Origin of the sequence: Paenarthrobacter sp. CCNWLY172 (genome assembly GCF_037402035.1) — a bacterium.
In the GTDB taxonomy this organism is placed as follows: domain Bacteria; phylum Actinomycetota; class Actinomycetes; order Actinomycetales; family Micrococcaceae; genus Arthrobacter.
In genome coordinates this window covers 402,160-459,830 of sequence record NZ_JBBEGB010000002.1, presented here as the reverse complement: position 1 = coordinate 459,830, position 57,671 = coordinate 402,160, and the positions used below count along the sequence as shown (strand labels likewise).

The following is a 57,671-nucleotide window of genomic DNA, read 5'->3' as shown; positions in this document are numbered from 1 at the left end:
GCGGCACTCGCCTGGGGCGGTTGGTGCAACAACGTTGGCGGAGCCATGCAACGATTCGGGTGCCATTCGATGCCGACCGTGTCCGCGCGGTGCCGGAACCGCCAACAATGAAGGTATGGCCAAACCAGCGCAGTCCAAGTCACGCGGCACAGAGTCATGGATGCTGGCGTCGGCGCTTTTCCTTACGATGGGGGCTGTCGGGTGTAGCCCTTCGTTAAGTTCGCTGCCGTGCATGCCTCCCGATTACCAAGTGTCCCCTTCGTCGGCGAGGCCGGGTGACATGGTGACGGTCTCGGCGCCGGAGGCGAAATGCAATCCCCGTTATGGACCCAACGCGCAGGTTCGTGTCGTCTTGACGGACGCTTCAGGAGAAGACGTCCTCAACACCATGGCTCCCATGACTGACGCGGGCGGTTTCGTGGTCACCATCGAAGTCCCATTGCTGGCAGCTCCGGGTGTCATGGCCGTGAAGGCCGAGCCCTATGGTGTCGACTGGTGCGATGACACAGGCACGAACAACCGGGCGAACCAGGGTGAGGCGGAGCTTGAGAGAGCCTCTTGTGCGGAGCCGATGAAGCCACTGACCATCACAAGGTAGCCAACTTGGCCAGTCCTGTTGAGCCCCGGTCCGGGCCGGTGGGAGGATGGAGCAGTGGAACCCCTCTTCGACTTCCTTGGCAGTTACTGGTGGCTCATTTTCCCTATCGGCGGGATGGCTGGTGGCTGGGCGAGGTCGTGGTCGAAAGCCAGCGAGGAACGGCACCGCCGCAAGGTGGAATTGCTGAAGTTGAAGAACCAGTTGGCGGTGCACGAGGAGGCCAACCAGGCCGAGGTAGTCTCGCTGATTGACGCGCATGATTCGGTGAACCACAGATGGCTTGATTACGAGCTCGACGTCGGCAACCTTATTGACTTCCCCCTCATGACTGACGTGCGAGAGCCGCTCACCGTCGCGTTCCTGCGCGCCAAGAAAGAGGCCGACGGCTTGCGGCCCGCCACTCCTGAAGAGATTTCGACGCCGGCCCGGCTGGCTGAGTACCGCGCAGCTGTCCACAGTTACGAACTCGCTTTCGATGTCGCCGAGCGGGAGGCCCGGCGCATCAAGGACGGCAACTTCAGTGGCCCCGAACGGCAACGACTTGCGACCGCAAGGAAGCTGCTGCGCATCGCGGAAGACACTGCCGCCACCCCTGCCGAACGGCAAACCGCCTACAAGCGGGCCCGCAAGGAACTCGATGGCCTGATCGTGCTGCCGGAGGCGACCGTTGCCGCGCTCGAGAGCAAGATCATCAGCGTGTTGGATTCCCGCAAGGACCCGGACACGGACGTGCGGTTCGCTTGACGCCACGCAGAAGGCTCGCCGTCATTACAGGTGCCAGCCGCGGTCTGGGGAAGTCGTTGGTGGAGGAATTCTCCGACGCCGGTTGGGCGGTTGTCGCAGTCACGCGGACCCCCACCACGTGGGCCGGCCGACAGCATGTCACCGCGGTTACACAGGATGTCCGGCACCAGCCGTCCGACGAGCTGCTGTCAACCATCCGGGGCAGATCCGTTGACGTACTCATCAACAATGCTGCCCAGGGGGCTCAGTACGCCGAACCCGGTGACATAGCAACGGAAGGCGTTCTCAACGCCGTCGACGTCAACGTTGCTGGACCCCTGCGTCTGGTGCAGGCCATCCTGCCGAACCTGCTGGCCGCACCGGATCCGGTGATCATTAACGTCACGTCCCGCCTGGGTTCGATGGCGGCCCAAGCACGGGGTGACTACGCGGAGCTCTCCACGAGCTACGCGTACAAAATCTCCAAGGCTGCGCAGAACATGCTGACCATTTCCTTCGCCCACGACCTCGCTGGCAGGGTGCGCTGCTGGGCGGTTCATCCTGGCAAGCTGGCCACTGACATGGGGCAGTCTGACGCCTCCAAGGATCCGCGGGTCGCGGCCCAAGAGCTGCGGGAACTGGTTGATTCCGGCGACAGCACATCACCGCGCTTCGTCTCACTCGGGGCGGCCGACCTCGCCTGGTAGCGGCGCTAAACATCTGGCTGTGCCTTCATGACCTTCTTTGACCACGGTTAGGCCGATGTGCAACCCATATCGACTGATTTTGGGCCTGCCTGCAGCCAAAGTGGGTGGGGACGGTACGCGCATTAGCCCAGCTCCACGCCCATCACTGTTCGCACCACAGATCCGCCCAGATCGTCCTCGAGGTGCCGCATCCCCAGCCGCTCAGCTACTCGGCGTGATGCGGCATTGTCCGGGTGGACGATGGCCACGAGCAGACCAACCCCCACCACGTCGCGCGCGAATTCCAGGCACGCCAGCGCCGCTTCCGAGGCATACCCGCGTCCCTGAAGTTCTCGGCGGACGTGGTACCCGACCTCGAGTTCGGACCGCCCGTTGACCTGTTGCCAGGTCAGCCCGCAGTCGCCCACGAAGTCGCCGTCGTGTGTTTCCATAATCCACAACCCGTACCCGTGGCGCGCGTAGTTCGCTTGGTTCCATGCGATCCAGTCAGCGGCTTCGTCACGGGTTTTGGGGGAGGGGTAGTAGGTCATCACGTCTGGATCACCGAGCATCAAGCTCATCGCATCGAGATCAGCCATCGTCATCTGGCGGAAACGGAGCCGGGCTGTCGGGTGGGGGAGCATGTCCGCAGCCTACCTTCAGCAGAGCGGACAAGAAGGATAAGAGCGTCCGCTCAGGCCGTAGTCCGCACTTCCACCGGCGTCAGCATCTCCCGCTCGAACCCCACCACGCGGCGCGGCCCGTGCAGGATCACCTCATGCGTGTGGGCGTCAGCAGTACTGGACGTCGAGACGTGCAGCTTCACCAAACCCGGCGTCACCACTCGGTGAAGGTCCAGGCCGGTAAAGGAGGTCCGGTCGGCGTGAACCAGGAACTCCACCTCGGCAGAACCCCCTGCTGGAAGCTCGACGCGCGCGTAGCCGATCAGCTCGCGGAGGGGACGAACCACTTCACCCACCGGATCCTCCAAGTACAGCTGCACGACCTCTGCGCCACTACGGGAACCAGTATTCGTGACCGTGCAGCTGACGGTGACCGAGTCCGACGTCGACATGGTCGGTGCACTGCATTGGTGCTCCGACAACTCCATCGTTGTGTAGGACAGGCCATGCCCAAAACCGAACAACGGCGAGGGGTCCAGGGCGCTTACCCCTGAGGGTCCAGCGAGCTTCGAATGCAGGTACGTGCCGGGCTGGCCGCCGGGGGAGCGCGGCACTGATACGGGCAGTTTTCCGGACGGATTGACGACGCCGGTGAGCACGTCCCAGAGCGCCTCGGCTCCTTCTTCGCCTGGGAAGAAGCCTTGGACGATCGCGTCGGCACGCTCCACGAAGTCGCCCAGCGCGTAGGGTCGCCCGCTGAGGACCACCACCACCGTGCGCGTTCCTGAATCTGCGCAATCAGCGAGAATGCGGTCCAGCATGAGGTGTTGGTCGCCGGGAAGGCGAAGGTCGGCGGCATCGTTACCTTCGCCGGACGTACCCCTGCCGAACAGCCCAGCGTTGTCGCCAACCACCACCACGCACGTGTCCACGGAGGATGCCACCTGGCAGGCTTCGGCGATCTGCTCCTCAGTGGCGGCCTCGCAGTTTCCGGTGACCGATGTAGCCACTGACCCGAACCGTCCGGAAGCAACGCCGGCCACGGACGGAACCGAGATTCCCATCGGCACGTCCGGATGTGAAGCTCCAACATGCGCGTCAAAGGAATAGCACCCAAGCATCGCGAAGGGATCGTCAGCCAGCGGACCGACAACACCCAGCGAACCGGTCGACGCGACAGGCAGTGGCAACGCCGGAGCTCCATCGAACTCCCGGTTGCTCAACAGCACCAGGGACTGGGAGGCCAGCTCACGCGCCAATGCCCGGTTCTCCGCCGGATCAAGGTCGATTGGACCGGACATCGCTCCGGGGACAGGGGAGAAGTCCGGCGACAACAACCCAATCTCCGCCTTCTGCCTCAGAACGCGGCGCAGGGCGTCATCCACCACGGACTCGTCCAACGCACCCTCGCGGATGCGACGCAGCAGCGGCTCACCGAAGCAGTTCACCGTAGGAAGTTCAACGTCGACGCCCGCGCTCAGGGCCAGCACTGCAGCGTCACCGGAGTCTGCGGCCACGCCGTGCGTGACGTCCAGGAACGCGACGCCGAAGTAGTCAGCCACCACGGTCCCGGTGAAGCCCCATTCCTCACGAAGCAGCCCCGTCAACAGGGCGCGGTTCGCGGCGGCTGGTACGCCGTCGACGTCGGTATAGGCGTGCATCACCGAGCGGGGACCGCCGTGGCGGATCGCCATTTCAAACGGCGGCAGCATGACGTCGGCGAGTTCGCGGGGGCCCATGGAGACGGGCGCGTGGTTACGGCCGGCTTGGGAGGCTGAGTAGCCCACGAAGTGTTTGAGGGTGGCGACGATGCCGGTGGATTCCAGGCCATGCACGTACGCTGTGGCCACCGTGCCTACCAGATACGGGTCTTCGCCGATGGTTTCTTCCACGCGGCCCCAACGGAGGTCCCGCACCACGTCCAGGACGGGGGCCAGGCCCTGATGGACGCCCAAAGACCGCATACCCGCACCGATCCGGGTTGCCATCTCCCGTACCAAGTCAGGGTTGAAGGTGGCCCCCCAGGCGAGCGGAACGGGGAAAGCCGTTGCCTTCCACGCGGCCAGCCCGGCCAAGCATTCCTCGTGGACCTGCGCGGGGATGCCGAAGCGGGAAGCGGCCATGATCTGCTCCTGCGCGGCCGCCAGCCGGTGCGCGCCCTCAGCGGGGTCAACCGGAACGGTGCCGTACATACGCGTGATCTGCCCGAGTCCGTCGGCGATGATGTCATCCCAGGAGCGGGCGTCTCCCGCCATCTGGCTTTGCAGCGGAGCCACGGAATCGCCGTCGGTGGAGGCATTGACCCACACGCCCACCAGTTGGGCGAGCTTCTCCTCCAGTGTCATTTCGCGGATGAGGTGCTCTACGACGTCCGACGCCGGAACGCGGGCAAGTGATTGCTGATCGGCGGCGCCGGTGCTCACAGGCTTCTCCTTGGATTCTGCAGATGATTTTTAGAAACTATCAGAAACATCCAATTACTTTCCATAGTAGAAAAACCTTGACTTCGTCCGCGGCATCTTCATAGCGTTGAGGACTGAGGCGGAAGCAGTGCATCCAAAGGCGCGGCAGGCCTTGCAGAAAAATAAGAAACTTTCGGAAATGAATCCACGTCAATCGGAGAACCATGCACACGTACAGAGTGGCCATCGTCGGCGCTGGCGGGATCGCGGCAGTCCACGCGTCCAACCTGGCCCGGACCGATCACAGGGCGGAGTTGGTGGCCGCGTGCGATGTTGACGAAATCCGCCTGCAGGCCTTCGCTGACGACCATGGCATTGCCGGCCGCTACCAGAGCCTCACCGAGCTACTGGCAGAGTCGAAACCGGACATCGTGCACCTCTGCACGCCGCCTATGATGCACATCGACCAAGCTATTGAGTGCCTCGAAGCCGGCGTCCATGTCCTGTCCGAGAAGCCGCCGGCGCTCAGCCTGGCCGACTTCGATCGCCTCGACGACGCGCAAACACAGGGCGGGGCCCAGTTTTCGTGCGTCTTCCAACACCGTTTCGGTGACGCTTCGGCTGCCGCCAGGGCCCTGATCGGGGGCAGCGATTTTGGCCGTCCGCTCGTGGCCCGTTGCGACACGCTCTGGTACCGGCCCGATGAGTACTTCGACCTCCCTTGGCGTGGCACCTGGAAGGCCGAGGGTGGCGGACCCACCATGGGCCACGGCATCCACCAGTTCGATCTTCTCCTCCACTTGCTCGGCCCGTGGGAGGAGGTCACCGCCATCGCATCCCGGCAAGCCCGCGCCACGTCCACCGAAGACTTCTCCGCTGCTTTGGTCCGCTTCGAAAACGGCGCCGCCGCCACGGTCATCAACTCGCTGCTCTCGCCAAGGGAAACCTCGGACATCCGCGTCGACTGCGAATTCGCCACCATCGAACTCAGCCACCTCTACGGTTACGGCACCAAGGACTGGACCATCACGGCCGCGCCAGGACACGAAGACGAAGTGTCTGCCGCCTGGAGCGCAAAGCCGTTGGAGCGGGGCAGCGGACACTCCGCCCAGTTCCTGGCGATGTATGACGCGCTCGACGCCGGACTGCCGCTACCAGCCGACGCGGACTCTGCCCGGCAAACACTGGAGTTCGCTGCCGCGATTTACGCCTCGGCCTTTACCGGCCACCCCGTGCGGCGCGGGGACATCGTCCCCGGCCACGCTTTCTACGAGGGCATGGACGGTGAAGGTCGCGGCACCCGCGTCCTGGCCTCCACAGCCCGCGCCTGAAGCCCACACCCGAACCGGAGATCCCACATGACCACCACAGCCATGACCGCCACAGCCCAGACCACCCTGACCGAAACCGTCAGCTACACCGACAACGGCCACTCCTTGACGTTCACCGTCGGAGACCAGCAGATCGCCACGTACGCGTACCGTCCCACAGACGACCAGTACGAAAGTCCCCGCCCCTTTTTCCATCCCCTCACCACACTGGAGGGAGACGAGGTCACTATTTCCAGGCCGTGGGATCACGTGTGGCACAAGGGCCTGTCGTGGGCGCTGCCGAACGTGGGCGAGCACAATTTCTGGGGCGGAGCCACGTACACCCGCGAGACCGGCTACTCGAACCTGGACAACAACGGCGCCATGAACCACGAGGCCTTCACCAGCATCGAAGAACTCGGGACGGGGATCACCGCAGCGGAATCGCTGCTGTGGACTGCCCAGCCTGCCGAAACCCAGCCGGCCGAAACCCAGCCGGCCACACAAGGGCAGGCCGGCGCACCCCTCATCAGGGAACAGCGCCGTTTCGCCATCCAACTGCTCGCCACCGGAAACGCGTGGGCTCTGCTCTTCGAAACCACCATGGACAACGTCTCCGGTGCGGAGATCGGAATCGGCAGCCCCACTACCGAAGGCCGCGACAACGCAGGGTATGGCGGCTTGTTCTGGCGCGGACCCAGGTCCTTCACCGGCGGCCAGTTCCGATCCGACAAGGGGACCGGTGCCGACGAATTCATGGGCACCCGTTCTCCGTGGATCGCCTTTACCGGCCAGCACGATGTCACCTGCCGGCAGTCCAGCATCCTGTTCGTCGAGGACCAGGCCAACCCTGGCGCGTCCAACCAGTGGTTCGCCCGCTCGTCCATGTTTGCCTGCCTCGGCTCGGCACCGTTCTTCAGCGAAGTAGTCCCGCTCAAGGAGGGCCAGCCGCTGACGTACCGCTACGCCGTCGTGATTGCTGACGGGGCGCTGGAAGACCAAAAGGCAGCTGCGCTCGCCGACGCTGCCAAAGCTGCACTGGATGCCTGGGCCTAAGATGTGCACATCGTTCCCGGGGGCCACTGCGGTTTCCGAGGTCAGCATTTACGATTGGCCCGGGCTGGATGGCGCGGCCGGAGGCTCCCCGCACCTGCACACTGCGTCCACTGAAGCGTACGTGGTGCAGCAGGGTTTCGGCCGCCTGGAGACCTTGGATTCCCGCGGGTTCACCTCCACGCCGCTGGCGCCCGGGACGGTGGTCTGGTTTACGCCGGGTACGGTGCATCGCGCCATCAATGACTCCGGCGACCTCAGGGTGCTGGTGGTGATGCAGAATGCCGGGCTCCCCGAGAACGGTGACGCCGTGATGACCTTCCCGCCAAGGCACCTGGTGGATCACGAGACGTACGCACGCGCCGCCGCGCTGCTGTCGAAGAACGCCGACGGCGGTGACGCGGCTGCGGAGGCGGCCGCGCGTCGCCGTCGTGATCTGGCGTTGGAGGGTTATCTGGAGCTGAAAACGGCAGTCCAAAAATCCGGGGCCGCTGCGCTCGCCGACTTTCACGCTGCCGCCGCGCGATTGGTGCAGGGGAAAGCCGGGACGTGGCGCGGGTACCTCACGGACGGCGCAGAGCGGCAGGCCACCCTGACAGGGCAGCACTTGCTGTCTCTCGAGTCCATGGAAAGTTTCTACATGCAGGACGCGAGGACTACGATGGGCGAACGGAAAACCCGCAGGATCTACGGCATGTGCGGTCGGATCCAGGCGTGGGAACTTTCCGAAACTGTCATCGCCGGGACGTGATTCCCGGCCGGGAAGGTGGGGACCATGGTAACCAAGCAGGACTCGGGACGGGCGACGATCAGCGAGATCGCCCGGGAGGCCGGCGTCTCCGTTCCCACTGTCTCCAAAGTCCTTAACGGCCATGCCCACGTCGCGGCAGCCACCCGCGCAAGGGTCGAAGAAATCATCGCCAAGCGTGACTACGCCCGCCGCCCCGCCAAGCGCAGCAAGAAGGCCGGGCTCATCGACCTCGTGTTCCCGGGCATGGGCTCTGAATGGGCGTGCGAGATCATCGAAGGCGTGGAACGGGTCGCCCAGGAAGCCGGGTACGGCACTGTGGTCAGCAGCCTGTCGCTGGACGGGTCCAGGATCCGCCCGTGGCTGGCGAACCTTGCGGAGCGAAAGTCCGACGGCGTGCTGCTCGCCGTGTACGAACTGGACTCGAAGCAGATTCAGCGCATCAAGTCGCTCGGCATTCCGGTGATCCTGATCGACCCCGTGGGGCAGCCGGGACCGGATCTCATGACCGTGGGTGCCGCCAACTGGGACGGTGCGTTCTCGGCCACAGAACACTTGTTGAAGCTTGGCCACACAAGGATCGGCATGATCGGTGGCCGTGAGGATCTGCAGTGCAGCAGTGCACGCGAGGACGGGTATCTGGCTGCGCTGCGGCGAGGCGGCGTGGACGTTGATCCGTCGTTGATGGTGCCCGGCGACTTCTCCACCGAATCCGGGGCACGGGGGACCGAGGCTCTGCTTTCCCTGGCAGACAAGCCCACCGCGATCTTTACTGGCAACGACGCCCAGGCTCTCGGCGCCTACCGTGCCGCGCGCTCAGCTGGCCTGCGTATTCCCGAGGACCTCTCCATCATCGGCTTCGATGACATCCCCGCTGCGGAATGGATCGAACCCGGCCTCACCACCGTCCGCCAGCCCGTGGTGCAGATGGCTGAAACCGCCATGCGCGCGCTCCTCCGGCACCTCGAGGGTGACGAGGAGTTGCCGCAGCGGATCGAGCTGGGAACGGAGCTGGTGGTGAGGGGCTCGACGGCTCCTGTTTCTTAGCCCCGGCCCATGCTCGTGGACGGATCCCCGCCGCCCTCTGAGGGGTCTGCGCGGAGGTCGTCGGGATCTCCGTCGGGCAACCCCGCCGGTCCCGGGACGTCTCCCGGGGCCGCCGGAACGTCGTCGTCGGTTTCGCTGGCTTGGCGGGTGTCGCCGTCGGACCCTGTCCGGCGTGAGGTGGTGCCGGCGTCTGGTTCTCCGGGCCCGCGGTGGCGGCCCTTGGAGTTGGTTTCCGGAGAAAGGTCCTCGTCCATGGCGTTGGAACCCTCGCTGATGGACGAATGGACCTGGATGTCGTCGTCCTTCTTGCCCGGCTCGGGGACGTGGCCGTCGTCCACGGGATCGGACGTGCCGGCCAGGTCTTCCATCGCGTTTTCGGTTGCCTTGCGGATGCTGTCTTCTACGCCCATCAGATAACTCCTTTGCACGAAAGGCCCGTGTGCCGGACCCGATTGCATAGTAAGCCTACTTACTTTTTCGGTGATGTGAAACCCGTACCGGGGTTGACAAAGTGGCTCCTTTTGGGTTGCGTCGCCGCAGGTCAGGACCTTACGCGCCGCACTTTGTACCGTTGATCGTTGGGCGATAAGGTATTGCCAGACCGTTTTGCAGAGGGCGGCCCTTTTCGCTCCTTTGCTGTCTGCTGGGGACGCATTTCAGTCAGTAGGAACGTGCATGGTCAACCCCCGCCCTGAGCAGGAAGCTCTCCAGAATGGATACTTTTTAGATCTCGTCCTGGGCAGCGAAGATGTAGAGGCTTTTCTCAGCGATTTAGCGGCTTTCTCAGCCGAAAGCCTCTCGCATCCTGACTCCACCGTCTTCTGCGGTATCACCGTCCTGCGCCGTAAGAAGTCCGCTACCGCGGCCAGCAGTGACGACCGTGCCCGCGTGATGGACGAGCTTCAAAACGACTTTGAGGGCCCGTGCCTCACGGCCATGGACAAGCTGACTTCCGTCCTGGTGCCGGACCTCCTGCGTGAGCACCGCTGGCCGGACTACGTCGAAGCTGCATCGCACCAGGGTTTGAGGTCAATCCTCAGTGTCCCGCTTCTGGTGGAGGGCGATACACGTGCCGCCCTCAACCTTTACTCGGAGCGGGCAAATGCGTTCAGTGACTCCGACGTGGAGCATGCAGAGGTCTTCGCCTCGCATGCCTCGAAGTCGCTGCGCCTCGCCCTGAAGATCGCGCAACTCAGCGATGCCCGGAACGACCTCGCGGCAGCCATGCAGTCCCGCACCGTGATCGACCTCGCTGTCGGAGCGATCATGGCGCAGAACAAGTGCAGCCAGGAAGAGGCCTTCACCATCCTTCGCACCGCCTCCAGCAACCGCAACATCAAGCTACGGCACTTGGCGAAGTCCATCATCGCGGCCGTCTCGTCAGGAAAGATCACCACGCACTTCGAGGAGTAGGGGCCCTACCGCCGCAACGCCCCGTCCCACACCAGCTTCACGGCGTTGCGCACACGCTCCCGGGTTTCAGCGATGGACGCGGCATCGGAACCTGCAGGCCGCACCACGAACTGGTAGTAGTACAGCCCGTTGATGAGGTCGATCATCGCCTCCACATCCACGTCCGGCGCCAGCTCACCGGCGGAAATTCCGCGGCGGATTTCCGCCGCAATCGGTTCGCGGCGCCGGGAGACGTGGCGGTTCCAGGACAACGCACGGAGTTCATCGTTCTCCAGGCCCATGGCCACGCGCTTCTTCACCAGCGCGCCCACGCGGCCGTCGACGTCGATCGCTGCTTCTTCATACGAGGCGAGGATCGTCTCCAGTGTGGTGTCCTTTCGCCGGAAGCCGATGCTGGACCGGACGCTGTCCAAAGCCGCGGCGATCAGCTCTTCGCGGCTGCTCCAGCGACGGTACAGGGCGGCCCGGCTCACGCCTGAACGCTCGGTAATCGCTGAGATGGTCACGTCCCGTGTGTCGCGTTCAAGCAACAGCTCCACTGTGGAGGAAAGGACGGTGGACTCCAGTGCGGTGTCACGCGGCCTGCCCGGCCGACGATCCGCAACGGCGGCGGTGTCAGGCATCGGCAATCACCAAGCGCTCACGCAACTGCGCTATGGTCGCGTCCGACAGCCCGGCACGCCGCACAGGCTCCAGCACACTCCCGTGCCGCTCGATCAGCACCTTCTGCATCGCCTCCATGGATTCCACATGGGCGCCCATCATGGCGCCCATGCCCTTGATGGCTTCCTCGTCAAGGACCCGGTCCGGCATGAGACCACCCATGATCGCCCGGAGCCGGGGGAACAGCTGCGGCAGGCGGGTGGCCGTCACGGCGTAGTCGGCGGAGATGGTTTCCGGCGTAGCGCCCAATGCTGACAGCACGACGGCGGCGAACACTCCCGTACGATCCTTGCCGGCCGCGCAATGGAAGACGGTGGCGCCGTCGGCCATGGCTACCAGCGTCACGCCGAGGGCGAGCTGCCGGGCCTGGGTCTCGAGCAGGTTGGCGTACCAAGCGCCCACATGTGCAGGAGTAGTGGCTGCGGTCATCATCTCGTGGCTGATGTCCTCCGGCGATGAAACCGACGCCGTCAACGCAAGGTGATGGTAGCTTACGCCCGGTACAGTCAACGGGCCCCGCCCGGTGAAGAGTGCTTCCTCCGGTGAGCGGAGATCGATCACCGAGGTGACGCCGTCGTCGATCATTTGCTGGGCGAAAGCCGCCGGCATCACCGAGACATCATCACTGCGGAGCAGTACGCCGGGACGGGTGGTACCGCCGGAAACGGGCAGGCCGCCAAGGTCGCGCAGGTTGACGGGAGAGAGATCCAAAGTTTCCACAAGAGAGTCCTAGCTGAGCTTGGCGCGGATGAAGGCGCTGACCCGGTCGATGATGGTGACCAGCACGACGATGCTGATGATGATGGCGCAGAGGTGTCCGTAATCGTACATGCGCATTGCGGTAGTAAGCTCCAAGCCGATGCCGCCGGCACCCACCAAACCGAGGATCGTGGCGCCGCGGACGTTGCCTTCGAAGAGGAGCAACGTATAGCTGACCAGCAGCGGCGCAGCCTGGGGGAGGACGGCATAGCTGATGATCTGGCGTTTGTTGGCGCCCACGGCGGTCAGTGCTTCCACCGGCCCGGGTTGCACGGATTCCATGGCTTCGGCGTACACCTTGCCGATGGATCCTACTGAGCCAAGCACGATCGCGAGGATGCCGGCGAACGGACCCAACCCAACAGCCGAGACGAACATCAGCGCGAAGATGAGCTCCGGGACGGATCGCAACACGTTCAGCACCGCCCGGCAGGAGGTGTAAACCCAGCGCGGGGCGATGTTGCTGGCCGCGCCGAAGCTCAGCAGCAGCGATGCGAGGGCGCCGAGGACTGTGCCCACCAAAGCCATCTGCAGGGTTTCGACGAGCAGCTTGATGATGATGCCGAACTTGTCGAACGTCGGCGGGAAAAGGCGGCCCAGGAAGTTGCCCATGTTGGGGATGCCGCTGAGCAGTTTGTCGGGATTGAACCCGGCGCCCATTCCAGCCCAGACCAGCACGACGGCGACGATCACCCAGAGGGCAGCGCCGCGTGGCGTGGGGAGGCCGAAGGGGCGGGAAAGCCGGAGACGGTCGGCTTCGGGGAGGCTGGTATTAATGGCCTTCTCTGCGGGGGCTTCAGTTTTCGAGGAGCTCAGTGTCTGTTCCATAAATCTGGTGCACCTCCTTTTCGGTGATGGTGGTGGCGGGGCCGGCGAAGACGAGTTCACCGGAGTGCAGCCCCAGGACGCGGTCGGCGTAGCGGCGGGCGAGGCCCACGACGTGCAGGCTGACGATCACGGGGATCTGTTCCTCGCGGGCGATGTCGCGGAGCAGTCCAAGGATGGTGCCGGCGAGCCGCGGGTCCAGGGAAGCGACGGGTTCGTCGGCGAGGATCAGGCGCGGCTGCTGCATCAAGGCGCGGGCAATCGCGACGCGCTGCTGCTCACCGCCGCTCAAGCTCCGGCACGGCTGCTTGGCCTTGTGCGCCAGGCCCACGCGGTCCAGCAGTTCCAACGCCATGGTCCGCTGCGCCCTGCTGAACGTGCCCAGCATGTTCAACGGCCCTGCCGAGTGCAGCCCGCCGGTCAGCACGTTGGTGAGGGCAGTCAGCCGTGGCACCAGATTGAAGTGCTGGAAGACATATCCGACGTCGGATCGCAGCTCGCGCAGGCAGGTCGGGTTCTGTTGGGCTACTGAGCGGCCGGCGACTTCCAGTGCGTCAGCAGTGAAGGGGGCGATCCCGGTGAGGGTCTTCATGAGCGTCGATTTACCCGAGCCGGAGTGGCCCAGCAGTGCTACGACTTCGCCCGGGTAGACGTCCAGGTCGATGCCCGCCAGCGCTACCTGCTCGCCATACTGGACCCGCAAGCGACGTGCGCGGACGGTGGGCGACCCGGCCGGGGCGAGTGCCGCCGTCGTGCTTTCTGTTGGTGACAAGAGGCTCATCGGAGGTCCTGGAGGTCCACGCCGATGGACTCGGCCACGTCCACGAGGGGTGCGTACGTGCTGAATTCCGGGTCGGCCGTGGGTTCGCCGGTGATGCCGAAGGTCTTGGACACCTTCTCGTTGCCGGACATCAGGGCAGGGAGCTTGGCCTTGAGGGCTTCGCGGGCTTCGTTATCCAGGCCTTTGCGCACCACGATGGAGATACCGACGGGAATGGGGTCCGACTTAGCGATGACTCCGATCTCGTCTTCCTTGATGACGCCCTTCTGCACGAACGTGGGGTACAGCTGGCGGGCGGTGCAGGCAACATCCACGTTGCCGTTCGCGAGGGCCAGGACTGCGGAGTCGTGCGAACCGGCGAACGTGCTCTTGTAGTCGGTGCCGTCCGTGAGGCCGGCCTTGGCCAGCAGTGACTTGGGCATGAAGTAGCCGGTAGTGGAGCCGGGGTCGATGAAGGCAACCTGCTTGCCCTTCACATCGGCCGCGGACTGGATGCCGCTGTCCTTCCGGGCCAGGCAGAAGCTGGCAGGTTCGGTGCTGGCAGGCCATACCAGGAGCGGGTCCACGCTGTCGGTCTTGTAGGCGAGTGCTGCGGAGAACTGGCTGAGGACGGCAATGTCCACGGATCCGTTGCGGACAGCTTCGACGACGCCCAGGTAGTCGGCGGGCTGGAGGTTGGTTACGGTGCGGCCTGACGCGTCGCCCACCATGGTGGCGAGGTCGGCCATGATGGCTTGTTCGTCGGGATCGTCGGTGCCTGGGGGAGTGGCGAAGACGAGTTCTGTTTTTGAGCTGTCTGCGCCGGCGGCGTTGGCGTCGCCGGAACAGCCAGCGAGTGCGCCGATGGCCAGGAGGCCGATGAACGAAGTTGCGATGATGCCTGCACGAGCGTGCATGGTGATGCCTTCCGTCATGTGTTGGGGTGACGTAATTACGAAACCAGCAGTATTTGAATCGGAATTACGAGACTGCCGTACTTGAAATGGCGGGAAGGTTAACTGTTTGCGCTCGCCTGGAAAGTCCGCCCTGTGGCCCCGTTTCGTGACCCGAGGCAACCATGGAGCAGACTTAGGCGGGTGACCGTCAACAAACCCCGCCCCGGCCTCGCGATCGCTGCGCTGAGTCTCGGGACGGCGCTGAATCCGCTGAACTCGTCCATGATCGCCGTCGCACTGGTGGTTTTGCGGGAGCATTTCGAGCTCGACGTCGCCACGGTCACCTGGGTGATCACCTCGTTCTACCTCGCGTCCGCCGCAGGTCAGCCGCTCATGGGCCGGCTCGCCGACCGCTTCGGTCCGCGGCGTCTGTTCATGTTCGGCATGGCCCTGGTTGCGGTCACCTGCGCCATCGCACCGTTCCTGCCCAATTTCGCGCTGGTCTGCGTGGCCCGCGCGCTCATGGCTGTGGGGACCGCGACGGCGTACCCGTCCGCCGTCGTGATGGTCACCGAACTGAGCCGGCTGGCTAACCTGCCGTCGACGCGGCCTTTGGGCCGGATCCAGATGGCCAACACCTCGGCCGCTGCCGTCGGACCAGTAGTGGGAGGGCTGTTGGTGAGCCTGGTGGGATGGCAGGCGTTGTTCGCCATCAACGTGCCCATCGCCTTGCTGGCCATGATCGTGGTCTACAAAGTGGCGCCGGTCGATTCCGGCCGCGAGACCGGCAAGCTCGGCCAACTGATCCGCGATTCCGACATCCCCGGCATCCTCGCGTTCGTCACCTCGCTGATGCTCGCCATGATGGCCCTGCTCAATGTCATGCCGGGATACCGCTGGTACCTGCTGGGCGCCGCCACCGTGATCGGAGCGCTCTTCGCCTGGCGTGAGCTGCGCTTCCAGCCGCCGTTCCTGGACCTTCGATTGCTGGGCCGGAACCGACCGCTGCTGCTGGTCTACCTGCTTTTCGTCGTGTTCAGCGGCGTCTACTACTTCGCGTTCTTCGGCCTGCCGCAACTGCTGCAGGAAGCTGGACAGTACGACGCCGGTGTGGTCGGCCTGCTGATGCTGCCCCTAGCGGCGTTGTCGGTGGTGGTGACGCCACTGACGGTGAGGTTCATCGAGCGGTTCGGCGTACGTTCCGTCCTGATCACCGGAGTCCTGATTCTGACGGTTGCTGCGGGAACGCTCGGCTTCCTGACCATGACGCTGTGGGCTCCGCTGGTGTTCGTGCTGACTGCGTTGATGGGCGTTCCCTATGGCGTGGTGAGCACTGCCTCCAACCAGGGCCTGTACGTGTCAGCCCGTCCCGAAGAAAGGGGAGTGGCCGCCGGAATCTTCCAGACCTGCCGCTACCTCGGAGCCATCACGGCCACCGTGTTGATCGGTGTCCTCTACGGACCGGGCGTGAACCAAGCGAACTGGGGAATCATGGTCCTGGTGATGTTGGGTCTGAGCGCCGTGGTGCTGGTGCTGGCTGTCATGTGGCGAAAACCCGCGGTTTAGGGATTCAGCGGAATCAGCAGCGCCGCCGCGCCCGCGATGGACAGGGCGGCGCGCAGGTGGTTGGCCGGAACCCAGCCCCGCAGGAACTGGCTCCAATCCTGGCTGGAACCTTGGGCCAAGCGGTTGTTCAGCGGCACATTGATCGCCATGGTGGAGAGGAATCCAGCCAGGCAGGCCGCGGCGCCTGCCACCCGGAGCGGAGGCTGGCTTCCGGGATCGACGACGGCGGCGACCACCACGCCGGCGGAGGCGGCGGCCGAGCCAAAGAACAAGACCATGAATGGCGGGGTTACGGCCTTCTGGTTGATGGAGTTCATGGTGTTGGCCGCTTCACCCGCTGGGCGGTGGCGAAGGGCCGGCATCACGAGGGTGGAGAAAGCGAAGTAGAAGCCGCCCACCAGGGCCGAACCCGTTCCGGCTGCTACGGGAAGCCAGGTGCTCAAAGTTGTCATGCCTCAAGCCTGCCTTCCCCGGTGTGGACGATGAATGGTCAGGGATCCACTTTTCATACGTTTGCGTCTAGGCTGGCCGCATGGACCCACTGTCGCAGTTCCTCACCGGTCCTCGGGCGCAGGCGGCATTTGCCCTCCGCGTGGTGATGGATCCGCCCTTCGCCATTGACGTTCAGGACCAGGCCGCCCTGACAGTGATCGTGGTGGTGCGCGGAGAAGCGTGGATCACTGCTGACAGCGCTGAACCTCAACTCCTCCGGCAGGGTCAGGCGGCGACAGTCCGAGGGCCGGAACCCTATATCGTGGCTGATGCTCCCGGCAGGGAACCCACGGTAGTCATCGAGGCAGAGGAGTCCTGCCGCACCCCCAGCGGCGAAAAGTTGGAGCTCACGTTTTCCCGAGGAGTGCTGACGTGGGGCAACAGTGCCGTTGGCGAAACAGTCCTGCTGATCGGCACGTACCAATCGCCGGCGGCCGTGGGCCAGTTGGTCACGTCAGTGCTGCCCAGGGTGGCGGTCTTTGGGGAAGAAGACCTCGACGGCGGTCTGTTGGGAATGTTGGAACGCGAACTCACCCATCAACGGCCGGGGCAGGAAAGTGCGCTGGACCGGCTGCTGGATCTCCTCCTGCTGAACCTTGTGCGTGCCTGCGTGGACCGGGGAGACGCGCCCCATGGAACGTGGGCAAAGGCATCCCGTGAACCAGTGGTTGCGCAGGCTCTCGAACTGCTTCACCAAGTGCCGGCGGCGCCGTGGACCGTGGCCGGATTGGCGCTCAGGTGCCACGTCTCCAGGGCCACCATGGCCGCCCGCTTCCGTGCCGCCGTCGGGCAGTCCCCCATGGCTTATCTCAGCGCCTGGCGGCTGGCGCTGGCTGCCGACAGATTGGCCTCCAGCAATGCCACTACTGCAGTCATCGCGGAGGAGGTTGGCTACAGCAATGCGTTCACGTTCAGTGCCGCGTTTTCGCGTGAATATGGCGTCAGCCCAAGTGGCTACCGGCGGTCCGCGCAGGCGGCAAACGGCAGAACGGAAGGCGCAGCTAAATCATCCGCGGGAACCGGCGCCGGTGAGCGTCGCGAAATGTAGCATCTGAAGGAGACGGCCAATAACCGTGCACTTCGGAGAAAGCGGAACACCATGTCACCCAGTCCCGATGGAATTGCCACCACCGTCAGCAAAACGTTCAGCCGCACCACCCAGGTGTCCACCACCGTCAACGCCAGCCCGGCCACCGTGTGGACGTTGCTGACCACGGCGTCGGATTATCCGCGGTGGAACTCCACCATCGTTTCGGTGGACGGCGACATTAAGCCCGGATCCACCATCCAGCTGGTCTCCACGCTGGATCCCAACCGCACGTTCAAGCTCAAGGTCAAGGAGTTCGAGCCCACCAGCCGGCTGGCCTGGGGTGACGCGATGGGAACCCGCGTGTACACGCTCACGGAAACCAACGGCGGCGGAACCCTGTTCGAGATGAACGAGCGCATCGGCGGGCCGATATTTCCGCTGTTCGCCAGCAAGGTCCCGTCGTTCGACGCCAGCTTTGAACAGTTCGCCGCCGACCTGAAAGCTGCCTCCGAGAACACCGACTGACGTCAGAGGCGGGCCCCCTTGACTAAATAACTGAGTGAACTCATAATTGAGTTAAGTCAGTTAATTAGTCATTGGAGAACCCCCGTGAAAGCCTTCGTCCTCAATCAGTACAAGGAACCCCTGCAGCAGATCGACGTCCCGGAGCCGGTGCTCGGTGACCACGATGTGCTGGTTGAGGTTCACGCGGCCGGCCTGAACCAGCTGGACGAGAAGATCAGGCAGGGGGAGTTCAAGCAGATCCTCCCGTACAAACTGCCGCAGGTTCTTGGCCATGACGTTGCCGGTGTGGTCCTGCAGGTGGGGCCCCAGGTGCGGTCCTTCTCGCCCGGCGACGAGGTATTCGCGCGCCCCGGCAAGGACAGCATTGGCACCTTCGCGGAGCGTATCGCCGTGGCCGAGGAAGACCTGGCCATCAAACCGGCCACCGTCAGCATGGAGGAAGCGGGCTCACTTCCGCTGGTGGCTTTGACGGCATGGCAGGCGCTGGTGGAGCGCGGGAACGTTGGCCCCGGCCACAAGGTCTTCATTCATGCCGGTGCCGGGGGAGTGGGCTCCATCGCCATCCAGCTTGCTAAGTACTTGGGCGCAACAGTAGCTACCACGGTCAGCGCCGGGAACAAGGACTTTGCCCGCGAGCTCGGCGCTGATGTGGTGATTGACTACCGCACCGAGGACTTCGTGGAGATCCTTCACGACTACGACCTCGTCCTGGACAGCCTTGGCGGCGAGAACCTGGAGCGGTCCTTGACGGTCTTGAAGAAGGGTGGCAAGGCCATCGGCATCGCGGGTCCGCCGGATGCCGGCTTCGCCCGACAGCTGGGTGGAAACCCTGTACTGCTGGGTGTGACCACCCTGCTGAGCTCGGGTATTCGCCGCAAAGCCCGCCGCCTTAGCGTCACCTACGAGTTCCTTTTCATGCGCGCCGATGGCGGCCAGCTGAAGGAAATTGCTGCGCTCATCGACGCCGGCCACATCAAGCCGGTACTGGGGCGCGTGGTGCCGTTCGATCAGACAGCCGATGTCCTTGCTTCCCTGGAAAAGGGCGGCGTCCGCGGCAAGACCGTCGTCAGCCATGTCTAACCACAAACCAACACCCCGACAGGACAACCATCATGAGCAATGAACAACAGAGGTATGTGCAGGTGCCGGCGAAGACGGTGACGGCCAACGGCGTTACCTACGCGTATCGGGAGATGGGTCCCAAGGGCGGGGTTCCGGTGGTCTTCCTGATTCACCTCGCCGGGACCATGGACAACTGGGATCCACGCATCATCGATCCCATCGCCGCCGAGCACCATGTGATCGCCTTCAGCAACCGCGGAGTGGGCGCCTCCACGGGCAGCGTCCCGGACAGCATTGAAGGCATGGCCGACGACGCCGCTGCCTTCATTCAGGCCCTCGGCTATCCTCAGGTGGATCTCTTCGGGTTCTCCCTTGGCGGCATGATCGCCCAGGCGCTGGTCCTCAAGCACCCGGGGCTTGTTCGCAAGATGGTGCTCGCCGGCACGGGCCCTGCCGGTGGGGAAGGCATCCAGAACATCATCGGAATCACCTACTACGACGTTCTTCGGGGCACCCTTACCCGGCAGGACCCCAAGGAGTTCCTGTTCTTCAACCGGAACGCCGCCGGTAAGCCGGCCGCCCGGGCCTTCATCAATCGACTCAAGGAACGCACCACCAACCGCGAGGCACCCTTCAAGCTCGCCGCATTCCAGACGCAACTGAAAGCCATCCGCCGGTGGGGATTGTCGCCGTCGGCCGATCTGGGAGTCATCACCCAACCGACGCTGATCGCCAACGGTGACAATGACCGCATGGTGCCATCCGTCCTCTCGAGTGACCTGCACCGCCGGATTCCGGGCAGCGAACTGGTCATCTACCCCGACTCCGGGCACGGTGGCATCTTCCAGTTCCACGACAAGTTTGTCCCTGTAGCCCTCGAATTCCTGGGCCGCTGATACGGTAGCTGAATGCAGCCTGCGCCCCAGACCCTTGGCCGACGTGAACGGAATAAGCAGGAGAAGCTTGACCGCATCACGGCGGCAGCCCGTGAGCTTTTCACCCAGTATGGAGTGGATGAGGTCACCACCCAGCAAGTAGCTGAAAAGGCCGACGTCGGTTCGGGAACCTTGTTCCTGTACGCCAAGACCAAGGCGGAGCTGCTGCTGCTGGTGCACAACGTCAAATACGCCCAAGCGCTGGCCAATGGGGTGGACGCAGCGTCCGCTGAAACGGCGGTGCTCGACGCGGTGATGGCCATCATCCGCCCCATCATCGAGTGCAACCGCGTCCAGATCGAGAACGGCCGGACCTACCTGAAGGAGATTGTCTTCGGGGATCCGGCGGAGCCGCACCACGCAGAAGCGTTGTCGCTGACCATACGCACGGAAGAAGCTATTGCCGGCATCCTGGGCCGCGACGAGCAACTGCTGGCCCGCGACCCCGCCAAGCTGGCACGGATCATCACAGCGATCATGTTCATCAGCATGACGTCCTCGGCCACCAAAGAACTGACAGACGCCCAGGTTGGCGACGAGATCCGGGATCAGATCGGCGTGCTCCTGGGCGCCTGACTTCTTAGCTGGGCTTAGCGGTTGAGGAAGGCCTCGTGCTGGCGGTGGGCTTCCTTCACCTGCTCGCGGATCGCCTCCACGTCCTTGGCCTTGTTCCGATACTTGAGCGGCATCTGGACGATCTGCGCTTCCTCGGCGGTCAGTGCGCGGTAGATGCGCTCGCGCTCGTTGGCGTCGGCGGTGTAGTCGAGGTCCAGGTAATCCACGGCATGGCGGCGGGCGTTGTTGATGGCCGTCTGGGCCTTGCCCGCCGGGCTGATCAGTGAGAGCACCACGGTGACGATCAGGACGCCGATGATCACACTCAGCGAGAGGCCGGTGGTGATCTCGATGACGTTGACGTGCTCGCCGTCGTTGATGAACGGCAGGTTGTTCTCGTGCAGGGCGTGCAGGATCAGCTTGACGCCGATGAACGCGAGGATGGCTGCCAGGCCGTAGGAGAGGTAGATGAGGCGGTCCAGCAGGCCGTCGATCAGGAAGTACAGCTGGCGCAGGCCCATCAGGGAGAACGCCGTAGCGGTGAAGACGATGAAGACGTTCTGCGTGAGGCCGAAGATTGCCGGGATGGAGTCAAGCGCGAACAGGATGTCCGTGCCACCAATGGCCACCATGACCAGGAGCATGGGAGTCAGGGCACGCTTGCCGTTGACGGTAGTGAAGAGCTTATCGCCGTCGTATTTATCCGTGGTGTGGAAGAGCTTCTTGGCGAGCCGGATGATGAAGTTGTTGGCTTGGCCGTCACCGTGGTCGCCGGGCTTGAGCAGGTTGCCTGCCGTGAGCAGCAGGATGAGGCCGAAGATGTAGAAGACCCACGCGAACGAGTTGATCAGCGCGGCGCCCAGGAAAATGAAGCCGGTGCGGGCGATCAGCGAGAAAACGATGCCGAAGAGCAGGACCTTCTGCTGATCCTCACGCGGCACCCGGAAGCTCGCCATGATGATGAGGAACACGAACAAGTTGTCGACCGAGAGGGCCTTCTCCGTGATGTAGCCGGCGAAGTACTCGGACCCCATTTGGCCGCCGCCGAAGATCAGCACCAGGACGCCGAAGAGCACAGCCAGACCCACGTAGATGGAGGACCAGATGGCCGCTTCCTTGAGCGAGGGGACATGTGCCTTGCGGATGTGGAAGAAGTAGTCGAAGGCCAGAAGCGCCAAAATGACGACGATGGTGATGCCCCAGATGAGGGGAGAGACGGTCATATGATCCTGCTTTCGTGAGGCGCGCGAGTGGTGTTGCTCACCGAGGGTCAAACTCTTGGAATCAAATTTACCGGGAGTGGTGGGGCGGGCGCTAACTAGACCGTCATGGGAAAGTACTTGACAATATGGAAAGTACTTTCCTAGGTTGGGGTCATTGATCCGCACAACTTTGGGGGAACCATGAACGAGACCACCGGAAATATGTCAGCAGCCGAGGCCCGCGAACTCCTTGCGGGAGCTGACTCAGTGGGTGCCGCCTCAATCAACGCAGCAGCTTGGCCCGTCGCCGTCCTGTTCACCAGCCTCGCCATCATGGGTTCACTGCTCATGATCGGGATGCACATCGTCGCCCATACCGGTTACGGCGCTGCGTTGCTGGCGTGTTCTGTCGGCGCCTGGGGTGCCATCACCGCGTGCGTCTGGCCCATGTTCCAGCGGTCCACGAAGGCCGGATTCACCAAAAGGTTCGTGACATCGCTGGTCGGGTATTTCGCGCTGTACGTCGTAGCACTGGTGGTTGGTGCCTACTTCTTCCGCGACGGAAACCTGTGGTTCTACATCCCGGCCGCTGTCGCGCTGGCCGGCATTGGCCTCGCCGCCGCCTTCCGCGAGCTGCGCGCATGAGCACGCCGGCGGAACACCCGCGCCACCAGCTCAACGAGGTCGTCCACTCACCGGTCCGTTTCTCCATCATGGCTGCGCTCGCTAAGGCCGAGTCGCTGGACTTCAAGGACCTGCGCGATGCGATTCAGGTCAGCGATTCGGTGCTGAGTAAGCAGCTCGCGATTTTGGAGAAGGCCGAGTTTGTGAAGATCAAGAAGAGCTTCGCCGGGAAGTTTCCGAGGACTTCCGCGGGTTTGACTATTGCGGGGCGGGGCGTGTGGGCAGCGCACCTGCAGACGCTGCGGGATATTGCGGGCGGCTGACGGGTTTTTGTTGTTAGTGCACGACGGCGGCTGGTTGCGTGGGTGGGTCAGCTAACCTCCCGCGGCCAACTGCCACTCCTCCTGGTTATGCGGCCTGTGCCAATGCTGACGGGGCTCCCCGGATTCGCGGACTACGTCGTTGAGCCAGAACGTGGTGTCGGGGTTCCATCCGGCGATGACACTTGAAGTGTCTTCGCCCACTGCGAGTGCGCGGCCCGCAACGCTGAGGTAGCCGGTGACAGTCAGGTGTACGGCATCCCACGTGGATGCAGCTTGCTCCCAATCGGGGATGACCCAGCGGCCGTGGCGGCCAGTGGTCCGGAACCAGTCGTGCCTGCGGGACGCTGTGACCTCCAGCGGAAAAGCGCGGCAGAGGGTGGTCCAGTCCTCTTCAGTGGTGATTTCCAAAATCCTGCCTGTTCCGGCGACGGGGATAACGGTGGCTTCTTCCCAGCCGAGGGAATCTTCAACCAGGCTGAGCCCTTCAGGGATCCGCGCCACCGTGTGGATCAGTCCGTGGGGGATCGACCACCATTCGCCGCTGAAGTTGGCGCGGGGGTCTTGTGGCCGTTCCTTGGCCGCACGTAACTCCTCGGCCCGTTCCTTTCGTACCCACTCGGCCAGGGTATGCTGCGGGTTTCGGGGGAGCGGTGTGGGATCGTCCGCTGAGCGCCAGTCGATAGCCCACTGCCCGGGTAGGGCCTTCTGATCCCACCACAGCGTTGCGGGTTTTCCTTCTAGGCTCTTGGCGATATGCGCCAGGGACTCTGTGATTTCCTGGGTGGCGGCGAGGAAGTCCTCCCCTTCGGGCTCCTGCCAATATCTGGCGGTGTCCACTGCGCGCTGAAAGGCGTGTTGAACCAGCTCGGTGGTGATGTTCCGTAGATCCAAGGACGTGATCAGCCCTGCGAGCTCCTCCATGGTCGACTCCGGTAGTGGAGGCGGTGCTTCGCCGACGGGGTCCATGGTCAACATTCTGCGTGACCTGCCGGCGCCAGGATCGAGGTTGTAGCCGAGGTGGAAGACGGCGATCCGGATGTCCTGGTCCATTTCCATCGCGAGTTCAAGGCAGAGGCGTCGGCCTCGGGGCCCATTTAGCAATTGCTCGATGTCCGGCTCCATATCCTCGTCCTTGCAGCTGATAACCCTGGCACGCTGAATCACGACGCCGGAACCCGCCTTGCTGCCGGCAGCTTGCCTGACGCTTGAACATGCTTTCAATGGGGTTACTGTGTGTCCAAACCCCAAGTTGTGAGACCGCCGCCGGGGCAAGAAATCAAGAGCAACCCCTCTGGCCCATTGAGCGTCCAGGCTTCGTACTGTTCATCTGGCGAAACCTCAACGGTACTACCGTCGGCGAAGTCGACATGTAGGCTTCCGCGGTCGTCAGCGAACCCCGCCGTGACTGAGGAACGTGCGATCGAGAGTGCAGGCCCCAGCTGGGAAGGTTCTCCGGCGGGATTAAGGCGGTGACTTAGGCCGGAAGCTGACTTGTAAATGAACTTATTCTCGACCCTGAGGACAATGCCGCCCTGCGTGTGAATGCTGAAGGCATAGTCGACCATGCAACGGACAACGTCGTCCGGTCCGGATGTCGTTGGCCATGTCCAAAGCACATGTGAAGGTTTCACTGGCTCGCCGCGCCTGGTCGCATCCACTTCTGAATCTCCGGCCCGGCTGCATCCATGAAGCTCATGACCACCTGCCTGGCGTCGGGTTCCCCACCCCACCCGTCGTACGCATCATATGCGTCATCAAGCTCAACCAACTCCTGCGCGATGGGGTGGCCTTCGTGACCGACAAGCCGGTGCGCCCACGACGCGAGTTCCCGTACAGGCATGGTTCCCTCGATGGCTTGGCTGGCGTAATAGTAAGCCGCTACAAGCTGGGCATCGTCTTTTGTCATGTCACCCGTCGCCACGCCAAGCTCCTTGAGAGCATCGTCGATGAGGACCCCAAGCTGGAACACGTTGATGTGCGCCGAAACGCCAGCAAGCTCGCGGAGGGCTCGGCCGTCGTGCCCATCGACCAGGGCATCCGTCGCAGCCGAGATGGCCGCTGCAGCAGCATTCTGCCCGATTAGCCACGAAGCACGTGCGGCAATCAGGGCGAGAGTAGCTGAGCCCAACACCTAGAGCGTCTTCCTCAGGCGCGTGCCACTACTCAAACCAGCCAGCTGAGGCTTCGAGTACAGCCACACGACAACACCGAACAGTGGCACCACGACGAACATCAGCACCCACATGATCCGGGTCATTTGATCGACGCCGTCCTGCCGTAGGACATCGAAAATCGCCCAAATGTTCGCTCCCATGACGAACACTGCGGACAGTCCCGCCAACGACGCCAAAACCCATTCCCAAGCTTCCATGCCATCCCCCTGAACCAGCAGCTTCCGTACAAAGTAGCACTCGCATTACAAACGTACGACGGCGGAGCCCGCCTTGGTGCCTGCCGTTTAGTGGCATTTCGGTTGGGTCAGATCAGCGCTGTCATGACGTTCCAGCCTTCGCCGATCTTCTTCCGTGGTTCGAGGTGACGACTGCCGACGCCGGGGTAGAGCCAGAGGTCTCCGTTGGCATCACGGGCGATGATTTGTGAGTAGCCCGGATAGTGGCCGTCAAATCTTCCCGTGGAAATGATCGCCGTCATGGCATTCCAGCCTTCGCCTACCTGCATGCGGGGCAGCCACCCGCCCTTGCCGTCACCGGGGTAAAGCCACAGCCGTCCGCTGGTGTCGCGGGCCATGACGTCCCGCTTGCCGTCCTCGTTGAAGTCACCGCGGCCGATCAGGGCTGTCATCACGTTCCAGCCGACACCGATTTGGACGCGGGGTTTCCAGCCGCCAGTGTGATCGCCGGGGTACAACCAAAGACGGCCTTCGGCGTCTCGGGCGATGACGTCGGCACAGTAGTCGCCGTCGAAGTCGCCAGGACCCATGATGGCGGTCATGGCGTTCCAGCCGACACCTACTTTGGTCCGTGGTTTGAGGTATCCGTAGCCGCCGGGGTAGAGCCACATGTCGCCGTTGGTATCGCGGGCAAGAATGTCGTCGTTGAACTCGCTTTGGAACTTGCCCGCGCCGATGATGGCGGTCATGACGTTCCACCCTTCGCCCATCTTGAACCGGGGCTTCTTCCAACCGCCTTGGCCGTCACCGGGATAAACCCATAGGTCGCCTGCAGTATCTCTGGCGAGGACATCGTCGTTGTAGCCCGTGTTGATGTTGACGTAGTCCCAGTTGTTTGTTGGGACATTTGCCGCACGGGTGCCAGGCTGGCTTGCCTGTGCTGGAATGGCAGCTGTGCCCAAGAGCAATGCCGCGGCCGCGGCCAGGGTTGTCCCTATGAAAAGTGGGCGCCTTCCATTGTCGGGTGTTTTCTGGCATGAATTCTTGCTCGACTTTGATCTGAACATCACTGTTACCCCCAGTAGCAACGCGGTCATCAAACGATTCACCGGAGCATAGTCCTGTTGGGTGGCTTTTGTTAGGGGTGGGAGGTTCGGCCGGTCCGTTGCCGATCACCGGGTGACACTGCAGTCAGCATGTTCATACCTGTGCATTTCGTTGCAACAAACGCACACCCCGCAAGAAACTCCTTGAGGAAACCCACTCAATGAGGAGCCCCACTTGCACTCACACCCCATGGCCAGACGTCTGGCAGCAGTAGCCGCATCAACCGCATTAACGGCAGCGGTGCTGGCAACCGGAATCGCAGCCAGCCCAAGCGCAACCGCAGCCGAACTTCCCCCGCCACCCACCGGCGTCGTCTATGCCAGCGACGTTCCGTGGTCGAGCATGACCAACGGTTGGGGACCGGCGGAACTGGACATGAGCAACGGTGGCCAAGCGGCGGGCGATGCGAATCGCCGGCCGCTGACCATCGGCGGCACTGTCTATCCAAAGGGCATTGGTACGCACGCAGCGTCGTCCATTACGTACAACCTTGGCGGGCAATGCCGCCAGTTCCTCGCCCAAGTTGGTGTTGATGACACTCAGGGTGACCGCGGTCGAGTGGACTTCAAGGTGCTGGTGGACGGAGTGGAACAGTTTGCGGGGGAGCGGAAGGGGACGGACGGCGCCCTGCCCGTCAACGTGAACCTGCAGGGCGGCAGCACGCTGCAGCTCAAGGTGGAGACCGGCCCGGAAGGGAACGGCAACGATCACGCCGACTGGACCGATGCCAAAATCAACTGCTCGGACGCGTTCATCGCAGCACCGCTGCGGGTCGAGGGCTCAGCCGGGACCAATCTCAACGGGCTGGTCCCCGGAACGCCAGCTACCGTCGTCGTGCGTGACCTCAAACCGTTGAGTCCCGTTAGCCTGGGCCTCCGGGGCGAAAAGATGGCCGACGCCGTTGCTGACGCCACCGGCGCGGCAGCCTTCACCTTTGTGGTGCCGGCCGGAGCCGCAGGCGGGGCGACAGAACTGGTCGCCACGGGCACGGGTCCGTTCGATGTGGCCACCACGGGCAGGATCGGCGCGTTCATTGTGCAGATCAGCGATGCGAAGTTTTATGTGGACTGCTCGGTCCTGACCCCAGGTAATGGCAGCCAGGCAAGCCCGTTCAACTCGATCGCACAGGTCAACGGCCACGGCCCGTTCAACGCCGGCGAGTCGATCCTGTTCCGGGCCGGCACTGACTGCATCGGCGCACTCACGCCGGCGGGCACCGGCGTCGCCAACCATCCCATCACGCTCTCCAGCTACGGGGACGGCGCGAAGCCCACCATCAACGGCGGTGGTGCTGTAGCGGCCATCCAGATCACGAATGCCAGTCACTGGACCGTCAGCGGATTGCATGTGGTGAACCCGTCGGACACTCCGGTGCGCAGGGTTGGGATTCTCTTCGAGAACAGCGGAACGGCGCAGACCGCAGGAATTGTGGTCACGGGAAACCACGTGGAGGACGTGGCAGGGTGGCGGAACAAGGCGACGAACGGCGCTGGCTTCGCGCAGTCGGCCGGCATCATGGTGCGGACGTGGGGCAAGGGATCGGTGGACGGCATCACCATCACCGATAACGAGGTCAACGACGCTGCCGGAGGTGGCGTGAAGATCTCAGCCCCGGACACCACTGAGCGCTACAACACCAAGGTGTACGTTGCGCGGAACGAGATCCATGACGTGGGCGGCGACGCGATCGTGATCCATAACTCTGACGCGCCGCTCATCGAGCACAACAGGGGTCTGAACCTCGGCCAAGGCGCCCACCCGTATGAAGGCGGCAACTTCGCGGGCATGTGGCCGTACAACTCCAAGAACCCGGTGTTTCAGTTCAACGTGGTGAGTAACAGCACCACCTCCACGTACGACTCCACCGCCTGGGACTGCGACATGAAGATCGTGGGAACCTGCCTCTTCCAGTACAACTACTCGTACGGGAACGCCGGCGGCTTCTACCTCAACTGCGTCTCCAACTGCGGCGGCGGCGCAACGACGGCGAACGTGGTCCTGCGCTACAACGTGGCCCAGGACGACTGCCGCTTGGGCGGCAGCAGCAGCGGCACCGGCAAGCACTACATCTACAACAACACCTTCTACTGCCCGTCGCGTGTGTTTTTGGATGACATGACCGGCCCACGCGAGGTGCGGAACAACCTGTTTGTGGCACCTGGTGGTGTCCTTAAATCGTCTGCTGCTGTGTATGCGAACAACGCGTACTTTGGCGGGATCCTGCCGCCCGCCGGTGAGACTGGTTCGGTGCTGGGTGATCCTAAGTTGGTTGCCGGTGGCAGCGGCCAGACAACACTGGATGTTCCCGGGTACCGGCTTGCTTCCGGGTCGCCGCTGATCGGTGCCGGTGTTCGGATTAACGACGACGGCGGCAGGGACTTCTTCGGTAACCCCACCACCGGTGCCGGTTCCGTTGGGGTACCGAACATCGGGGCCTACCAGGGGCCTGGTGTCGCTGTCTCCCCGTTGCCGTTTGCTTCTCTGGTGAATCAAACCTCGGTTGCGAATTCGGCTAATCCCCGGAATGGGGCTGTTACGTCTGACCGTCGGACGTTCTCTGAGGAGGCGTTGGCTGCTGCCGGGCTTGTGAGCGGGAAGCCGTATTCGGCGTTTGGCGTCTCGTCCGTGTGGCATCCGACGGCTGTGGGGACACCGGACACGTTGAAAGCCGCTGGTCAGGAAGTGGCTCTTTCGGCCCGCGGGCGGACACTGTTGGTGACGGGTTTCTCCACAGGCAGCGTGACCTCCGGAGTGGCAACAGTTCACTTCACAAACGGGCAGAGCAGGACCGTGACGATTTCGCTGCCGAACTGGCGCACTGGGGTTGCTACGGATGCTGCGGTGATGGTGGCGGAGTCGGCATATCACCAGCGGCACACGCAGGCTTACATCGGCGGGCCGTCGACGGTGGTGCGGGTTGATGAGCCGGCCCGCGTCTTTGCCACGAGGATCGACATTCCCCCTGCTTTTGAGGTGTCCAGCGTGACGTTGCCGCGGGGGAGCGCGCTGGTCAATGAGGGGCTGAACATCATGGGTATTGCCGTGGGGAATGTTCCGCCTGGGTTGAGGTAGTTTCGTTGGTTTCTTGAGGTAGGTCAGGTGTGGGATCCGCAGGGGGCGGGTCCCACACTTGTTTCATCGTGGAGTGCTAGTGAAGGTGGTGCCCGGAAGAGGCCATCCCGGCTCCCTCGCGAACCCCTAGACGCGGCTAGCGGCCACTCATTTTTGGGCGTTTCGGCACCTAGTTTCGCTCTGACAGCACCTAGCTAGGAGAATTTCGCCACCTAGCCGGCATATGGCGGGCGCACAATGTGCGGGTCAACAAAGACCGTTCTTCACTAGGAGGAAGCATGATGTCGGAGCAGGCAAACAGACATTTCGTGGCCTTCCAGCGCAAGCATCTGGTGAAAATGGCCAATGTGTAGGGCTAAACGGTTCTCGCTATGTCTGTCCTTGATTTTCGGCGCGGGCGTATCATCCGTGGGTCTGGTCCCCGCGCCGCTCGTGTACTTTGTTGGCCTCCTCCTTATGTGTCTCCTCATCGTTGCCACCAAGTACTACCGGCGTTGGCGATGGGTTCCACTTGGGGTGGGGCCGGCACGTTCGGCCGCTTTGGGCGTGGGGTGCGTGGCGGCGATGAGTGCGGCATCAATTTTCAGGGGAGGCGAATGGAGTTTCGTTCTCATTCCCATGCTCAGCGTCGCGGGAACCGTTGGCATGTTCCACTGGCTGACCAGACACGGGCGCTTCGTGAGCTCAAAGGGACCGGACCTCGCCTGAGTGCGAGGTCCGGTTCAGACTGCCTTCGTCATTAACGTGCCTGCCGATCACGCAGCGCCAAATCGAAAGAGGGAATGATGAGCAAGGTACCGCATCCACTGCAAATTGTGATGTTTTTCGTTATGGCCCTCAACTTCGCGATTTGGCAGCCTTTCGCGTGGTGGCGTGCATGTGCTGCTGTGCTCATGCTGGGGTTCGGTTGCTACGGCGTTTATGTGTTGCGGCGGAGCAAACGTAGAGAAACCAGCCAGGAGCCTGGCGAGCTTGAGTGAACGGGAAGTTGATGATGGCCTGTGGACTAACCTCCGCGGGCCATCTCTTTGTTAGTGGGTGTTGTCGTCGGGGCGAAGGCGATTCTGCAAATCGAGGTCACCCTGGCCAGCCACGAATCCGAAGTCGTGTTCTCCGTTCTCCGGAGGGAGCTCGCGCTCCAATTTCAGTGCCGTCGTCGGCGTGAACAGCGTTTTCGCGATTCCGCTTTCTGTATCGAAAGTGAAGGACCCGAAAATTGTTCGATCTACCCTGTGCCTCAGCAGGAGCGTCGTGTCCGAGCCATCTACCTCACAGGCCACTGGGTGATAGTCGTCCAGGTGTCGGCCCCAAATGGGCAGGGAGAGTGGGAACGAGAGTTGGACAGCCTCAGGAAAAGAAAACGGGATGCGGTCAATGGAAAGGCTGAAATCATCGACGCCATCCGTCTGAAGGGTAAGGGAACGCGGGTCGAATGTTCTCGTAGGCCCATCCGGCAACTCCTTCGCAGACCAAATGACGGCCCTTGGGTGCACCGAAACTGCATGTCTCACTAAGTGGTTGCGGCTCTGGCAATACGAGGTGCCGGTGTAGGCGCTTGCCTGTCCGCCGCCCAGCGCCTTTCCGATTGCGATCGCCAGCTGCTCAGAGGAAGTGTCCACGCCTCATCCTCGCATGGGCGACGCTACCCGCTTAGGAGGGTTCGCCGTCGTGGTTTGTTAGCAGGAACTTGCGCAGCAGGTTCGCCAGCTGCACCCGCTCAGTCTTGGACAGGCCCTCGAGCATCTTCTGTTGGTTCTCGACGTGGTGCTCCACCACGTCGTCCACCAGGGCGAGTCCCTCTGGCGTAAGGCTGATGAGTAGTTGCCGGCGGTTCTCAGGGTTGGTCTCGCGGTGAACCAGGCCGCGCGATACCAGCCGATCTACGCGGTTGGTCATGGCCGCCGAACCGATCATGGTGAGGCTGGCGAGTCGACCCGGCGTCAACGGCGCCTCGGCAGCCGACCGGCGCAGTGTTGCCAGGACGTCGAACTCCCACGGCTCCAGTCCGAACTGGTTCATGAACTTCTGGACGTCCAGTGACGCCAGGCGGCTAGCCCTGTTCAGCCGGCCCAGAACGCCCATGGAGCTGACGTCCAGATCGGGGCGCTCGTTGTTCCACTGATCAAGAATCAGGTCTACTGCGTCGCGGTCCATCATCCTCCAATGCTTGACCTCAAACAGTACATCACCTACATTGTCTTACATCAAATAGTTTGACATCAAAATGTATGGAAGTGAACAATGTCCACTTTGACGACGGCTGCTAAGCCGATCGGTTCCGGCCTGACCAAGGCTTCCCCACGAGACCTCTTCATCACTGCACTCGCGCCCATGGTGTGGGGATCCACCTACCTGGTGACCACCGAGTTTCTCCCCGCCGACCGGCCGCTCCTGGCCGCAACCGTGCGGGCCCTGCCGGCGGGCATCGTGCTGATGCTTGTGACGCGAACGTGGCCGCGGGGGAGCTGGTGGTTCAAAGCCGCGGCGCTGGGCGCGCTCAACATTGGGCTGTTCTTCTTCCTTCTGTTCTTCACCGCATACCAACTGCCGGGTGGGCTGGCGGCGTTGGTTGGGTCGATTCAGCCCCTGTTCGTGCTTTTCCTTGGAGTGCTGCTGCTGGGGGAGAAGATCCGTCTTATGCATCTGGTTGCCTGCGGAGTGGGAGCGGCCGGTGTTGGCTTGCTCGTCCTGCGATCCGACGCTTCGCTGACTGTTGTGGGTGTGCTCGCCGGGATGGCCGGTGCGCTGAGCATGGCGGCTGGGATTGTGCTCACCAAACGCTGGGGAAGGCCCGACGGCGTGGGGCTGCTTGGGTTTACCGGCCTGCAGTTAGCAATGGGTGGAGTCATGCTCCTGCCGGTGACTCTGGTGGTGGAGGGGCTGCCGGGAGCGGTTACTTTGCCTAACCTGGCGGGGTTCGCTTACCTGAGCGTAATTGGTGCGCTGGCGGCTTACGCTGTGTGGTTCCGGGGGATTCAGCGGTTGCCGACGATGGTGGTGTCGTTCTTGGGATTCCTGAGCCCGCTTGTGGCGACGGTGCTGGGGTTCGTGTTCCTGGGGGAGTCGTTGTCGGGGTGGCAGATTGTGGGTGCGGTGTTGGTGCTGGGGGCGGTGCTTTTGGTGCAGGGGCTGCCGCAGGTCAGGGGACTGTAGATAGTTGCAACTCGGTTGCAGCCTGTGAGCAACGTGCCCATGGCCGGCATGGCTTCGCGGATGCGGAGCCGTAGCGGACTGCCTAGGGAGCTCAGTCGCCTGGCCTGAACCCCTGACTTTGGATGCGCGGCGTGTGAACATCAAGAATCCTGATGAAAGTGACAGTCTTCGTTTATGACTACTTCAGACGTGAACGTTGGTGCTTTTGACATTGAAGGCCTGGAGAAATTATCTGTGGCCCACAAGCAGTACACCTCTGAGACTTCACGTGCATACGACGAAGTCCTGCACCACGTCTCAGACCAAATTAGGAGTACCGGGAGCATCGGGAAGGCCGACATGGGATCCCTGCTTTTTTGGAAGCGGCTCCGCGCAGATAGCCGGTGGGTGCGAGATCTTATGGTTCTTCCGGACAAATTGGTTCGTGAACAGACCGTACACGCAGTTAGAGCCGTCAACGACAGATCTCTCTCCGTGCGAGATGCTGCCGTCGCCGGGCGGGCGGCTTTGTCGCCTTTGCCGGGTTTCAAAGTCGGAGACGCCTTGGCATCTGCACTCCTGCTCGCTGCGGCTCCGGACCGCATGGCTGTATACGACAGGCGCGCCCAGACAGCGGTGGAAAAGTTGGGGTTGACGCTGTCTTCGGCCCCGGGCCGTTACGGGCGTTACATGGAAATAATCGAGGGTATCCGGCTCACCGCACATGCGAACGGTCTTGATTGGACGGCACGAGACGTGGATGTTGCCCTGTACTGGCTCGGCGGCTCGAAGTTCAGATAGTCATAATACGGCGCGGGCAAGGCAGCGCCGAGGACCTCACGGGCTGGCCGACTTGCCGCTGCCGGAGTGCGGCGTCTGGCGAAAGTTGCCCGGTACAGGCGTGGGGTTTGATAAATTCCGTAGATGGGTCGACGCGAAGAGACATTGTTGGGTCTACTAGGGCGCCGGGCGCGAAAGTCAGACACGGCTGCAGCAACTAGCCAAGGTCTCTCCCCGCAGCTCCGCGGGAAGCTCAATGAGACGTATCAGGCTTTGGGCGGAGTGATGAACGATGCCCATTTTCGAGCAGGTAAATGGGACCTGATCTTCGAAGGAAGTATCCAATTGGAACTGGACGAGGAACAGCACTTCAACCGGTACCGTCTGATGACCCTGCAATTGGGACGGGTGAAGGCGATGCCTTGGGCTGATTCCTACTCGCGGCTCTGCAAGGACAACGAGTCTCTTTGTACAAAAAAGGCCGGACACGGCGGCTGGTGGTCTACACCTTCGGCCACCAAACAGTTCGGACCGTCGGATGCCCCCAAAGTATTCGGGGAGTCTGGGGCAGCTCGCTGGAAACAGAGAGCCTTTTATGATCTCCTACGCGATTTGGTGGCCGACGCGGGTAACGCCACATTGGCCAGACTGTCGGTATATGACAGGGTCCACGGAGTTGAACTTCGTGAAATCCTTGATGGTCGATGTCATGTCAGCAGCGAGGCACTTGTCGAATTGATTGAGTCGCGCATATATAACCCTGAAAACCGCGTCGATGTCGAGTGCCAAAAACAATTGCCATCGAGCAACGAGACGAAGTTTCGCGAGAACCTCACTCCGGGTCAAGTAGCCAGCCGGATCGGACGCCACGCGAGTACTACCAGAGACCTCGCCCACCGCGGTTTCTTTCCCAACGCCTATCGAAGTGGTGATGGGCCAAGAGCGAGGATACTGATCCCTGATTCTGACGTAGGTGATTTCCTGCGCAAGTACGGGGCAGACGATGTGCATGGTTATGTTCCGGGCTTCAGATTGTGACCTGAGCTAAGTCACGGCTACCGGTGACCACGCCGGACTTCGCCCAGAAATTTCACCTGCATCGACATACCCAATACCCTGGCGCAGTGGATACATTCAATGGGGGAACCGCAGGAGGCAGCCTGCCTGAAGGGCTGTACGAACTGCTTCACACAACCGAAGTCGCAGCCGATCTTGAACTGGTGCCGGAGCTCCTGGCCTCAGTGACCAAGGTCGACGAGAACGACGTACCGGAGGTACTCTCGCGACACGTAGCCGACACAGTACGACACGCACTCACGGACGCGAAGCCCGAAGATCGAGTTGCCCTGGCCAACCGCTTGCTCGCAGAGATACGAACAAACAATCAGATTACTCCGGGCCCCCGGCAGTTGCTGTCGCTGCATCGATCAGATGCATTGAAAAGACGACAGCTGAGACGCCCCAGCACCAAGCTCAGCGATTCGGCACTTCTGACAAACAACAAGGACGAGCCAAACCTTGCCGCCGAGCTCCGAACGGAAATTGAATCAGCCAACGCTGTCGACCTCCTCTGCGCGTTCGTGCGGTGGACCGGTCTTCGGCTTCTTGAACCAGCGCTGGAACAGCTTCGCGAGCGGGGAGTGAAATTCAGGGTCATCACCACGACATATATGGGGGCGACTGAACGCCGCGCCATCGACGAACTGGTGCGTCGCTATGACGCTGAAGTGAAAATCAGTTACGAAACACAGGCCACGCGTCTTCATGCAAAGGCCTGGTTGTTCCGGCGGGACACGGGCTTTGACACAGCGTATGTGGGCAGTTCCAATCTCAGCCAGGCAGCGTTACTGGACGGTCTTGAGTGGAATGTCCGGCTCAGTTCTGTGGCGACGCCAGACCTGCTCAAGAAGTTTGAAGTCACCTTCGACAGTTACTGGGAACAACGCGCCTTTCAGAGTTACGATCCCGATCGTGACGGCGACAAGCTGGACGCTGCCCTTGAACGCAACGGCGGCAAACGAACTTCTGCCCCGGATGCTTTCACCGGCTTGGACGTCGTGCCGTTTCTTCATCAGGAAGAAATGCTTGAGGACCTCGAAGCTGAGCGACTTAAAGGATTCAGCCGGAATCTGCTGGTTGCCGCCACAGGGACCGGAAAGACGGTCATAACAGCACTCGACTACAAACGGCTCTCAGAAGCGGCCGGAAAGCCTCTGACGCTGCTTTTCGTGGCACATCGGCAAGAGATATTGAAGCAATCCATCCGCACATTTCGGAACGTACTGCAGGACGGCTCTTTCGGTGAGCTCTATGTGGGCGATCACAAGCCAAAGTACTGGAACCATGTCTTCGCCTCAGTGCAGTCGCTTGCGTCGCGTGGTGTGCAGACGCTTGAGCCCGATCAATTCGACGTAGTTGTCATCGACGAGTTCCACCACGCCTTGGCGCCCACGTATCGCCGACTCCTCGATCACTTGAAACCCCAGCAGTTCGTCGGGCTAACTGCTTCGCCAGAGCGGGGCGACGGCGGCAATGTCGCCAATGAGTATTTCGGCGGCCGGACTGCCAGCGAGCTTCGCCTTTGGGATGCCTTGGATGCTGATCTTCTCGTGCCATTCCATTACTTCGGCGTCTCAGATGACGTAGATCTCAGCCAACTGGAATGGAAGCGCGGCACTTACGACACGGGTCAGTTGGATCGCCTGTACACAGGTAATGATGCTCGCGCCGCCAAGGTCATCCGCGAACTCCGAGACAAAGTCACTGGAACCGAACACATGTGCGCCCTGGGCTTCTGCGTCTCAGTCCAGCATGCGCATTACATGGCAAAAGTGTTCAATGCGGCAGGCATTGCGGCAGTAGCTGTGGACGGTGGCACTGACGAAGCCGAACGAGCGCGTGCCCTTGAACAGTTGCGTAACCGTGAAATCAACTGCATATTTGCCGTGGATTTGTTCAATGAGGGTCTGGATATCCCGCAGGTGGACACCATACTGATGCTGCGGCCCACCCAGAGTGCCACGATCTTCCTCCAGCAACTGGGACGCGGCCTGCGCCGAGCGGATGACAAGGCTGTTCTCACAGTCTTGGATTTCATTGGCCAACAGCGCCGTGAATTCCGATTCGACCTCCGTTACCGGGCTCTGACAGGCTACGGGCGGACGCAGTTGAAGAAGGCGATTGAGGGCGAGTTTCCGTTTCTGCCCTCGGGCTCGCAGATTGTGCTTGACCGGGTAGCGCAGGACGTGGTCCTGGAGAACGTCAAGGCTCAGTTGCGATTCAACCGTGCGCAGCTGATCCGGGATATAGCTTCCTACGCGGAAACCGAGTTGGCAGCGTATCTACGAGAGTCGGGGAGCGACCTCAAGTCGATCTACCGTTCAACGAAGGATTCGTGGACTGGCTACCTCCGTCAAGCACAATTGATTGGCGGTTTTTCCGGCTTTGAGTCGGTGCTCAAGGGAGATCATCACAATCGTTCCGATACGGAGGAGAAGAAACTCCTGGGACGCATGGCGGCTCTCATTCATGTGGATGATCCCGAGCGTGCTGAGGCTTACGCGAAGCTTGTAGGGGAGGATGCGCCCCGCTACGCGGATCTCGGCCCTCGGGAGCAAACGTTCGCGCGGATGCTGTTTTACACGCTGTGGGACGATGGCGGCGGTTTCAAAACGTACGACGACGGACTCGACCACCTGCGCGGCTACCCGTTTGTGTGCAGCGAGATCAAGCAGATTGTCAGTCTGGGAGTTTCGGCATCGAAACACGCTGCGAAGGGTCTAGGTGCCGGGCTCCAGCACATTCCACTGCTCTCTCATGCAACCTACCGGCGCGAGGAGATTCTTGCCGCGCTCGAATATGGCTCGCTCGAACGCGGGAGGAATGTGCAGCATCGCGAGGGAGTCGCTTGGTGTCCAGCAACGGCGACCGACGCCTTCTTCGTCACGTTGAACAAAGACGATAAGAAGCACTCCGCGACGACCATGTACAAGGACTACGCCATCAGTCCTGACTTGTTCCACTGGGAATCTCAGAACACCACGTCTCCCGCCAGCTCGGTTGGCAAGCGTTACCTGGACCGGAAGGCAGAGGGCTCGCGAATTCTACTGTTTACCCGCGAAACTGCAGAGGATGAAACAGGCCTAACCGTTCCCTACACGTGCCTCGGGCAGGTGGACTACGTCCAACACTCTGGAGCGAGACCAATATCTATCACCTGGAAGCTGCAACGCCCGATGCCTGCCGACGTATTCGCTACTGCTGCGGCTGTGGCGCAGTAACCTTTGCTCAGCGAGGTAGGGAATAGGCGTGGTGCAAAGTGTGCCCTATAAATTCTTGGAGGATAATTTTGGGATCGGGTGGCTCGAAGGAACTCGGATGGCGTTGCCGAATTTGCCGCAAAATGCTGACGGAAAAGCCCTTTGCAGGGAAAGTCGTCAGTCACAAGGATCGTGCCGGCGGCCTGTGCGCAGGATCCGGGATGCCTGCGATCAACCTTGCAACGTCAAAGAAGTCGAAACGGCGACGGGCATCAGTAGCCGGGGTGGCGGCGCCGGTCAACCAACCGAAAACTTCCCTGGGGCAACACACCATGCAGCCAGCGAAGGAAAAACGTGAGCGCCCGGACGTGTTGCCCGCGAAGAAGCCCAACGGTATCCACCCAGTTCAAACTCGTCGCGGCAAAGGAGAGGCCAGCTGGGCCCTATTAAACGACAACCCAAAGCAGGATATCGAGACGGATGCTGGATGGCGTCGAGTGAGATTGGGAACCTCGCAGGGGACGGGTAAGCGGCGCTGAGCTCCGCCGATATTATGGGCGTAGGTTCAGCGGTCTGATACTCGTTCCGTTCTTGATGAGCCCGAGCAGGTCATCTTGGCGAGCCTGGCCTAGGGTCAGCCTGTATTTCGCGAGCCCGTGGAGCATGTGCTCGGTTCTGGCCACATCTCGGCTTAGTGGATGATCGAGAAGCCGCCGCTCGATCTTGTACGGGCCTGGATGTATCCAGTGGGGCGCAAACTCTGTGCGCGGTTCCACAGGCTCGGTGGAGATCTCGGAAGTCGCGACGTCGAACAACTTTTGCCATGGATCGGTAACGCCCGGCTGCAGAGCCGATTTGTTATACGTGTGGGCAACGTTTTTTCGGACCGCATGACCCAAATACCGGTGCACGCGACCCTCCCTTTGCTCGAAGTCCACCGGGTTGGTCGGTACATTCCAGTGGATGACGGAGTGCGCCCACCAGTGAAAGTCGATGCCTTCCTGACCCACGGAAGTCGAAGCCAATACGAATGGCCAAAACGGGCTATTGAAGGCCCGGCGGACATCGGGCATCCGCGTGCTGTCGCCGTCGTCTGTACGGGCGTTGCTGTAACGAACTGCGAATCGGACACCCATGCGGAGGTCATCATGGGACTTATCCGGATACTTGGCGAGCAACTGCGCAGGTTTGATTGAAAGGGAGAGCCGGATGTCGTCTGCGATTGCCCTCAGATCATCGACAGAGACTGAACCCTGGGCCTGCTGACTGCGCAACTGGAACACGTACTCATCTAATACGGCTTGAAGATTTCCGCTCTCGCAGTAGCGAAGGACTTTCTGCCAGTAGTCGCCTTCGGGGTAGAGGGTGTCCAACAGCTCGGTGACATCGAGCCTGTTGAATAGTGTCCTCAGGCCAGCAGCAGCGCTCGCCGCTGCTTTCCAGAGCTCGCTTTCATCGAAGCTGTCAGAAACGATGCGACTTAGCGCACGGTAAAGACAGTTTGCAGGTGAGTTCACAGCCAAGTCTTCTATGCCGTCCTCCCAACCTACGGAGGGTTGGTTGGCCACCGCCACCAAGCGATCCGCATGGGCAAGGTAAAGTGCGGAATCGGAGCTTCCCTCTTCCTCGTCCACGTCAGATGCACTTCCAGCTTTGCGGATCTCCTCGTCGATCCTTCGCAGCTCTTGTCGTGCCAGCTTTGGACGGTGGCTCCAGGCTTTTGGCAGTGCCCCCGGGATCGAGAAGTATGAAGCCCATGTGCCGAGCCGGAGTGGGGGCTCGGCAACTGTTCCTCTGATCAGTTTCTGGCCGCATTCACGCACCCGCGCTTTGATGGTGGCGCTATCGGCGGCTGAGCCCTCGTGTGCGGCCCTGATCAGGGGATCGCCGGCACGAGCCAGGGCAGCATGCGGAACAAACAAGGCAAGTGCGGACATGGCAAGTGGCTCACCGTTGCGAACGTTGTAGCGGAGGCGGCCGCGGAAGCGCTTGCGGGCTTCGGCAGTGTTCTCGCCATGAATTTTGGAGCCGCTCATAATATTTCGTTCGGCCTCGTAGGAGAGCAGCGTAGTGATGGCTGTGGGGGCAGCATTCCAAGCTGAAAAGATGAGCTGCTTAGTGACGGTTCCTCTTAGTTGGGCGAATGGACCAGAGGGCTTCACATAAGGGAGTGATGGAGGCATCCATAACAATTTCCACCAGTCCTGGCCGACGGTGTGTTTGCTCACGGCTCGGAACTTTGCGTTGTCCGTTTCAATGTGCCTGTATTGCCGATGAACCTCGGGGTCGATGGTCATGAGGTCTGACAGAGTCGGGTCGACGGCAGCATGGTCACAGTGGATTTTGTCATCCAGCATCCGACCAACCTTGTAGTCGGTAAGGAAGTGCGCGAACATCGGCACGGATTTCCAATACTCCATAGGGCTGCCAGATCCGGCTGCTTGGAACATTTTGGCCAACGACCGATAGCTGGCGAGATCGGCGGCGCGGACATCGGTTGGTGACATATCGATGCACGTCAGCATATTGTCGACACCCAGCTGCGGCCTTTCGGTGCGGCTCATGAAGAGTTTCAGGCGACTTTCAATTCTTCGAGTGAGTTCCTCGTTGTTCACCTGTCTCATGAGATGTGAACGGCGTGAGTCCAGTTCGGCATCGAGCGCCTCGATGTAGTCCGTTCGCCCGTTGCTGAGAAAACGCAGGAGCTGGCGGAAATCGGCTGCGTGATCGTCGCCGTCGGATTCACTGGCACCCGTATGGGCTTTATAGGGCGTGGCTGAGAGCAAGACGAGCTTTGCTCCCTCATAGTTCAAGAATTGCCTGGCTAGCTCGGCTGCCGGATCTTCCCCGTCGTTGGTTGTCGAAGGTTCATAGAGAAGATCGCGGAACCGCTGGAACTCGTCCAGGATTATCAGGTCTGGTTCCAAGCATTCGAGGGCAGCCTTAGCCAAGTCTCCGCGAAGCCCACCGATAACCGCTGGCATCTTAGAGCGGACAGCGGCAGGCCCAACACCCAACGCCTCCTCCAACAATCGATCGAACGCGGATAGGTTTCCAGAGCGGGTGGCCAAATCATGAAACCTTCCAACGACCGACTCCACTATCCCTTCGGGGTAGACGTCACTCAGCCTTCTGACCTCCCCATTGAAGTTCTTGGCCTTGGACTGTGACCGCAGGAGTTCGATCGCAACGTCATGCTGGTCGCTGCAGAAAGCTCCAAGCTGTCGGAGGATAAGGAAGAGCACAGCTCGCTCGCGTGCTTGACCCGGCGCGTTGCTCACGTTGAACGACGTGCCTGGAGTCAGTGAAATGAAGTTCACCCTTTTCCGGGTGCCGGGATGGGGCGCCGCGTTCAGCTTTCCGAGTTCCGTCGGAAGAAGCGTCAGCCGGCCCGACTCAATGATGTCCTTCTGGCCTGTTACGTTCAGGCGTGCCAGATTCTGTTTTGCCAAATCAGAGTTTGAGCACACATAGACGATGTCAATTCGGTCTACATCCGAATCAGGCTGGTCCAGGCGTTCAATGGCCTTCGCAATAATGCCGCGTGCAACCATGCTTTTCCCAAGCCCGGTTTCGTCCGCCACCAGAAACCGATCTGCGGTTTCGTCATCGAGGTAGAACCGGTGGAACACATGGTCTACCGTCCGGCGCTGAAAGTGACGGAGTCCCCTCAGAGCAGGTTCTGAGTCAAACGTCATTTGGTGTCTCCAGCTCCAGTGCCTCTACAGCCGCTGTCCAAAGGGAATGCAGCTCGAGTACTTCCCTGTCATCGCCCCGATGTGCCAGTAACCGGTCCATGACAACCTGGAGGTCGGCGAAAACCTGCCCGGAATCTGGGTTGGCCAAGGCTCCCACCATGGCTTCAAACAAACCTGACGTCGAAGAATTGGTAAATCCGGACGCAGCGGATAGCCAGTTCGCGCCTGTGACCCCTCCTATCCCGACATCTTCGGGAGTGAGGAAAAGGAGCAGGAATTGTCGGAGCTTTTGAGGATCGTTCAACTGGCGCGCAACAATTTCGTCAAGCCGTCCCGGAAGATCGGCCAGCAGGATTCCTTGGATGACTGTGCTCTTGGAGAGCCCTGCCTCTGGGTCCTTTATGGTCAGTAACAAATACGGCGTGACCTCAGCGAGTGGAACTGCATGGAACCGTTGGCTTGGGCCGCCGTCGGGGGGAACGACGGCGGCCGTTACCTGGGGGAGCGACAGGAGCCTAAGGGTTGCGGTGTACTGGGGCTTAGGTTTCCAGTTGTGGCTTAGCTCGATCGCGTAGGTCCCCAGGCTGTCCGGATGGGCCTCAACGAGGAATTGATGGGATGCTGCCGCCCGAAGCTCCTTCTCGAGGCTGAGAGCGGCTTGGTCTTCGTCGGAAGGTCTTTGGCCGCCTTTGCCGATGTACTCCTCGAACGGGACTTCCTTGAGGCTGTCTATGATGCGCTGGACGCCGATCCGTTTCTTGGCGCCCCGTAGCTCTAGGAGGAACTCGACGTTGGTGCTGAAGGCGGCAGCAGTGGCATTGGCGGATCCCAACAGAACATAGGTGTAATGGTCGAAGTCGTAGAAGTAGGCTTTGGCGTGCAATCCCGATAGGTCTTCCGCGAGATATCGAAAGCCTTCCTGATCGGATGAAGCTTGGCCCGTACTTGATGACTCAGGGATGCCGCGTTCATCGAAGGACTTGAAGGAGCTGCGACGTTCGGACACGGTGTCTTCTTGAAGCAAGTCGAGTTGGTCACTGCGCGAGTACACATGGAGATTCCGCATCCACGGGTCTCGTAACCGTGTCAGGAGAGTGTCATCCAGGAATGGTGAGATGACTAGTTTCTCAAAGCCCAGAAAAGCGGCATCTCCAGTCTTTCCATTGAGGGCCCGGAACTTATTTGGCTCCTGCAAATGGCCTGCAATTGAACCCTGTTCGAACTCTTCACCCATACCCATGGGTCTGAACGCGAGTTTCTGGATATCTTCCGGCAACTCCCAACTCACCTTCGACAATCGAGAGGCAAGTCCACGTAAGCGAGCCAGCCTGTCGGCGTCGAGCTTTACTGTGCAAAGCTCGGGCAGTTTTTCGATGAAACGAGCCAGCGGCCCGCTGTCAGGGCGGGTGTTTTCGGACTCGGACTTGAGCTCTCCGTCGAGCCGCACCAAGAGATCCCAGCTGGCGTCGGCGGTCAGATTGCGGCTGGAACATAGGAAGCGGTAGCGCCGTTCAGTGCCTTTCTCGAATTCAAGCACCCAAACCTTTGGGTGAAACAGACCCCGCTTGACGCTGACCTGGTGGACCATGGGCTCAAGCATTGCCAGCAAATCTGATGCGTCCCTAGGCGCTTGAATGTGTCCTGCTTGGCAGAATATGTCCACACGATCAGACACTTTGCGCAAGGCGCTGAGAACGGCAACCGAATTTGTGTAGTCCTCGCCGTTGCCCGCGACAAAGCTTAGTGGAACAGAAAGTGCGCTCGTCATGTCCAACGTGAACGTCGTGCCCACGGCGTGTACTAGCCGAAAGCCCGATGGAGGGCGGAGCATCTGACTGAGAGCCTGCCGATTCGTGGCGTCAAGCATTTACGGAAGCCTCCATTGCCAAGCCAGCATGGATGTCCAAAACGGTCCGCCGCACCTGCAACCATCGGAAGCTAAGTGGCGTAACTGAAGTCGGCGGCTGCCAAGCGCGGAGGCGGCGCTCATTTTGGAAACGGGAGTTCGACTTCTTCGTTAACCTCTCGCGGGTCATGACCCGATCGCAGAATTCCTCATTGTCTATCATCCTGGCAGGGCTCCTAGCAGCCTCAATCGCTGACCGCATGAACCCTGCCGTGCTGGAATTGATGCCTCGATTCAATGATGCGGCACGAGTTAGATAGTCGTCTAAGTTCCAGTTGCCAAGCAGCCCGCGCTTGGCTTCGCGCTCCTCTTCCCAAGAATTGAGTAGGCCTTGCGTCTGTCCGACGACGTCCTCCTCTGGCGAGAATGCGGCGCGGGAGTGCTCGCTAAGTAGCCGCTGGTAGAGGATGGTCGCCCCATTGTGGATTAGTGAGAAAACTTCCGCGTCCCTCAGCCACTGACCGGGTTCACCTCCGACCGTTTGGCAAACAGGATCCAGCCACGGTGCCCAGTATCGCGGGTCCGGGCTGGCGTCGGAGCCCACGAGATAAGCCAGCATGCTTCCTGGGCAGGCGATCATCATTCGTTCTCGAAGCCAGCTGGCTTCTTCGTGAGACAGCGTCAAACCCCGTTCGTCGGACTGAGGAAAGCCCGACGGGGGTGTGGGAATGCTGGGGTTCCACACGTGGGTCGTGTCGTCCCCATCCTCCGGGATCGGCGCATTCATACACATCAATTGTGCGACTGAGCTTCGTTCAGCGTCCGGGCTGACAATGCCAAAGCGGCGCAACGCAGACCAGTAAGCGGCTGAGGGGAGTTGCTTCACGTTCCGGCCGGCGTCGCTCCCGATATAGCTTTCGACGCCCAACTCCTTGAACCTGCCAATCAAACGACGCTCGGACTCATCCGATCGTTTCCGCAGCTCCTCCGGATTCTTGGTACCGCGGTGTTCGGTCAAGTATGACCATGGCACCAGGAGCATGTAACGCGCTCCGGCGTGCAGAACCGATGTTCCGGGAAACAGGCTGTTGCTGATGACATCGCGCAGTTGACCGAGTCCGAGGTCGTCTGTCGTTTCCGGGCTGCCAAACAGTTTGACGAGCTCGCGCATCTTTGCGTTTTCCTCTGTGGAGGCATCAAGCCAAGAGATGAGGGACGGCATTCCTTGGTAACCTCCGGTTGAATCTTGCTCAGGAGGCTCGAGCGGCCACCCTACTCTTGTCACAGCTGCGCTATGCATTACATGTCGCTCCTGAACGATAGCGCAGCAAGCATGCCGACGCGTGAGAAGTCGACATCGCCGGATTGTCCGTTTCCTCTGGGGACACCGGACGCGCATTGTCCTAGGCTGTGACGCAGTCTGTCGCTCGAACAGGGACAAAGTCAGCACCATGCGGTGGACTATGTAAAACTGGCATCCGAACAGCTGCTAAAACTACATGGGGGTTGCACATGAGCGTCGACACGGACGTGACTTCGACGTCGCCACTGACAGGCGTCCCTACCGAGGGTCAACTGGTCGAGGTGAGGGGCTCCCGCTGGGTCGTCACCGACGTTCAACGGCAGGGGCTGACCCGAAGCCCGGCAGACGAGGGCATCCAATCAAGCCAGCATGCCGTTGCACTCCAATCCGTCGAAGACGACCGGTTGGGGCATGAGCTCAAGGTTGTGTGGGAACTGGAACCGGGACGCATGCTCGTCCCGAACAAGGATCTACCGGACAAGATCGACGCCGATCGCTTCGACGATCCTGAGACGCTCGCCGCCTTCATTGACGCGCTTCGCTGGGGTGCCGTCACGTCTGCCGACGCCAAGCAGTTCCAGGCTCCCTTCAGGAGCGCTGCCAACGTTGAGGCGTACCAGCTGGATCCCTTGCGCCGCGCTCTCGAGGCATCGCGGGCCAACCTCCTTCTGGCTGACGACGTCGGACTCGGCAAAACCATCGAGGCCGGTCTCGTCGTCCAGGAACTCCTTCTCCGCCACCGCGCCCGCACTGTCCTCGTCGTATGCCCTCCAAGCCTTTGCCTGAAATGGCAGGACGAGATGGAAGACAAGTTTGGTCTCCGGTTCGAAATCATCAACAGCGAGTCCATCGTTGACGTCCAGAAGACATACGGACCACAGGCCAACCCTTTCCTCCTTTACCCCCGGGCGATCGTGTCGATGGCCTGGCTCTCGCAGCCTCGTGCCCAGCGGATGCTCCGCAACATCTACTCGGAGGTCAAGAACCCAACCAATGCCAGGCAATTCGCCTTTGACATTCTTGTGGTGGACGAGGCTCACCACGTGGCACCGTCATCCCCATCCGGCAAGGGAGGCGGGGGCTATGCAGTGGACAGCCTGCGGACCATTGCGGTGCGCGAGCTCGCGGATGCCTGTGAGAACCGGCTCTTCCTTAGCGCCACCCCGCACAACGGCTATGCGGAGTCGTTTACTGCGCTCCTGGAGATGATCGATCCCCGCCGTTTCGCACGCGGCGCGGCCTTGGACCAGGAGGCACTCAAGGCCGTTGCGATCCGCCGACGGAAGGATGACCTTCCGGAAAAAGGATTCAAGGCCCGAGAAGTCAAAGCACTGCCCTATACACCGACTGGGGATGAGGCAGACGCCTACGAACGGCTCCTCGAGTTCACCACCAGGCGGGACAAGGCTGCGAGGCGGCGGACCGGCTCCAGCGACCTTGTGACGTTGCTGCTCAAGAAGCGTTTCTTCTCATCCCCCCCTGCGTTCGCTATGACGGCGGAAGCATTCGTCTCCACCAATGACTGGAAATTCGCCAACCGGTCCGCCGGCTACGACGAAACCCTCGGGGCGGAGGCCGCTGACGAAGAAGAAGGCCTTCTGGAACACCCGGAGATGCAGACCCTGGAAGCCGCGCGCTCTGGACAAAAGCTGTCTGAAGGGGACCGGGACCTCCTCCAGGAGCTCGCCGCATGGGGCCGTGAATATGAAGGCCGGGCGAACTCCCGTTTGGACACACTTGTGGAATGGCTCGACGGCGTCTGCCGCACCGACGGCCCCAACGGCACCAAGCTTTGGACCGACGAACGCGTCGTGATTTTCACCGAGTACGTGGACACCCTGAACTGGATCCGGGACGTGCTGCAGAGCAACGGGTATGCGGATGGCAGGCTCGAGGTCATTGAAGGCGCGACTGACAAGGAAGAGCGGGAACTGATACGGGCAAGGTTTAGTGCGCCGCCCTCAGAACAACCCGTCCGGATTCTGCTGGCGACGGATGCCGCGGGTGAAGGCATCGACCTGCAAGAGCATTGCCACCGCCTGATCAACTTCGATATTCCTTTCAACCCCACCCGGCTGGAGCAGCGGATCGGCCGGATTGATCGGTACGGCCAGGCTCACAATCCCCAGGTCTTTCACTTCACGCCAGTCGGGGAGTCCAAGGCGTTGCTGAGTGGAGATGCGGCGTTTCTCGCTCGAATCGCCGACAAGATTGCGCGGGTACGCAATGACTTGGGTTCAGCCAACGAGGTAGTTGCCCCAGACATCCAGCGACAGCTCGGAGGTTGGGATGTCCCTAAGGCGGCGCCGAAGAAGAATACGGCCGAAGACACCATTAACAAGATGCTCGCAGGCGGCCAGGAATTGAACCGCAAGCTGACCCATCTGGAAGAGGGACTGGAGAAAGACCGAGGCGAACTGCACCTAAATCCGGCGAATCTGCAGCGTGTTGTGGCGACTGCACTCGAGATGGACCGCCAGCCGCCGTTGAGGGACGCTGGCAGTGAAGACACTGATGCGCCCGTTTTCGAGGTACCGGTGTTGGAACCACGCTGGTCACGAACCGTCGATGCGCTCGCCACACGACTCAATCCCGGTCTCCAGCGCAAGATTACGTTCGACGCCGAGGGATCCAAGGAAGACAGGGACCTCGTCCACGTCCATCTTGGACACCCTTTAGTCCAGCGATCCTCCCGGATTCTCCGATCCGAGATGTGGAATCCAGATGCACGCATCAGCCGGGTGACCGCAGTGGTGGTCGAAGGACTTCAGGAGTCCTTTGTTTCGGCTGCTAGTCGCCTCGTGCTGGTAGGCAAGGGCGGTATCAGGCTCCACGAGGAAGTCTTCTTCGCAGCAACACGGCTCAACCGCCGCCAAGCCATCGCGCAGGGCAGCGTCGAGAAACTCCTTGCTGACGCACTCGATGCCGGACGTTTGGTGGAGGCTCCAGAACCGCACCGAATCGCATTGGCAGAAATCTGGAACACCGAGGCGGAATCGGTTTCCATGAAGCAACGCGTCCAACAGATCGTGGATGAGACTGCGGCCAAACGCGCCGACAAGGTCCGTGGAGCCCTGGAGTCACGGCGCACGGAAGACCGCAAGCGAGTCGATGAAATTTTCAGCCGCTTCAAGAACACCCTCCAGGGGACGCTGACCGGTCTGAAGGAAGCCGAAGAGGACATGAACATCCCGCTGTGGGACGACGCCGAGAAGCGGCAAAGGGAACAAGACGTTCTCCGCATCAGAGTCAGACTCGATGCGCTGGAGAGCGAAAAGGAAAAGGAGCTTGCAACAGTGGAGCGTCGATACCAGGATGTGAGTCCCCAAACGCTGGCGGCCGCGGTTGTCTTTGCTCTGACCCCTGAAGACGCTCAGCTTTCGGTTGAAGAAGCGCGAAACAGGTGGGCCAAGTAATGATGAATTTCGCCACACGCAATGCTTTGCAGAAGAAGGCCCAAGAATCACATGCCGCCTGGATCCAGGCCTTTGACACCGAGGGTCCGTTCATTTCGATCCCGGTCGCCAAGAAGACTTGGGGCGACGTGGTTCCCCGGCTCTCTGCCGAGGCCCACGAGGCATTTCGGCTCCGTTTTGCCGACTTCGTCAAGGCCTACGACGCTCTGGATGCGGCCCGGCTGAACGCGCTCAGCGGACTGTCGGCGGCAACGGAGCAGCTCGAGGCTCAAGAGGGACTTTTCCGCGATATCCAGGGGGAGTGGGTCTCCTTCGTCCTGCGGGACTTGGCGAAGTGGGGAGAACGATTCGAGACGTTCACCGCCCCGAATCCCGAATTTGCAGCCCACAGCCCCAATGGCACTGCCACCACCTCAGCTAGCGGCCGCTTGCTGAGGGACGGCAAGCCATACGCTCTGCTGCTGACCGTCGACCCCGTGGACAGTCTCCGCCAGGACGGAAAGGACGGCTGGTCCGCGAATCTCATCGACCGGATGGGGGAGATGCTGCGAAACGCCGAGATCGCCTGCGGCGTCGTCACCGACGGGCGATGGTGGTCTGTCGTCTGGGCCGACACCCGCAAGGACGCAACCAGGGTTTCAACCATCGGCAGCGGTATCACTGATGGTCTGAACTGGGCCAGCGACCTTCTCACCCGGGACGCCTACGTCAACCTGGTAAGCCTCAAATCGCTCTCCGGGGCCGACGAAAGCCAGCGGCTCGACGCCCTCATCGGTGACAGCCTGCTGGACGCTGAACAAATTACCGAGTCCTTGGGCACTCAGGTCCGCGGCGCCGTAGAACTCCTGATCCAGGCCTTCTCCGAAAGCTCGCTCAACGCCCGGAAGCTCGGGCTGCCCGAGCCGCTCCCGGCTGAGACACACCACGCTTATGAGGCTGCCGTAACGGTCATGATGCGTGTGGTGTTTCTGCTCTTCGCCGAAGAGAGAGGCCTCATGCCGAACGGAGAAATGTACCGCACGGCATACTCGATGGCCGGCCAGCTGGACGAACTGGATGAACGCAGGCGTCACGACGGTGACGAGTCACTTGAGCGGACCGAGGTGTGGCACCGACTGTTAGCGGCAAGCGCGGCGCTCTATGAAGGGGCTTCGTTCGATGATGTCCGTATGCCGGCATACGGCGGTTCACTGTTTGACCCGGAGCGCTTCCCCTGGATGGAGGGGACAGGGGCCACCGGGCTGGCCATCCGTGTCAACGACCGGGTCATGCTCGAAGTTCTCCGATCCGTACAATATGCCGAAACCGGTAGTGGCCGGACAGCAACGCGACAGAAGCTTTCGTTCCGCGACATCGACGTCGAACAAATCGGCTACATCTACGAAGGTCTGCTGGGCTACACCTGCAAACGCGTGCCCGAAGGACAAATCGTCCTGGGCATTGTAGGAAAGAAGGGATTAGAGCCGGAAATCTCCATCGACAAGCTCGAAGAGCTTTACCGGGAGGCCGACGGCGACGATGCCGCCTTGGCCAAGAAACTCATCGAATTCTGGAAAACCGACCAGCCGAGTACCGTAGCGAAGTCGACTTCGCAGCTGACGAAGGTCCTTGCTGCCATCAATAACTCCCAGACCGAGGCAGTCGACCTCAAAATCCGCCATCTGATTGAAGACGACGAGCGGCGCAACCAGATCGCCAGCTGGGGCAACCTCATCCGGCGCGACCTCCGTGGGATACCGTTTGTGATTCCCGAAGGGGGCCTGGTAGTTCAGGAAACGAAGTCCCGGGCCAACGCCGGGGCACACTACACGCCTCGTTCCCTGGCCGAGGAGGTGGTGCTTCACGCCCTCCAGCCGCTCTGTTACGAGCCGGGACCTCTGCAGACTGCCGATTCAAACGTCTGGAAGCTCAAGAGCTCGACCGAGATCCTGAACCTTCGTATTGCGGACATCGCAGTCGGCTCTGGAGCCTTCCTCGTGGCCGCGGCGCGATACCTGGGAGAACGGCTGCTGGAAGCATGGCAGCAAGAGTCGGTGGCGAGTGCAGACACGACGGGCCGCGACCTCAACCTTGCTATTCGTGAAGTGGTCTCTCAGTGCCTTTATGGTGCCGACATCAATGAGATGGCGGTTGAGATGTGCAAGCTCTCCTTGTGGCTCGTTTCGCTAGATCCTAAGAAGCCGTTCAGCTTTGTGGACGACAAGGTCCTACACGGAAATTCACTTCTGGGACTAACCGACGTCAAACAGTTGCGGGGGCTGCACATCAATCCTTCAGCTCGACGAATAGATAACCCCGGATTCACCGTAGATGTGGAAACGCCCCTGCAGAAAGCCGCAGACATTCGTGCGAAACTCGCCTCCCCCATAGCAGACCAAGCCGAGCTTGATCCGCAGAGAAGCGCGAAACACAAGAAGGCACTATTGGCCGAGTCGAAAGCCGTCACTGATCACCTTCGCACGATAGCTGACGGCATTATTGCGGCGGGCCTCAAAGTGGGCGGGAAACCCGGTAAGGCTCTGGAAGAGGCTTACGAGAATCTTTCATTTGCGCTCCTCAAGGCATCACCGACCTCTGCTGCCGACGCGGATTCGAGGATGCTCGAATCAATTATTTCTTCAGGACTGGCGCCAACGGTTGAAACGGACTACCCCAGGTGGAAGCCCCTCCACTGGATAGTGGAGGTTCCGGATGTAATGATCGGCCACGGAGGATTCGATGCAGTTATTGGAAATCCGCCATTTCTTGGTGGATCTAAGCTGTCCCCGAGCATGGGTGAAAATGTGCGGCTCTGGCTCGTCAATCAGATTGCTGACGGCCGTCGTGGCAGTGCCGATTTGGTTACCTACTTCTTCTTGCGGACTCGATCCCTACTGAACACGAACGTCGGCCAGCTCGGCCTCATAGCTACGAACTCAATCGCACAAGGCCTCAGTGAAGAGGTAGGACTCCGAGCGATGATTCGAGATGGCTACACGATATGTCGTGCCATACGAAGCGAAAGCTGGCCGGCACGTAGTGCCAATCTGGAGTATTCGGTTGTCTGGGCAACGCTCGCTAGTCCAGGCCAGGCAGCTGAGACTTCAGCCGACGGTGTTAAGGGGACGGTCAACTCCTTTCTTACGGTGAGCGGTCGAGTGAACGGCGAGCCACGGAAGTTACGGGAGAACGCTGGGCTGAGTTTCGAGGGTTCCAAGCTGACCGGACAAGGCTTTGTTTTGACCGAAAAGGATGCTCTAGAGATGCTCCGAGCGGATTCATCGAATGCGGAGGTGGTTTTTCCTTACCTGAATGGGGAGGACCTCAACACATCGCCGACACTCTCCCCTAGCCGATGGGTAATAGACTTCTTTGATCGAGAATTGCCTGAGGCCGCGCGGTACGAGCTTCCGTTCGAGAGAGTAGAGCGTCTCGTCTACCCGGAACGGCTCTTGAATAACCGTAAGGCAACGCGGGAGCGATGGTGGCAATATGCGGAGAAGCGGCCCGGGATGGTTGCCGCCCTCTGTGAGCTGTCCCAGACTGTTGTAATTGCTAAGGTGAGCAAGACCCTAATGCCATGCATGGTGCCGACGGGCCAAGTCTTAGACGCAAAACTTGTAGTTTTCGCATCAGATTCGTTTGGGTTGTTGGCCGTTCTTTCATCGGGCATACATCAGCAGTGGGCGGTGCATTTTGGGACAACGATGCGGAACGACGCGACCTACACTCCCAGCAATATATTCGAACCATTCCCCCGACCTGCTCATTTTGTCGACTTAGAGGAACTGGGTAGGAAGCTCCATCAGACACGGTCGGAAATCATGGTGCGGCGTGGACTTGGGCTGACTAAGCTCTACAACCTCGTCAACTCGTCGGGGACCCGTTCGGATCCGGACATCACCCTGTTGCGGGAACTCCACCGTGACCTGGATCGAATCGTCTTGACTGCGTACGGCTGGGAGGAAATCGAGCTGGACCACGGGTTCTACACTTACAAGAAAGTCGAACGCTGGACATTTTGCCCCGAAGCCAGGCAGGAGATATTGGACCGGTTGGTCGAAGAAAACCACCGCCGAGCAGCTTTTGAAGCTGAAAGTGAAATCAGCGGGCGTAGCCGGACACCCGGAAATAAGAAAGCGGTTCAGTTCGTTGTCGCTCAGGAGAAGATGTTCTGATGATGTCGACCTCATTTGAAGCTCGCGAGGATTTCGTTGACCTTCTGCGCTTGAATCTATTGGGGCCACGCCTTGGGGAAACTGAGACTCTGACCCAGAGCCCGCGAGACGCCTACCTCGTGGGCGCGTTGGCGCCGTCGTCTCTGGAACCGGCTGTCGTCGAAGGCAAAGTGGCACTTGCGCCAGAAGACGAGGGCGACGAAGCTGCCCAACGTCTTTCCTGGGCAGACCCCAAGGCGCAGCGTGGCGTCGGAGTCGAAGCAGAAGAGGACAACGAGGACGAAACCGAGGACGCTGACGACTCGGGAGTAAAGACGGTGAAGAAGGGCTTGATGGCGCCCTCATCCATGGGCATCCGCTTCCAACTTCCTGCCGAGGTGACGGCGGTAAGTGTGATTGCTTCGTGGGGCCGCTACAACACGAGCAAGGTAGTTTCGGAAGCGCCCGCGGAAACGTCAGTCGGAGTCCAGGCCACAAAGCCCAGGAGCGTTTATCAGCGCGAACCCTTCAAGATTGAAGAGACGCTGAGGCTTGGCGAGATGACGCCGGGGGTGACTCAGCGCGTTGTTTTGTCCAAGCCCGTGATCCTGCAAGTGGATCGGTACCTGCAGGATGACGGGACCCAGTTGATCGAGCTGGCCCTGTGCAATGACCTCCCCACGTCTGCCAAGATTCCGTTGTATGACTGGCTCTTCCAGACCCACGTCGAGGTGAACGCCGTCGACGGCTCAGCCGTCTTTCTGCCGAGCCATGACTACCTGAGCGATGACATTGAGCCGCATCTGGACGATGAGGAAAAGGCCCTGGCCTTGCAGTACCGCAATCGTCTGGAGTTCGCTGTGGGCCGCACCTGTTCGGTGACGTGGACCGTGGACGAAGGTGCGCGACGGGCGAGGTCCGTGGAGACCTCCTGGTTGCCTGTCGCTGAAATTGCGCAGACCCAAGCCCCCGCCATGAAGGATGTCGAGCTGGACATGTATGTCCTAGCCAACATCAGCTCGGACAGTGTCGTCGCTGCCCTAATGCCCATGGTGGACGGATACGGCACTTGGCTCGCTGAGCAGGAGGCAAAGGCCAAGGCCCTTCCCAACAACCTGCGCGAAACGGCTAAGGATCTCATCGAAGCCGCCGACTACGCCAAGAATCGCCTGGCCGAGGGCATCCAGTACCTCGCGGACCATAAAGCGGCACTGGAGTGTTTCCGCTTCATGAATGCGGCCATGCGCGATCAACGCTTCCAATCCCAGGTTGCACAGGCTCGCGCTGCGGGGGAGGCCGATTCTCTTGAGAGTTCCAAACAGCATGTGCTCGCCGACGCCGGCTACAGACCGCCCGCTTGGCGCGCATTCCAGCTCGCCTTCATACTGATGCAAATCCCTTCCATGGTGGAACCCCACCACCCGCGTCGATCAAGCGCCGCGGCGAACGTAGAACTACTGTTCTTCCCTACCGGTGGTGGCAAGACTGAGGCGTACCTGGGACTGGCGGCCTTCACCTTCGCCATCCGGCGACTGCAGGGAACCGTCAAAACTGGTGACGAATCCGCACAGTTGGACGGCGAGTCCGGCGTCGCCGTCCTCATGCGCTACACCCTCCGCCTTCTCACTGCGCAGCAATTCCAACGCGCAACGGCGCTTGTGTGCGCTGCCGAGATCATCCGCCAGGGCGACACCGCAAAATGGGGCAGCAAGCCATTCACTATCGGGCTCTGGGTGGGCATGAACGTCAGCCCCAAGCGCTTCGATGACGCCAAAGAGCAGATCGACAAAGTCCGGGCCAACAACAGCGCCAAAGCGCACGGTCTCACCGTTCTTCAGGTGAGCCGCTGCCCTTGGTGCGGGACGGCGATCGACGGCCGCAGCCATGTCGAAGCTGATGCCGACCGTCAGCGCATCTACGTGTACTGCGGCGATGATGAGGAAGACTGCCCCTTCACCAAGGGAAGAAGCAGCAAATGGGAGAACCCGGGTCTGCCGATTCTGACGGTGGACGAGGAGATCTATCGGCACCCTCCCACCTTCCTCCTCGGCACCGTGGACAAGTTCGCCCGGCTCTCCCGGGAAGGCGAAGCTGCAAGCCTCTTCGGCTACGTACGGAAATACTGCGAACGCCACGGGTACGTCCACGCGGACACCAGATCTTGCGGCGGGGCGGAAAGGCACAATGCCAAGGCATCGCTGCCTGCGGCCGAAGTGGTCGACTGTGACCGACTGCGACCCCCGGACCTGATCATCCAGGACGAACTCCACCTTATCGCCGGAGCGCTGGGAACCGCCGTCGGACTCTTCGAATCCGTGATCGACGTTGTCAGTTCTTGGACGGATGCCGAAGGGCGCGAAGTGCGACCGCTCATCATCGCGTCAACAGCGACGGTACGAAACGCTCACGAACAAGTTCGGGCGCTCTATGGGCGGACGCCGAGCGTGTTTCCGCCGCAGGTGCTGGATGTTGAGGACACCTTCTTCTCCAAGGAACTCCCCGTCTCCAAGGAGACCCCAGGCAGACGTTACATCGGCGTCTGTGCCCAAGGTGTGCGTCTGACAACAGCTGAGATAACGCTGGCATCATTGCTGCTGCTATCCGGTCAGAAGGTCCTGGATGATTTCGGTGAAGCCGCCGATCCATACATGACGCTTGTTGGCTATTTTAGTGCGACCCGGGAACTCGCCGGTATGAGCCGCTATGTGGCCGACGATGTGGCAACGGCCGTCGGTCGGCCGCGTGAAGATTCTGGGTTCTCGCAGCGGATTCTGGGATATCAGTTGCAGTACGGCGAGCTGACGTCGCGCATTTCTTCCGACGATATTAAGTCGACCCTGGACAAGCTGGCCGTTGAGTTCGATCCTGATGTCCAGTCGACATCGGCCCGTAAGGCTTGGCGCGAGGCCAGAGACGCGGGTAAGACTCTTGAATCGAGGAAAGGCCCGTATCCGTACGACGTGGTACTGGCGACGTCCATGCTTCAGGTGGGTGTCGACGTCGGCCGGCTGGGACTCATGCTCGTTGTCGGCCAGCCAAAGAACACAGCCGAGTATATTCAGGCGTCTTCACGGGTAGGACGTGTCGCGAGCAAGCCGGGAATTGTGGTGTCGCTCGGGAACTGGACACGACCCCGCGACTTGGCCCACTTTGAACAGTTCCAGCACTATCACGACACCTTTTACTCGCAAGTGGAACCCCTGTCAGTGACCCCATATTCGGAGACTTCAATGGATCGCGGGGTGGCAGGCTTGCTGGTATCGGCCGTCCGGGTGATCGAGGGAGCCTCAACTGATGACTCACTAAATCCCGAGCAAAAAGCCGGTCTCGTAGGGTCCCGTTACTCATCGGTTGAAGACGTCGCTAGCCGGCTTGTGTCCCGCGTTGAGTCGGCTTCGGATGAACATCGAGCAGAACGCTTTAAGGATCTCATCCAAATGCGACTTAATTATTGGGACTCAAGGGCCAAGCAGTCCGCTCAAGATTTGGGATTCACTAAGCCAACAAGCGCTAATGCCAACGCCAGTGCATTCCTGCTGAAGAGCCCCGAGGAACTTGACGCCAAAAATATGGACGACTTGTTCCGTGTTGCTAACTCCATGCGTGAAGTCCAGCCCGAGATTAATCTACTGGTGAGCCCCATTAAAGAGAACCTCGTGGCCAACGAGACCAGGCTGGGAGCGGTTGAATGGATCTTTCCAGCTGAGGATGGTGCTAAATGAGTAAACAAGTATTACCCGCGGCATCCGAAATTATCGAACCCGGAGTTAACCTTGACCCTCTGGGAGACGCAGAGGTCTCCAGCAGCAAGAACCGAGCGAAGGTCAGCGGGCAGCGACCAAACGCTTTGTTGTACTCATCGGGCGTAGGGGCCGTCGTCGACCTGCCGAACATGACGGTGATGCCTGCCGGACTTGATGCTTGGGACACCATCTACGCCCGCAGGGAGCACCAGACAACCATCAGCGAGCCCAGACTACTTGATGTGGTGCGTGGGCACTTGGGACCGCAGGTTGAACAGCTTCGCCCGTTCCCTTGGCAGCCCACCGCAAACGGTCACAGGGACGAAGGTAAGGATCTGGGCGTACCTGCGCGAGTGTTCCCACAATGGTTGCGCTGCACCGGATGTGATCGGTTGGCTCGGGTTTCCAGCTCGGTGTTTACCTACAAGAACACAAACCCCTTTAGGCCCGATCAAGCCGGGTTCACTCATGATGGATGCCCGGGACGGTCAAAGGCTGTTGTCGTGGTTAATGGCGCGCCAAAGCCAGAGAAAAAGGGAACAGCGCGCCCCGCCGTTCCAGCGCGGTTCTTATTGGTCTGCACCAACGGCCATGTGGACGAGTTTCCCTATCAAGAATGGGTTCATCGGGGCGGAAAGTGCGCCAAGGCCTCTGGCGCGCCAACGCTTCGACTACAGGATCTGGGAAGCTCAAACCTTACTAAGATCACGTGCTTGTCTTGCAGGGAATCCCGGTTCATGAACGAAGCCTATGGACCGGCAGCTCACGACAAGCTCCCACGGTGTAGGGCCAGGCACCCTCACCTCGACTGGTTCGACCCGAAGGGATGCACAGAGGAAGTCAAAACCCTGATGATCGGTGCGGCGAACCTGTGGTTTTCCTCGCTTGTTTCGACACTAGTGTTGCCGCGCAAGATCGACCGATCCGCGACTGAAGTCGCGAGAGAGTTGAAGGGTGCTCTACATGCGGCTGACCTTGCTCAGGTTCAATCCATTGTGCCGACGGGACTTATCAACGTGCTCCGGGACCAGATCAAGGCGAAGTGCCAGGTGCCCGTTGAGGACTTGACTGACGAGCTCCTTATCCAAGCGGTCGGATTGGCCTCGAGCGGCGAAGACCTGACCAACATTGCCGACACGGACGCTGAGGCGTTCGAGCAGGTGAAGCTCTTGGACCCGGAGTGGCGTGTCTTGAGTGATCCCAGTCAGTTCCCCAAGATCGCGGCGACGTCTGATTTCCAAATTGCCGACGTGTCCCCTCCGGCTGGTGCTGGAAGTCTTGTTGCCGGCGTGGGGGCGGTAAACAAGCTTAAGAAGGTCAATGCCATTGTCGGGTTCACTCGGATAGACGCCCTGGACAGAATCTCCGATCACAAGGGCCGCGTCGTGCCGCTACGTCGCACCAAACCTGAGTGGGTTCCAGCAACGGAAGACCGGGGCGAGGGTATCTTTATCCGCTTTGATGAAGACACCGTTGCTGCGTGGGAGCAGCGGGTGGAGACGTCGGTTGTCTGGGAACGCCATCGACAAGCACACACACGAAACTGGGCGAACCGACTCTCCGAAACCGCCGGGCCCGGAACTGCGGACGAGAGATTTCCACCGCCACGATTCTGGGCTATGCACACGTTCTCGCATGCACTCATCCGTCAGATGACGCTTCAGAGTGGTTATAGCTCTGCCAGCATCGGTGAGCGACTCTACGCCTGGAAGGGCGACGAAGCCTTGCAACCCGCCGCCGGTGTTCTGATCTCAACTACGGCGCCAGATTCTGAGGGAACTTTGGGTGGGCTGGTCGCCCTCAGCGATCCCCGTAAACTCGGGAAACTGATCCGAGATGCGCTTTTACGTGCAACCCGATGCTCATCTGATCCAGTCTGCGGTCAGCGTGTGCCTCACGACCCGGAAGATTTTCTTCACGGCGCCGCTTGCCATTGCTGCCTTTTCAACTCCGAGACGTCTTGCCAGAACTCCAATAGGTTTCTGGACAGGCGATTCATGGTCGACTTG

45 protein-coding genes (1 of these 45 running past the window's edge) are annotated in these 57,671 nt (G+C 61.1%); 25 read left to right on the top strand and 20 right to left on the bottom strand.

Annotation, left to right across the window (positions count from 1 at the left end; genetic code table 11):
* Nucleotides 1–232 precede the first annotated feature (232 nt).
* Genes WBN73_RS04830 through WBN73_RS04820 form a run of 3 tightly spaced genes read left to right on the top strand, consistent with a single transcriptional unit; the run spans nt 233 to nt 2,028 of the window.
* A complete protein-coding gene (locus tag WBN73_RS04830) occupies nt 233–598 on the top strand; it encodes a hypothetical protein (protein ID WP_337339432.1) in 366 nt (121 codons plus the stop codon).
* Nucleotides 599–652: 54 nt separating this feature from the next.
* Nucleotides 653–1,342 carry a hypothetical protein gene (locus WBN73_RS04825; RefSeq protein ID WP_337339433.1) on the top strand — a complete coding sequence of 230 codons (690 nt, stop codon included), beginning with the start codon at nt 653–655 and terminating at the stop codon, nt 1,340–1,342.
* Nucleotides 1,339–2,028: an SDR family NAD(P)-dependent oxidoreductase gene (locus WBN73_RS04820; RefSeq protein ID WP_337339434.1), complete on the top strand. Its 690-nt coding sequence runs from the start codon at nt 1,339–1,341 to the stop codon at nt 2,026–2,028. The genes WBN73_RS04825 and WBN73_RS04820 overlap by 4 nt, the downstream gene beginning before the upstream one ends.
* A gap of 122 nt (nt 2,029–2,150) precedes the next feature.
* Here the strand turns inward: WBN73_RS04820 and WBN73_RS04815 are convergent, their stop codons facing one another.
* Together WBN73_RS04815 and WBN73_RS04810 are read right to left on the bottom strand one after the other, a co-directional pair.
* Complete coding sequence (locus WBN73_RS04815; protein ID WP_337339435.1) at nt 2,151–2,651, bottom strand: GNAT family N-acetyltransferase; 501 nt, start codon at nt 2,649–2,651, stop codon at nt 2,151–2,153.
* A 50-nt stretch (nt 2,652–2,701) separates the two neighbouring features.
* Nucleotides 2,702–5,053: a glycoside hydrolase family 3 N-terminal domain-containing protein gene (locus WBN73_RS04810; RefSeq protein ID WP_337339436.1), complete on the bottom strand. Its 2,352-nt coding sequence runs from the start codon at nt 5,051–5,053 to the stop codon at nt 2,702–2,704.
* A 203-nt stretch (nt 5,054–5,256) separates the two neighbouring features.
* On the opposite strand from WBN73_RS04810, the gene WBN73_RS04805 reads away from it, so the two are divergent.
* Genes WBN73_RS04805 through WBN73_RS04790 form a run of 4 tightly spaced genes read left to right on the top strand, consistent with a single transcriptional unit; the run spans nt 5,257 to nt 9,190 of the window.
* The gene (locus tag WBN73_RS04805; RefSeq protein WP_337339437.1) at nt 5,257–6,363 is read left to right on the top strand and encodes a Gfo/Idh/MocA family protein; all 1,107 of its coding nucleotides are present in this window, start codon (nt 5,257–5,259) and stop codon (nt 6,361–6,363) included.
* Nucleotides 6,364–6,405: 42 nt separating this feature from the next.
* Nucleotides 6,406–7,398, top strand: coding sequence for a PmoA family protein (locus WBN73_RS04800; protein WP_337339638.1), 993 nt, complete (start codon nt 6,406–6,408; stop codon nt 7,396–7,398).
* Entirely contained in the window at nt 7,385–8,146 is a 762-nt protein-coding gene (locus tag WBN73_RS04795) for a cupin domain-containing protein (RefSeq protein ID WP_443193238.1), read from the top strand. Before WBN73_RS04800 ends, WBN73_RS04795 begins: the two co-directional genes overlap by 14 nt.
* Before the next feature lie 24 nt (nt 8,147–8,170).
* Entirely contained in the window at nt 8,171–9,190 is a 1,020-nt protein-coding gene (locus tag WBN73_RS04790; protein ID WP_207596674.1) for a LacI family DNA-binding transcriptional regulator, read from the top strand.
* On the opposite strand, the gene WBN73_RS04785 is transcribed toward WBN73_RS04790, so the two are convergent.
* Entirely contained in the window at nt 9,187–9,600 is a 414-nt protein-coding gene (locus tag WBN73_RS04785; protein ID WP_337339438.1) for a hypothetical protein, read from the bottom strand. The genes WBN73_RS04790 and WBN73_RS04785 overlap by 4 nt on opposite strands.
* Nucleotides 9,601–9,865: 265 nt before the next feature.
* On the opposite strand from WBN73_RS04785, the gene WBN73_RS04780 reads away from it, so the two are divergent.
* Nucleotides 9,866–10,603 (top strand): GAF and ANTAR domain-containing protein, encoded by a 738-nt coding sequence (locus tag WBN73_RS04780; protein WP_207596675.1) that lies wholly within the window; start codon nt 9,866–9,868, stop codon nt 10,601–10,603.
* A 5-nt stretch (nt 10,604–10,608) separates the two neighbouring features.
* On the opposite strand, the gene WBN73_RS04775 is transcribed toward WBN73_RS04780, so the two are convergent.
* The 5 genes from WBN73_RS04775 to phnD are packed head-to-tail and all read right to left on the bottom strand — an operon-like array spanning nt 10,609 to nt 14,527.
* Nucleotides 10,609–11,226: a TetR/AcrR family transcriptional regulator gene (locus WBN73_RS04775; RefSeq protein ID WP_280627246.1), complete on the bottom strand. Its 618-nt coding sequence runs from the start codon at nt 11,224–11,226 to the stop codon at nt 10,609–10,611.
* On the bottom strand, nt 11,219–11,986 hold the full coding sequence (locus WBN73_RS04770) for a tyrosine-protein phosphatase (RefSeq protein WP_337339439.1): 768 nt from the start codon (nt 11,984–11,986) through the stop codon (nt 11,219–11,221). The genes WBN73_RS04775 and WBN73_RS04770 overlap by 8 nt, the downstream gene beginning before the upstream one ends.
* Before the next feature lie 9 nt (nt 11,987–11,995).
* On the bottom strand, nt 11,996–12,853 hold the full coding sequence (phnE, locus tag WBN73_RS04765) for a phosphonate ABC transporter, permease protein PhnE (protein WP_280627250.1): 858 nt from the start codon (nt 12,851–12,853) through the stop codon (nt 11,996–11,998).
* Complete coding sequence (gene phnC / locus WBN73_RS04760; protein WP_337339440.1) at nt 12,822–13,631, bottom strand: phosphonate ABC transporter ATP-binding protein; 810 nt, start codon at nt 13,629–13,631, stop codon at nt 12,822–12,824. Before phnC ends, phnE begins: the two co-directional genes overlap by 32 nt.
* Complete coding sequence (gene phnD, locus WBN73_RS04755; protein ID WP_337339441.1) at nt 13,628–14,527, bottom strand: phosphate/phosphite/phosphonate ABC transporter substrate-binding protein; 900 nt, start codon at nt 14,525–14,527, stop codon at nt 13,628–13,630. Before phnD ends, phnC begins: the two co-directional genes overlap by 4 nt.
* A gap of 180 nt (nt 14,528–14,707) precedes the next feature.
* Between phnD and WBN73_RS04750 the strand changes: the two genes are divergently transcribed.
* On the top strand, nt 14,708–16,072 hold the full coding sequence (locus WBN73_RS04750; RefSeq protein WP_337339442.1) for an MFS transporter: 1,365 nt from the start codon (nt 14,708–14,710) through the stop codon (nt 16,070–16,072).
* Here WBN73_RS04750 and WBN73_RS04745 read toward each other — a convergent pair.
* Nucleotides 16,069–16,524 carry an anthrone oxygenase family protein gene (locus WBN73_RS04745; protein ID WP_337339443.1) on the bottom strand — a complete coding sequence of 152 codons (456 nt, stop codon included), beginning with the start codon at nt 16,522–16,524 and terminating at the stop codon, nt 16,069–16,071. The genes WBN73_RS04750 and WBN73_RS04745 overlap by 4 nt on opposite strands.
* Nucleotides 16,525–16,604: 80 nt before the next feature.
* Between WBN73_RS04745 and WBN73_RS04740 the strand changes: the two genes are divergently transcribed.
* The 5 genes from WBN73_RS04740 to WBN73_RS04720 all read left to right on the top strand — a co-directional run bounded on the left by WBN73_RS04740 (nt 16,605) and on the right by WBN73_RS04720 (nt 20,692).
* Nucleotides 16,605–17,612: an AraC family transcriptional regulator gene (locus tag WBN73_RS04740; RefSeq protein ID WP_337339444.1), complete on the top strand. Its 1,008-nt coding sequence runs from the start codon at nt 16,605–16,607 to the stop codon at nt 17,610–17,612.
* Nucleotides 17,613–17,663: 51 nt separating this feature from the next.
* Complete coding sequence (locus WBN73_RS04735) at nt 17,664–18,119, top strand: SRPBCC domain-containing protein (protein ID WP_337339445.1); 456 nt, start codon at nt 17,664–17,666, stop codon at nt 18,117–18,119.
* Nucleotides 18,120–18,203: 84 nt separating this feature from the next.
* Complete coding sequence (locus WBN73_RS04730) at nt 18,204–19,199, top strand: NADP-dependent oxidoreductase (protein WP_337339446.1); 996 nt, start codon at nt 18,204–18,206, stop codon at nt 19,197–19,199.
* Nucleotides 19,200–19,231: 32 nt separating this feature from the next.
* Complete coding sequence (locus tag WBN73_RS04725; protein WP_337339447.1) at nt 19,232–20,077, top strand: alpha/beta fold hydrolase; 846 nt, start codon at nt 19,232–19,234, stop codon at nt 20,075–20,077.
* A 12-nt stretch (nt 20,078–20,089) separates the two neighbouring features.
* A complete protein-coding gene (locus WBN73_RS04720; protein ID WP_337339448.1) occupies nt 20,090–20,692 on the top strand; it encodes a TetR/AcrR family transcriptional regulator in 603 nt (200 codons plus the stop codon).
* A gap of 14 nt (nt 20,693–20,706) precedes the next feature.
* Here the strand turns inward: WBN73_RS04720 and WBN73_RS04715 are convergent, their stop codons facing one another.
* On the bottom strand, nt 20,707–21,894 hold the full coding sequence (locus WBN73_RS04715; protein ID WP_207596688.1) for a TerC family protein: 1,188 nt from the start codon (nt 21,892–21,894) through the stop codon (nt 20,707–20,709).
* 180 nt (nt 21,895–22,074) lie between these two features.
* Here WBN73_RS04715 and WBN73_RS04710 point away from each other — a divergent pair, with 180 nt between their 5' ends.
* Together WBN73_RS04710 and WBN73_RS04705 are read left to right on the top strand one after the other, a co-directional pair.
* Nucleotides 22,075–22,518 (top strand): hypothetical protein, encoded by a 444-nt coding sequence (locus WBN73_RS04710; protein ID WP_337339449.1) that lies wholly within the window; start codon nt 22,075–22,077, stop codon nt 22,516–22,518.
* Nucleotides 22,515–22,820 carry a winged helix-turn-helix domain-containing protein gene (locus WBN73_RS04705; RefSeq protein WP_337339450.1) on the top strand — a complete coding sequence of 102 codons (306 nt, stop codon included), beginning with the start codon at nt 22,515–22,517 and terminating at the stop codon, nt 22,818–22,820. The genes WBN73_RS04710 and WBN73_RS04705 overlap by 4 nt, the downstream gene beginning before the upstream one ends.
* Before the next feature lie 51 nt (nt 22,821–22,871).
* Here the strand turns inward: WBN73_RS04705 and WBN73_RS04700 are convergent, their stop codons facing one another.
* From WBN73_RS04700 to WBN73_RS04685, 5 genes are all read right to left on the bottom strand, one after another.
* Nucleotides 22,872–23,942, bottom strand: coding sequence for a hypothetical protein (locus WBN73_RS04700; RefSeq protein ID WP_337339451.1), 1,071 nt, complete (start codon nt 23,940–23,942; stop codon nt 22,872–22,874).
* Between the two features lie 104 nt (nt 23,943–24,046).
* Nucleotides 24,047–24,436, bottom strand: coding sequence for a DUF6188 family protein (locus WBN73_RS21425; RefSeq protein ID WP_443193461.1), 390 nt, complete (start codon nt 24,434–24,436; stop codon nt 24,047–24,049).
* 11 nt (nt 24,437–24,447) lie between these two features.
* Nucleotides 24,448–24,951: a hypothetical protein gene (locus WBN73_RS04695; RefSeq protein WP_337455427.1), complete on the bottom strand. Its 504-nt coding sequence runs from the start codon at nt 24,949–24,951 to the stop codon at nt 24,448–24,450.
* Nucleotides 24,952–25,191, bottom strand: coding sequence for a PLDc N-terminal domain-containing protein (locus tag WBN73_RS04690; protein WP_337339453.1), 240 nt, complete (start codon nt 25,189–25,191; stop codon nt 24,952–24,954).
* A 107-nt stretch (nt 25,192–25,298) separates the two neighbouring features.
* Nucleotides 25,299–26,132, bottom strand: a complete 834-nt coding sequence (locus WBN73_RS04685; RefSeq protein ID WP_337339454.1) for an FG-GAP repeat domain-containing protein — start codon at nt 26,130–26,132, stop codon at nt 25,299–25,301.
* A gap of 334 nt (nt 26,133–26,466) precedes the next feature.
* On the opposite strand from WBN73_RS04685, the gene WBN73_RS04680 reads away from it, so the two are divergent.
* Nucleotides 26,467–29,349 (top strand): NPCBM/NEW2 domain-containing protein, encoded by a 2,883-nt coding sequence (locus WBN73_RS04680; RefSeq protein ID WP_337339455.1) that lies wholly within the window; start codon nt 26,467–26,469, stop codon nt 29,347–29,349.
* Between the two features lie 1,031 nt (nt 29,350–30,380).
* Here the strand turns inward: WBN73_RS04680 and WBN73_RS04675 are convergent.
* A complete protein-coding gene (locus tag WBN73_RS04675) occupies nt 30,381–30,968 on the bottom strand; it encodes a hypothetical protein (protein WP_337339456.1) in 588 nt (195 codons plus the stop codon).
* Nucleotides 30,969–30,999: 31 nt separating this feature from the next.
* Nucleotides 31,000–31,506 carry a MarR family winged helix-turn-helix transcriptional regulator gene (locus WBN73_RS04670; protein WP_337339457.1) on the bottom strand — a complete coding sequence of 169 codons (507 nt, stop codon included), beginning with the start codon at nt 31,504–31,506 and terminating at the stop codon, nt 31,000–31,002.
* An 84-nt stretch (nt 31,507–31,590) separates the two neighbouring features.
* Between WBN73_RS04670 and WBN73_RS04665 the strand changes: the two genes are divergently transcribed.
* The 4 genes from WBN73_RS04665 (at nt 31,591) to WBN73_RS04650 (ending at nt 37,541) form a co-directional block, all read left to right on the top strand.
* Nucleotides 31,591–32,502 carry an EamA family transporter gene (locus tag WBN73_RS04665; RefSeq protein WP_337339458.1) on the top strand — a complete coding sequence of 304 codons (912 nt, stop codon included), beginning with the start codon at nt 31,591–31,593 and terminating at the stop codon, nt 32,500–32,502.
* A gap of 174 nt (nt 32,503–32,676) precedes the next feature.
* Nucleotides 32,677–33,282, top strand: coding sequence for a hypothetical protein (locus WBN73_RS04660; RefSeq protein ID WP_337339459.1), 606 nt, complete (start codon nt 32,677–32,679; stop codon nt 33,280–33,282).
* A gap of 123 nt (nt 33,283–33,405) precedes the next feature.
* On the top strand, nt 33,406–34,299 hold the full coding sequence (locus WBN73_RS04655; RefSeq protein ID WP_337339460.1) for a DUF7255 family protein: 894 nt from the start codon (nt 33,406–33,408) through the stop codon (nt 34,297–34,299).
* A 122-nt stretch (nt 34,300–34,421) separates the two neighbouring features.
* Nucleotides 34,422–37,541: a DUF3427 domain-containing protein gene (locus tag WBN73_RS04650; RefSeq protein ID WP_337339640.1), complete on the top strand. Its 3,120-nt coding sequence runs from the start codon at nt 34,422–34,424 to the stop codon at nt 37,539–37,541.
* A gap of 530 nt (nt 37,542–38,071) precedes the next feature.
* Here the strand turns inward: WBN73_RS04650 and WBN73_RS04645 are convergent.
* From WBN73_RS04645 to WBN73_RS04635, 3 genes are all read right to left on the bottom strand, one after another.
* A complete protein-coding gene (locus WBN73_RS04645; protein WP_337339461.1) occupies nt 38,072–41,218 on the bottom strand; it encodes a DEAD/DEAH box helicase in 3,147 nt (1,048 codons plus the stop codon).
* Nucleotides 41,208–43,010, bottom strand: coding sequence for a phospholipase D family protein (locus tag WBN73_RS04640; RefSeq protein WP_337339462.1), 1,803 nt, complete (start codon nt 43,008–43,010; stop codon nt 41,208–41,210). The genes WBN73_RS04645 and WBN73_RS04640 overlap by 11 nt, the downstream gene beginning before the upstream one ends.
* 67 nt (nt 43,011–43,077) lie before the next feature.
* Complete coding sequence (locus WBN73_RS04635; RefSeq protein WP_337339463.1) at nt 43,078–44,286, bottom strand: DUF6361 family protein; 1,209 nt, start codon at nt 44,284–44,286, stop codon at nt 43,078–43,080.
* Nucleotides 44,287–44,576: 290 nt separating this feature from the next.
* On the opposite strand from WBN73_RS04635, the gene drmD reads away from it, so the two are divergent.
* The 4 genes in view from drmD to WBN73_RS04615 are tightly spaced (each overlapping or abutting the next) and all read left to right on the top strand, a layout consistent with a single transcriptional unit that may run on beyond the window.
* Entirely contained in the window at nt 44,577–47,783 is a 3,207-nt protein-coding gene (drmD, locus tag WBN73_RS04630) for a DISARM system SNF2-like helicase DrmD (protein WP_337339464.1), read from the top strand.
* Nucleotides 47,783–51,940 (top strand): Eco57I restriction-modification methylase domain-containing protein, encoded by a 4,158-nt coding sequence (locus WBN73_RS04625; RefSeq protein WP_337339465.1) that lies wholly within the window; start codon nt 47,783–47,785, stop codon nt 51,938–51,940. The genes drmD and WBN73_RS04625 overlap by 1 nt, the downstream gene beginning before the upstream one ends.
* On the top strand, nt 51,940–55,641 hold the full coding sequence (gene drmA / locus WBN73_RS04620; protein ID WP_337339466.1) for a DISARM system helicase DrmA: 3,702 nt from the start codon (nt 51,940–51,942) through the stop codon (nt 55,639–55,641). Before WBN73_RS04625 ends, drmA begins: the two co-directional genes overlap by 1 nt.
* Nucleotides 55,638–57,671, top strand: the 5' portion of a protein-coding gene (locus WBN73_RS04615) for a DUF1998 domain-containing protein (RefSeq protein WP_337339467.1). Its footprint extends 66 nt past the window's final position; 2,034 of the gene's 2,100 nt are visible here — the first part of the coding sequence; its start codon is at nt 55,638–55,640; its stop codon lies beyond the right edge, outside the window. The genes drmA and WBN73_RS04615 overlap by 4 nt, the downstream gene beginning before the upstream one ends.

What these genes read in the sequence shown, in the direction of transcription:
- drmA (WP_337339466.1), top strand. Translation starts at nt 51,940, where the DNA reads ATGATGTCGACCTCATTTGAAGCTCGCGAGGATTTCGTTGACCTTCTG.
- WBN73_RS04775 (WP_280627246.1), bottom strand. Translation starts at nt 11,226, where the DNA reads ATGCCTGACACCGCCGCCGTTGCGGATCGTCGGCCGGGCAGGCCGCGT.
- WBN73_RS04745 (WP_337339443.1), bottom strand. Translation starts at nt 16,524, where the DNA reads ATGACAACTTTGAGCACCTGGCTTCCCGTAGCAGCCGGAACGGGTTCG.
- WBN73_RS04800 (WP_337339638.1), top strand. Translation starts at nt 6,406, where the DNA reads ATGACCGCCACAGCCCAGACCACCCTGACCGAAACCGTCAGCTACACC.
- WBN73_RS04830 (WP_337339432.1), top strand. Translation starts at nt 233, where the DNA reads ATGCCTCCCGATTACCAAGTGTCCCCTTCGTCGGCGAGGCCGGGTGAC.
- WBN73_RS04690 (WP_337339453.1), bottom strand. Translation starts at nt 25,191, where the DNA reads ATGGAAGCTTGGGAATGGGTTTTGGCGTCGTTGGCGGGACTGTCCGCA.
- phnC (WP_337339440.1), bottom strand. Translation starts at nt 13,631, where the DNA reads ATGAGCCTCTTGTCACCAACAGAAAGCACGACGGCGGCACTCGCCCCG.
- WBN73_RS04680 (WP_337339455.1), top strand. Translation starts at nt 26,467, where the DNA reads ATGGCCAGACGTCTGGCAGCAGTAGCCGCATCAACCGCATTAACGGCA.
- WBN73_RS04790 (WP_207596674.1), top strand. Translation starts at nt 8,171, where the DNA reads ATGGTAACCAAGCAGGACTCGGGACGGGCGACGATCAGCGAGATCGCC.
- WBN73_RS04700 (WP_337339451.1), bottom strand. Translation starts at nt 23,942, where the DNA reads ATGGAGCCGGACATCGAGCAATTGCTAAATGGGCCCCGAGGCCGACGC.
- phnE (WP_280627250.1), bottom strand. Translation starts at nt 12,853, where the DNA reads ATGGAACAGACACTGAGCTCCTCGAAAACTGAAGCCCCCGCAGAGAAG.
- WBN73_RS04705 (WP_337339450.1), top strand. Translation starts at nt 22,515, where the DNA reads ATGAGCACGCCGGCGGAACACCCGCGCCACCAGCTCAACGAGGTCGTC.
- phnD (WP_337339441.1), bottom strand. Translation starts at nt 14,527, where the DNA reads ATGCACGCTCGTGCAGGCATCATCGCAACTTCGTTCATCGGCCTCCTG.
- WBN73_RS04645 (WP_337339461.1), bottom strand. Translation starts at nt 41,218, where the DNA reads ATGACGTTTGACTCAGAACCTGCTCTGAGGGGACTCCGTCACTTTCAG.
- WBN73_RS04740 (WP_337339444.1), top strand. Translation starts at nt 16,605, where the DNA reads ATGGACCCACTGTCGCAGTTCCTCACCGGTCCTCGGGCGCAGGCGGCA.
- WBN73_RS04635 (WP_337339463.1), bottom strand. Translation starts at nt 44,286, where the DNA reads ATGCCGTCCCTCATCTCTTGGCTTGATGCCTCCACAGAGGAAAACGCA.
- WBN73_RS04670 (WP_337339457.1), bottom strand. Translation starts at nt 31,506, where the DNA reads ATGATGGACCGCGACGCAGTAGACCTGATTCTTGATCAGTGGAACAAC.
- WBN73_RS04710 (WP_337339449.1), top strand. Translation starts at nt 22,075, where the DNA reads ATGAACGAGACCACCGGAAATATGTCAGCAGCCGAGGCCCGCGAACTC.
- drmD (WP_337339464.1), top strand. Translation starts at nt 44,577, where the DNA reads ATGAGCGTCGACACGGACGTGACTTCGACGTCGCCACTGACAGGCGTC.
- WBN73_RS04805 (WP_337339437.1), top strand. Translation starts at nt 5,257, where the DNA reads ATGCACACGTACAGAGTGGCCATCGTCGGCGCTGGCGGGATCGCGGCA.
- WBN73_RS04815 (WP_337339435.1), bottom strand. Translation starts at nt 2,651, where the DNA reads ATGCTCCCCCACCCGACAGCCCGGCTCCGTTTCCGCCAGATGACGATG.
- WBN73_RS04725 (WP_337339447.1), top strand. Translation starts at nt 19,232, where the DNA reads ATGAGCAATGAACAACAGAGGTATGTGCAGGTGCCGGCGAAGACGGTG.
- WBN73_RS04655 (WP_337339460.1), top strand. Translation starts at nt 33,406, where the DNA reads ATGGGTCGACGCGAAGAGACATTGTTGGGTCTACTAGGGCGCCGGGCG.
- WBN73_RS04795 (WP_443193238.1), top strand. Translation starts at nt 7,385, where the DNA reads ATGCCTGGGCCTAAGATGTGCACATCGTTCCCGGGGGCCACTGCGGTT.
- WBN73_RS04665 (WP_337339458.1), top strand. Translation starts at nt 31,591, where the DNA reads ATGTCCACTTTGACGACGGCTGCTAAGCCGATCGGTTCCGGCCTGACC.
- WBN73_RS04625 (WP_337339465.1), top strand. Translation starts at nt 47,783, where the DNA reads ATGATGAATTTCGCCACACGCAATGCTTTGCAGAAGAAGGCCCAAGAA.
- WBN73_RS04735 (WP_337339445.1), top strand. Translation starts at nt 17,664, where the DNA reads ATGTCACCCAGTCCCGATGGAATTGCCACCACCGTCAGCAAAACGTTC.
- WBN73_RS04720 (WP_337339448.1), top strand. Translation starts at nt 20,090, where the DNA reads ATGCAGCCTGCGCCCCAGACCCTTGGCCGACGTGAACGGAATAAGCAG.
- WBN73_RS04780 (WP_207596675.1), top strand. Translation starts at nt 9,866, where the DNA reads ATGGTCAACCCCCGCCCTGAGCAGGAAGCTCTCCAGAATGGATACTTT.
- WBN73_RS04785 (WP_337339438.1), bottom strand. Translation starts at nt 9,600, where the DNA reads ATGGGCGTAGAAGACAGCATCCGCAAGGCAACCGAAAACGCGATGGAA.
- WBN73_RS04660 (WP_337339459.1), top strand. Translation starts at nt 32,677, where the DNA reads ATGACTACTTCAGACGTGAACGTTGGTGCTTTTGACATTGAAGGCCTG.
- WBN73_RS04715 (WP_207596688.1), bottom strand. Translation starts at nt 21,894, where the DNA reads ATGACCGTCTCTCCCCTCATCTGGGGCATCACCATCGTCGTCATTTTG.